The following is a 55,812-nucleotide window of genomic DNA, read 5'->3' as shown; positions in this document are numbered from 1 at the left end:
GGCATGGTGGTGGGCGCCCTCACCGTGATGATCTGGATCTTGCTGGGCTGGAACGGCTCCTTCCTGGGCGGCCCCGGCGTCTACGAGATCATCCCCGGCTTCATCGCCGCCTGGGTGGCCATCATGGTGGTGAGTCTCGCCACCGCCGATGCCGGCGAGTATCAGCATATCGAGCGCTAAGACGGCGCCGAATCCCGCAACACCATGTGGCCCCGCGACCGGGGCCACGGGCAGGAGAGAGCAACTATGAACCATGCTACCCCGGGTCCCCAGGCGGTCGAGAACCCTCTCCGCACGCGCATCCGTGACCACTACGCCATCGACGAGGCCAGCGTGTTGAAGGGGCTGCTGGAGCAGCTCCGGCTCTCCGAGGAGGAGCGCCGCCGCATCGCCGAGGCCGGCGCCGGCTACGTGGCCCGCGTGCGCAAGGAGACCTCTCCCTCGATGATGGAGGCGTTCCTCGCCGAGTACGGGCTCTCCACTGCCGAGGGCGTCGGCCTGATGTGCCTGGCCGAGGCCCTGCTGCGGGTCCCCGATGCCGAGACCATCGACGACCTCATCCACGACAAGATCGAGCCGTCGGACTGGGGCGCCCACCTGGGCAAGTCCTCGTCATCGATGGTCAACGCCTCGACCTGGGCGCTGATGCTCACCGGCAAGGTGCTCGACGACGATCCCAAGGGCCCGGTGCGCGCGCTGCGCGGCCTGGTGCGCCGCATGGGCGAGCCCGTGGTCCGCACCGCGGTGGGCCAGTCGATGCGCATCCTCGGCCGCCAGTTCGTGCTCGGCCAGACCATCGAGGAGGGCATGAAGAATGCCCGCGACCTCGAGAAGCAGGGGTACACCTACTCCTACGACATGCTCGGCGAGGCGGCTCGCACCGACGAGGACGCCCTGCGTTACCACCAGGCCTATGCCACGGCGATCGCGGCGATCGCCAAGCAGGCCAAGGGCGACGTGCGCTCAAGCCCCGGTATCTCGGTGAAGCTCTCGGCGCTGCATCCACGCTACGAGACCACCCACCGCGAGACCGTGATGGAGGTCCTGGTGCCCCGCGCCAAGGAACTGGTGCAGCAGGCGGCGAAGGCCAACATCGGCTTCAACATTGACGCCGAGGAGCAGGACCGCCTGGACCTGTCGCTGGACGTGATCGAGGCGCTGATGGCCGACCCCAGCCTTGACGGCTGGGACGGCTTCGGGATCGTGGTGCAGGCCTACGGCCGCCGCGCCGCGCCGGTGATCGAGGCGCTCTATGACCTCGCCGAGCGCCACGACCGGCGCATCATGGTACGCCTGGTCAAGGGCGCCTACTGGGACACCGAGATCAAGCTGGCCCAGGAGATGGGCGTCGAGACGTTCCCGGTCTTCACCCGCAAGGTCAACACCGACGTCAGCTACATGGCCTGCGCGCAGATGCTGCTCGATCGACGCGATCGCATCTACCCGCAGTTCGCGACCCACAACGCCCATACCTGCGCGGCGATCATCGCCATGGCGGGCGGCGACAAGGAGAGCTACGAGTTCCAGCGCCTGCACGGCATGGGCGAGTCGCTCCACCATATCGTCAAGCAGTCGGAGGGTACCCACTGCCGCATCTATGCCCCGGTCGGCGCACACCGCGACCTGCTGGCCTACCTGGTGCGCCGGCTGCTGGAGAACGGGGCCAACTCCTCCTTCGTCAACCAGGTGGTGGACGACTCGATCCCGCCGAGCGAGGTGGCCCGGGACCCGGTCGCCGGCCTGCTCGAGCTGGGCGACGCCATCGCCAGCCCCATGATCCGCCAGCCCGGCGAGCTGTTCGCCCCCGAGCGCAAGAACTCCCGGGGCTACCAGATCAACGAGCCGGCCTCGATCCTGCCGCTGATCGAGGCCCGCGAGGCCTTCGCCGATACCACCTGGACGGCCGGCCCGATGCTCGCCGGCGGCCCGGCGCCCCAGGGCAAGGCGCGTGACACGTTCTCCCCCGCCGACACCTCCCGGGTGGTCGGCCAGGTGCATGAGGCCACGCCGGAGGAGGTCGCCACCGCGCTGGACGCCGCCGAGGCGGGCTTCCAGGAGTGGTCCGCCACGCCCGTGGCCGACCGCGCCCGGGTGCTGCGCCGCACCGCCGACCTCTACGAGGAACACATCGCCGAGCTGACGGTGATCTGTACCCGGGAGGCGGGCAAGATACTCTTCGACGGCATCGCCGAGGTGCGCGAGGCGGTGGACTTCCTGCGCTACTACGCCAACGAGTGCGAGCGCCTCGAGGCCGAGGAGCCCGGCAGCGCTCGTGGCCTCTTCGTCTGCATCAGTCCGTGGAACTTCCCGCTGGCAATCTTCACCGGCCAGATCGCGGCCGCGCTGGGTGCCGGCAACGCAGTACTCGCCAAGCCCGCCGAGCAGACGCCACTGATCGCCGCCCGGGCCGTCGAGTTGATGCGCGAGGCCGGGCTGCCCGAGGCGGCGCTGCAGCTGCTGCCCGGCGATGGTCCGACGGTGGGTGGCCCCTTGACCAGCGACCCGCGCATCGCCGGCGTCTGCTTCACCGGCTCCACCGAGGTGGCACAGATCATCCACAAGGCACTCGCCCAGAACGCTGGGCCCGATGCGGTGCTGATCGCCGAGACCGGCGGACTCAACGCCATGATCGTGGACTCCAGCGCGCTCACAGAGCAGGCGGTGCGCGACATCCTGATCTCCTCCTTCCAGTCGGCTGGCCAGCGCTGCTCGGCGCTGCGCATGCTCTATGTCCAGGAGGAGGCACGCGAGCGACTCTTGACCATGCTCGACGGTGCCATGGACGCCCTGACCATCGGCGATCCCTGGAACACCGACACCGATGTCTCCCCGGTGATCGACGCCGAGGCCCAGGCGGATATCTCCGCCTATGTGGCGCAGAACAAGAAGGCCGGCAAGGTGATCAAGACGCTGCCGGCGCCACAGGTCGGCACCTTCGTCACCCCGGCGGTGATCGAGGTCGACGGCATCGGTGATCTCGAGCGTGAGATCTTCGGGCCGGTGCTGCATGTGGCCACCTTCAAGGCGCGGGAGATCGACGAGGTGGTCGATGCGATCAACGCCAAGGGGTATGGGCTGACGTTCGGCCTGCACACCCGCATCGACGATCGCGTACAACAGATCGTCGAGCGGATCCATGTCGGCAACGTCTACGTCAACCGCAACCAGATCGGCGCCATCGTCGGCTCCCAGCCCTTCGGCGGCGAGGGGCTCTCGGGCACCGGGCCCAAGGCCGGCGGGCCGCTCTACGTCACCCGCTTTCGCCGCACCGCCGAGGTCGAGCGTCACGAGGCGCCGAGGGGCGACGCCGTATCGATCGGCGATCTGCAGTCGGCCCTCGACGGCCTCGACCCGCGCAACTGGGCGGCGCGGCCTGACCGGGTCGAGGTGCTGCGCCGGGCGCTCTCCGGCCAGCGCGGCGTGATCCGCAAGGCGCTGGCCGAGACCGCGGCGCTGGACATGACGCCCCAGACGCTGCCCGGGCCGACCGGCGAGAGCAACCGCCTGTCGATGTACCCGAAGGGCATGGCGCTGTGCCTCGGGCCGACGCTGGAGATCGCCATCGCCCAGGCGGTACAGGCGCTCGGCTGCGGCTCCCCGGCGCTGGTGGTCGCCCCGGGGGCGAGCCAGGCCGTGCGGCCGCTGGTCGAGGCGGGGGCACCGGTCGCCGGCCTCGACGGCAGCATGGCGGCCGGGACGCTGACCGAGCTTGCGGGCATCGCCAGCGTCGCCGCGGCCGGCTCCAGCGACTGGACCCGCGAGCTGCGCCTGGCGCTGGCCGCGCGCGAGGGGGCCATCGTACCGCTGGAGACCCAGGCCATCGCCCCGGAGCGCTACGTGGTGGAACGCCACCTGTGCATCGACACCACCGCAGCCGGGGGCAACGCCAGCCTGCTGGCCACGGCCGAGTAGGCCAGGCAGTACGCGAGGGGAGCTACCCTCGCGCGTCCCATCCACACCGGCAGGCCTGCCCCTGCCCTCACCCACCAGCGGGCCGCCCTCGGGAGGCCCGCGGTGTATATGGTGCGACGGTGCCCCGCGGCTAGCCAGCGAGCGACCGCGCGCCCAGCAGCAGCCCGAGGGCGACCAACGCGCCCAGCCGCCAGGCGGGGAACGGCGCCCGCCTGCCACGCTCCGGCACCAGCGGCGCGGCGAAGGCCATCCCCAGGATAGCGGCCCCCAGCAGGACCAGCGGCAGCCGCAGCGCCATGGGCAGGTCAGCGATCAGCTCCGGCTCGAGCAGCAGCCACACCGCCAGGCCCGCGGCCAGCAGCAGCCCCGCCAGGGTCAGGCGATTCTCGTCCCGCGGGCTCGCGTCTCCCATTGCGGCTCCTCCATGGCTCTCCCCTCCCCTAGTGAAGCCGATCGCGGCGCATTCGGCGACTGTCGCCGGCCGGCGACTCGCCCCGGGCCGGTGGACCTCGCGACAGGAGGATCCATGGCGCGGCACTCCACCGCACTGCATCATTCCCTTGCGCTGGATCAATTCCTCTATCGGTAACGGCGGTTACACTGAACTTATCTTCCCATGCGGCGTCGTGCCGCACCCGAGCCAGCAGGAGCCGACACCATGCGCAAGAGCCCCCTCTCCACCCTGATCGCCGCCGGCGTGGCCGCCGCCGCCGTCACCGCCAGCACCCAGGCCTTCGCCTACGGCGCCGGCGACTTCTTTACCCGGGTCGGCGTGGCCAAGGTCGAGCCCAAGAGCGATAACGGATCACTAGTCAATGGAACTCTCGATGTTAATGTCGAGGACGATAGCGCCTTCGCCTTTACCCTGGGCTATCGCTTCACCGACAAGCTGGGCGTGGAGCTGCTGGCCGCCGAGCCCTTCGACCATGACTTCCAGGTTGGCCCGCTTTCCGGCAGCACCGACCATCTGCCGCCGACCCTGACCCTGCAGTACTACCCGCTGGGCGGCACCGACGCCTATGTGCAGCCGTATGTGGGCGTGGGCGTCAACTACACCAAGTTCTCCGACGAGGAGATTAGCGCTCCTCAAGAACTGGAACTGGATGACTCCTGGGGCGCCGTCGGCCAGCTGGGCGTGGATGTGCTGATCGACGAGCACTGGGCCCTCAACGGCGCGGTCTGGTACATGGATATCGACTCCGACGCCAGCCTGGGTGGAACCGATATCGGCAAGGTCGAGATCGACCCGGTGGTGGTGATGGGCGGGATCAGCTACCGGTTCTGACCCCGGCCCACCGCCAGACAAGCACAGGGCCCGCCATCGGCGGGCCCTATGTCGTTGTGAGGCAGGCACCTGACGTCGTGCCGTGGCGAGTCAGTTCTCGGTCACCAGGCGGTCGATCTCCTCCACCGCCTGGCGGAGCAGCAGGCGGTCGCTGGCACGCACGCCCGCCTCGGCCAGGTAGGTGTCCAGGATCGGGGCCACCTCGCAGCGCGCCGGCATGGGGGCGCGACGCGCCACCAGATCGTCGAGCCGGGCGATGAACACGAAGCGCAGCCACTGGGGCAGCGCCATGGTGTCCACACAGAAGGGCTGCTGGCTATCGAAGGCCTCGGGCTCGGGCCGCTCCATGCGCCACAGGCTGGCCGCCTTCATGGTCGCCTCGAGCCGGCGCAGGGCCTGGTCGAGCTCGTCGTGAACCATCATCGGGAAAACTCCATTCGCATGTGGTGGCATTATCCCGCCCTCGGCGGCGAGTCGCCACCCGGTGCTCGGCATTCACAGTTTCCGTGAACGGGGCTGTGGATAAGCGCTGGAAAGAGCGCGCCAGCCCAGCCGGCATGGGCACCGGCGAGGGATGCTCAACATTTGACCAGCGCCGCGCCATGCCGTGCCGGATGGCTGACAGCCCGACGGTGCCGCGGTAGAGTGCACGCTCCAACACGCGGAGATGCCATGCGACCCATCCACACCCTTCACGACTTCTTCGTGCGCAGCGGTGCCGAGGTGCGGCTCTACCACCTGGGCCGCCGCGTCGAGCCCTGCGAGATGGCGACCCTGGCGGCCCTCGAGGCCGGCGAGGCGCCCTGGCCGCTGCCCTGGCAGGGCCAGGCGCGCCTGGGCCTGGTGTTCCGCCTGGGCGACATGCCCGAGCCGGTGATCTGGTTCCTGGCCCTGCCGCTGGACGAACAGGGCCATCTCGACCCGGCCCCTCGGGACGCCTTCGTGCAGCGCCTGCTGGAGACCCTGGGGCGCAGCGTGGCGAGCGTCGGCCGCGAGGAGAGCGAGGCGGTGGATAACCTGATGCAGGACAACCCGCTGGCCTTCACTCCCTCGCTGCCCTTCCAGGCGGTGCTCCACGCCCGCGCCCGCCTCGACCTCGGCGAGCCGGCCAGCCAGCACCTGGAGCCGGTGGAGGCCTACCTGAGCGGCCAGCAGGCGCTGGACTGGCAGGCCCTGGGCCTCCAGGGGCTGGCCGACTTCGTGGTGCGCATGGATGACGCGGCGCGGCGCCAGCTGGCCGCCGCCCTGCCCGGGCTGCCCGGCGAGGTGCTCACCTCGCTGTGCTACTGCCTGGAGCATGTGGCCATCGACGCACCGCTGGCCGCCGCCCTGCGAGCCCGTGGCGAGGCGGCGGCCGCCGCCGGCGACGTGGAGGCGCTGTGCGCCTGCCTGCGCGCCGCCGCCCCGGCCGCGGAGGCCGGGGCCTGGTTCGACAGCCTGCTGGCCGACCCCCACGCCTGCGGCCCGGACCTGCTGGCGGCCATCGCCGCCCGCGGCTGGCAGCACCTGGAGGACGGCGAGCGGCTGCCGCGCTACCTGACACGCCTGGCCGAGTGCGAACGGGCCGACTTCACCCGCGTGGCCCGCGACCTGGCGCTGATTCCCCGGCTGCGGCTGCCGCTGCTGATGACCCTGCGTGAGGCGCCGGCCGACTCCCCGGTCGGCCGGCGCCTCGCCGCCCTGACGCGCTGACGGCGAGAACGAGCATGACGACGATGAAGGAACTCCCCTACACCCCCAAGGCGGTGATCGGTCGCCGCGAGATGGTCGAGCTGCCGGAGATGCACCTGACCCTCTGCGCCAAGGCGGACACCGGGGCGCGCACCTCGGCGCTGCATGCCGAGGACATCGAGTCCTTCGAGGAGGAGGGCCACCTGTGGGTCAGCTTCACCACCCGCAGCGGCGGCCCCGAGACGCCGCCCCATGTGTTCCGCATGCACCTGCATGACCGGCGCAAGGTACGCAGCTCCAACGGCCAGGAGGAGTGGCGCTACGTGATCCGCACCCCCATGCGCCTGGGCTCGCTGGAGTACCAGGTGGAGCTGACCCTGACCGACCGGCGCGACATGCGCCATCCCATGCTGCTGGGTCGTCGCGCCCTGCGCCGCCTGCTGGTGGCGCCCGGCGCCGCCTTCCTGCACGGCGAACCCTGAGCCCACAGGCCCCACCCGGAGTCACCCGATGCATATCGCGCTGCTGTCTCGCAACCGCAACCTCTACTCCACCCGGCGCCTGGTGGAGGCCGCCGAACAGCGCGGCCACAGCGCGCGGGTGGTAGACACCCTGCGCTGCTACATGAGCATCGCCTCGCACCACCCCTCGATCCACTACAAGGGCGAGGAGCTGGAGCCCTTCGACGCGGTGATCCCGCGCATCGGCTCCTCGATCACCTTCTACGGCTGCGCGGTGCTGCGCCAGTTCGAGATGATGGGCACCTACGTGCTCAACGACAACGTCTCGATCACGCGCTCCCGGGACAAGCTGCGTTCCCTGCAGCTGCTGTCGCGCAAGGGGCTGGGGCTGCCGATCACCGGCTTCGCCCACTCCCCCGACGACATCCCCGACCTGATCACCATGGTCAGGGGCGCCCCGCTGGTGATCAAGCTGCTGGAGGGCACCCAGGGCATCGGGGTGGTGCTGGCCGAGACCAACCAGGCCGCCGAGAGCGTGATCCAGGCCTTCATGGGCATGAAGGCCAACATCATGGTGCAGGAGTACATCAAGGAGGCGAAGGGCGCCGACATCCGCTGCTTCGTGATCGGCGACAAGGTGGTGGCCTCGATGAAGCGCCAGGCCGCCGAGGGCGAGTTCCGCTCCAACCTGCACCGCGGCGGCACCGCCAGCGTGATCCGCATCACCCCGGAGGAGCGCTCCACGGCGATCCGCGCCGCCAAGGCGATGGGGCTGCGGGTCGCCGGCGTCGACCTGCTGCGTTCCAACCACGGCCCGGTGATCATGGAGGTCAACTCCTCCCCCGGGCTTCAGGGGATCGAGAGCGCCACCGGCAAGGACATCGCCGGCCTGATCATCGAGCATCTGGAGAAGAACGCCGCCCCGGCCCGCAAGGCGCCGCCTAAGCCCAAGGGGTAATTGCCGAATCAGCACCGGCCAGGCCCAATGGGCATGACGGCTTTCGCCGTCCGGGGGGTAGAAAAACAGTGTTTTCCCGGCCACAATCTGCGTCACCAAAGGGGGTGACCGCTCATGTTTCTCGACAATCGCCAGGTGGCGATGGACAGCGTGCTGGAAGCGCTGGCCGACAGCATCGACTATTTCCAGGACAACCTGGAGCGCCTGCGACCGTCGCTGCGCGACAGCCTGAAGCCACACTACGAAGCGCGCGGCCGGGCGATGCGCGAGCTGCAGGAGCTGGCCCGCGAGCACCTGAGCATGCTGCCCCGGGACGCCGACGTCGAGCGTGACGACTACATGTGGCTGTGGAGCCGGCTGAAGAGCTTCGTCGGCAACGAGAGCCAGGTGGTGATCGGCGAGCTGCTGGAGCAGGAGCGGGTACTGATGCAAGCCCTCTCCAACCTGATGACCCACCCCCTGCCCGACGCCCTGGAGCCCAAGGTGGAGGAGTGCTGGAAGGGCTGCCGGGCGCTGATCCGCGAGCTCTACGCCCTGCAGAAGAGCCGCCCCAGGCGGCGCTGATCGCCCCCCCGGCTCAGCGCTGCGCCGGGGGCCCCGGGGTGTCGAGCCACCAGGCGTCGTGGCCGGCTCCCGGCACGATCTCGAGCGGCTCCTTCGGCCCCAGGAAGTAGGGCTCACGCCCCCACAGGTAGAGATCCCCCAGGGTCGCCACCCGGGCCAGCCACTCCCGCGCCTCGAGCCGCCACTGCCCCGCCACCGGCGACGCAGGCACCGCACACCCCTGCACCTCCAGCCCCAGCGCCTCGGCGATGAACAGCGCCCGGGGCAGATGCCACGCCTGGGTGATCAGCAGCGCGCGCTCGACCCCGAATACCTCCCGGGCCCGGGCCAGGGTATCGAAGGTGCTGAAGCCGGCGTAGTCCAGGGTCATGGCGCGGTCGGCGACACGCCGGGCGCGCAGGTCGCGCCACATGGTGATGGGCTCGTTGTAGGCCAGGGTGCGGTTGTCGCCGGAGAGCAGCAGGTGGTCGACCTGCCCCAGGCGCACCAGCCGGGCGGCGGCGCTCATGCGCGCATCGAAGTAGGGGTTGCGCACCCCGCTGCGGGTCCAGTGCGAGGTGCCGAAGACGATGCCGACCGCCTCGGGACGGCACTCGGCGAGGTCATGCGCGATGCGCTCCCGGGTCTGGCCGAGCACCCAGAGGTTGCCGGCGAGCACCAGCAACACCAGCAGCAGTACCGCCGCCCCCAGGGCCATCAGCAGGGCCCGGAACAGCCGCCATGCCATCCGCGTCATCGGCCTCTCCCCGCCCCGGCGCTGCTGCGCCACGTTTCCACCCTGCCCGGCACCGCGCCGAGTCATCAGAACATGCCGAGCTCGAGCTTGGCCTCGTCGCTCATCATCTCACGGCTCCAGGGCGGATCGAAGACGATCTCGGTGTGCACCTTGCTGATCTGCGGGGCGCCGAGGATCTTGTTGCGGGCATCGGCGGCGATCACGTCGCCCATGCCGCAGCCCGGGGCGGTGAGGGTCATGCGGATGGTGACGATGCGCTCGCCGCTGATCAGCCGCTCGATGCGGCAGCCGTAGACCAGCCCCAGGTCGACGATGTTGACCGGGATCTCGGGGTCGAAGCAGGTGCGCAGCTGGTCCCACACGAAGCGCTCGATCGCCTCGTCGGAGGCGTCCTCGGGCAGGGTCGGCCGCGGCAGCGCCTCCAGGCCCAGGGCATCGAGGTTGGCGCCCTCGATCAGGTAGAGGCGCCCCTCGAAGCCGACGCTGACCGAGCTGCCCTTGGCCTGCATCACGCTGACCACGCTGTCCTCGGCCAGGGTCACGGTCTTGCCGAAGGGGATGGAGATCGCCTCCACGTCCCGCTGCAGCGGCAGCTCCTGCCCCTTGTGGAGGCTCGCTATCTGCTCGATGTCGCTCATGGCGTTCCTTGTCTGGTCATTCCGGTTCTCACCCCGCCTGCCGTCTCGCCGCCTAACGCACCATGCCGATGACACGCTCCAGGGCATCGGCGAAGACGTCGATCTCCTCCAGGGTGTTGTAGGCAGCGAACGAGGCCCGGCAGGTGGCATCCACCCCGAACTGGGCCAGCAGCGGCTGGGCGCAGTGGTGGCCGGTACGGATCGCCACCCCCAGCTGGTCGATCAGCAGGCCGATGTCCTGGGCGTGAGCGCCCTCCACCACGAAGGAGAGCACGCCCGCCTTGTCGGGGGCGGTGCCGAGGATGCGCAGCCCCTCGATGCCAGAGACGCGCTGGGTGGCGTGGGCCAGCAGCCGCGCCTCCCAGGCGCCGATGGCGTCGAGGCCGACGCCGGCGACCCAGCGCAGCGCCTCGCCCAGGGCGATCACCTCGGCGATGGCCGGGGTGCCGGCCTCGAACTTGTGGGGGATCTCGGCGAAGGTGGTGCCGGCCTCGAAGGAGACCGTGGCGATCATCTCGCCGCCGCCCTGCCAGGGCGGCATCGCCTCGAGCAGCTCGGCCTTGCCGTAGAGCACGCCGACCCCGGTGGGGCCATAGACCTTGTGACCGGAGAAGGCATAGAAGTCGGCATCGATGTCGCGCACGTCCACCGCCTGGTGCGGCACCGCCTGGGCGCCATCCACCAGGATCCGGGCGCCATGATCGTGCGCCACCCGCGCCATCTCGCGCACCGGGTTGACGGTGCCGAAGGCGTTGGAGACGTGGTTGACCGCCACCAGCCGGGTGCGCTCGGTGAACAGCGCGCGGTAGGCGTCGAGGTCCAGCACGCCGCGCGCATCCACCGGGATCACCTTGATGGTGAAGCCGAGCTCGGCGGCCAGCAGCTGCCAGGGCACGATGTTGGAGTGGTGCTCGAGGCGCGAGATCAGCACCTCGTCGCCGGCCCGGAGGTTGGCGCGCCCCCAGCTGTTGGCCACCAGGTTGACCGCCTCGGTGGTGCCACGGGTGAAGACGATCTCGCGGTGGTCGGCGGCATTGAGGAAGCCGCGCACCGCCTCACGGGTGCCCTCGAAGGCCGCGGTCGCCTCGTCGGCCAGGGTGTGCAGGCCGCGGTGGATGTTGGCGTTGTAGCCGCCGTAGTAGGCGTCGAACGCCGCGATCACCTGGCGCGGGGTCTGGCTGGTGGCCGCGTTGTCGAGATAGACCAGCGGCCTGCCATGCACCTGGCGCGAGAGGATCGGGAAGTCCGCGCGGATCGCTTCGACGTCGAGGCTCGGCGTCGCCGGGGCGCGGGTGGCCAGGTCGCTCATGGCAGGCTCCTCCTCAGGGGTTGGCGGTTACTCATCACCCAGGGCCACGGCGGCTTCCACCAGCCCGGCCAGGTTGAAGCGCTCGGGCAGCTTGCCGGCCACGGCGAGCTCGACGCGCTCGGCCACGGCGTCAACGTCGACCTCCTCGAGCACCTCGCCGGCGAAGGCCAGGGTCAGCAGCCCGCGGGCGGTCTGGCGATCGATGCCACGGCTGCGCAGGGCGTAGATCGCCTCCTCGTCGAGCTGGCCGGTGGTGGTGCCGTGGGAGCACTTGACGTCGTCGGCGTAGATCTCGAGCTCCGGCTTGGCGTCGATCTCGGCGCGGTCGGAGAGCAACAGGTTGGCGTTGCTCTGGAAGCCCTCGATCTTCTGGCTGTCACGCTTGACCACCACCTTGCCGTTGAACACGCCGTGGGCGCGGTCATCGAGGATGCCCTTGTAGTTCTCGTTGGAGAAGGTGTGGGGCGCGTTGTGGTTGGCCAGGGTGTGGCTGTCGACGTGCTGGCGATCCTGGCCGTAGAACAGGCCATAGAAGTCGCAGGTGGCGTTCTCGCCGTTCAGGTCGCTGATCAGGTCGGTGCGCACCAGCGCCCCGCCCAGGTTCAGGTTGAACGAGGTGTAGCGACTGTCGCGGGCCTGCTCGACGTGGATGCTGGCCACGTGCAGGTCGGCGAGCGGCGCCTCCTGCAGCTTGTAGTGGGTCAGCAGGGCGTTGCGCTCGAGGATCACCTCCTCCACCAGGTTGGTGAAGTTGGCGGCACCCTCCTCGCCCACATGGTGCTCGATCAGGGTCGCCTGGCTGCGCCCGCCGGCCTCCACCAGGATGCGCGGATGGCTCATCACCGGCGCCTCACCGGCCCGGGAGAGGAACTGCAGGATGATCGGCTTCTCCACCACGGTACCCGGCGCCAGGCGCAGCACGGCACCCTCCTCCATGAAGGCGGTATTCAGCGCCGAGAAGGGCGAGAACTCGACCCCGGTCAGGCGTCCCAGCGGGCCGCCCACCGCCTCGTGGTTCTCGGCCAGGGCCGCGGAGAGCGGCACCAGGCTGACACCCGCCGGCAGGCCATCGAGCTGCGACAGGGCCGCCGAGAAGACGCCGTCGACGAAAGTCAGCCGGAAGGCGTCGATGGGCAGGGTCAGCGCCGCGGCGCTGGCCGGCGAGAAGTCGGCATCGCCGGCCAGGGCGAAGTCGCCCCGGGCGATGGCGCGCACGTCGGTGTACTTCCACGCCTCGTCGCGGCGGGTGGGGAAGCCCATCGCCTCGAAGCGGGCGGCGCCGGCCTGGCGCCGGGCGGCGATCCAGGTCGGTTCCTGGCCCTGTGACTCGAGGCGCGCGGCGCGATGCTCGGCCAGGCGGTCGAGGAAGCGCTGTGTCTCGTCACTCATGCGGCAGACTCCTCCAGTACCCAGTCATAACCACGGGATTCGAGTTCACGCGCCAGCTCGGCGTCGCCGCTCTTGGCGATGCGGCCGTCCACCAGCACATGGACACGGTCGGGCACGATGTAGTCCAGCAGACGCTGGTAGTGGGTCACCAGCAGGATGGCGCGCTGCTCGTCACGCAGGGAGTTGACGCCGTCGGCCACCACGCGCAAGGCGTCGATGTCGAGGCCGGAGTCGATCTCGTCGAGCATGGCGAGCCGCGGCTGCAGCACCAGCATCTGCAGGATCTCGTTGCGCTTCTTCTCGCCGCCGGAGAAGCCCTCGTTGACGGCGCGCTGCAGGAAGCTGGGGTCCATCTTCATGAAGGCCAGCTTCTCCTTGACCAGCTTCATGAACTCCGGCGCCGGGATCTCGCCCTCGCCGCGGGCCTCACGCTGGGCGTTGAGCGCCGACTTGAGCAGGTAGATGTTCTTGACGCCGGGGATCTCGATGGGGTGCTGGAAGCCCAGCAGCAGGCCGGCCTGGGCGCGCTCCTCGATCTCCATCTCGAGCACGTCGCGGCCCTCGAAGGTGATCGAGCCTGCGGTCACCTCGTAGCCCTCCTTGCCGGCGATCACCGAGGAGAGGGTGGACTTGCCGGCGCCGTTGGGGCCCATGATGGCGTGCACCTCGCCGGCGTTGATGGTCAGGGAGAGGCCCTTGAGGATTTCCTTGCCCTCGACCGTGACGTGCAGATCCTTGACTTCGAGCATCGTGATTACCTTTTCGATTCGGGCGGGCCGCCGCCGCGGCCCGGCACGGTGAATTCATTGCCTGGGTGGCGACTCAGCCCACGGAGCCCTCGAGGGTCACGCTGAGCAGCGCCTCGGCCTCGACGGCGAACTCCATGGGCAGCTCCTGGAAGACGTCCTTGCAGAAGCCGTTGACGATCATGCTCACCGCGTCCTCCTCGGAGATGCCGCGGCTCTGGCAGTAGAAGAGCTGGTCCTCGCCGATCTTGGAGGTGGTGGCCTCGTGCTCCACGGTGGCGGTGCTATTGCCGATCTCCTGGTAGGGGAAGGTGTGGGCACCGCACTTGTCGCCGATCAGCAGAGAGTCGCACTGGGTGAAGTTGCGCGCCCCCTTGGCCCGCGGACCGATCTTGACCAGGCCGCGGTAGGACTGGTTGCTGCGGCCGGCGGAGATGCCCTTGGAGACGATGGTGGAGCGGGTGCCCTCGCCGATATGGATCATCTTGGTGCCGGTATCGGCCTGCTGGCGGCCGTTGGTCACCGCCACCGAGTAGAACTCGCCCTTGCTCTCGCGGCCGCGCAGCACGCAGGAGGGGTACTTCCAGGTGATGGCGGAGCCGGTCTCCACCTGGGTCCAGCTGATCCGCGAGCGGTCGCCGCGGCAGTCGCCGCGCTTGGTGACGAAGTTGTAGATGCCGCCCTTGCCATCCTCGTCGCCGGGGTACCAGTTCTGCACCGTGGAGTACTTGATATAGGCATCATCCAGGGCCACCAGCTCGACCACCGCGGCGTGGAGCTGGTTCTCGTCGCGCATCGGCGCGGTGCAGCCCTCCAGGTAGGAGACCTGGGCGCCCTCCTCGCAGACGATCAGGGTGCGCTCGAACTGGCCGGTGTTCTCGGCGTTGATGCGGAAGTAGGTGGAGAGCTCCATGGGGCAGGTCACGCCCTTGGGCACGAACACGAAGGAGCCATCGGTAAACACCGCCGAGTTGAGGGCGGCGAAGTAGTTGTCGGTCTGGGGCACCACGCTGCCCAGGTACTGCTTGACCAGCTCCGGGTACTCCTTCACCGCCTCGGAGATGGAGCAGAAGATCACCCCGGCCTCGGCCAGCTTCTCCTTGAAGGTGGTGGCCACCGAGACGGAGTCGAACACCGCGTCCACCGCCACGCCGGCCAGGGCGGCCCGCTCGTGCAGCGGGATGCCCAGCTTCTCGTAGGTCTCCAGCAGCTTGGGGTCCACCTCGTCGAGGCTCTGGGGGCGATCCTCGGGGCGCTTGGGGGCGCTGAAGTAGGAGATGGCCTGGTAGTCGATGGGCGGATAGTCCAGGTGCGCCCAGGAGGGCGGCGTCATCTTCAGCCAGGCGCGGTAGGCCTTGAGGCGCCACTCCAGCATCCACTCGGGCTCGCCCTTCTTCTTCGAGATGAAGGCGATGGTGTCCTCGTCGAGGCCGGGCGGCAACGTGTCGCTCTCGATGTCGGTCACGAAGCCTTCCTTGTAGTCGCGACGGACAAGCTGTTCCATTTCCTCACTAGCCATGGTCTCTCCCCCTCCCGGGCGGTTGGGCCGGCGAGACGGGCTCGCCGTGTGAATCCGATGAATCTTGGGTGGCTCAGGCCGTGTCGGCGGCCAGGCTCACGCTCTGGATGGGCAGCTGCACCGGCAGCTTGATGGGCGTCGGGCTGGCCAGGTGGGCCAGGGTCACGCTGCCGAGCAGGGTGCGCACACCCAGCGAGACCCGCTGCCAGTTGTCGGCCACGCCGCAGGTGGCCGCCAGGTCACAGTCGCCCTCGGCGTGACTGCATTCGGTCATCGCCACCGGCCCCTCGATGGCGGTGATGATGTCGATGGCGCTGATGGCATCCGCGGGCCGCGCCAGGGAGTAGCCGCCCTGGGCGCCGCGCCGCGACTCCAGCAGCCCCGCCTTCACCAGCATCTTGAGCGTCTTGCTCACCGTGGGGTGCGGCAGCTGGACCGCCTCGGCGAGCTCGGCGGCCGCCAGGGGCTGCTCGGGATGACGGGCGATCTGGGCCATCACCACGGCGGCGTAGTCGGTCAGCCGCGAGAGCTTGAGCATGACGAGCCTCCTGTTGGCGTGTGGCCCGGCGGCATGCCGCGCCTCGATTGCGGACCATTTTAGTCCTGTATAACGCCGATGTGAAGCCTGCCGATGGCAAGCGGCGTGCGGGGGACATGATAGCGACACGATGGGCGGCGTTAGCGACAATAACGACAATCGTTATCATTGACGTCTTCTATCAGGGCGCCCCCTCGGCGCGCCCCGTGGCATGCTACGCCTTCTTGACGAAGCAGGACTTGAGCTTCATCGGGCCGATGCCGTCGACCTTGCAGTCGATGTCGTGATCACCCTCCACCAGGCGGATGTTCTTGACCCGGGTGCCGACCTTGACCACCTGGGAGGAGCCCTTGACCTTGAGGTCCTTGATCACCGTGACGCTGTCGCCATCGGCCAGAAGGTTGCCGTTGGCATCGCGCACCTGGCTCGCCTCCTCGGACTCCGCGGCGCCCTCCTCGCCGGACCACTCGTGGCCGCATTCGGGGCAGACGTACTGGATGCCGTCCTCGTAGGTATAGGGGGAGGAACAGGCGGGACAGGCGGGCAGGTCGCTCATGGCGGGCTCCGGGCAGGTGGCGGGAAGGCCGCCAAGCCTACACCGCAAGGCCTCCCGCCTCCAGCCGGCACATGACGGCCGCGGCACGGCCTGGCAGGATGAGGGCTCCCGCGAAGAGAAGGACGCAGCATGCAGCAGGGCCCGACCACGGTCTTCGGCGGCACCGGCTTCCTCGGCCGCGCCATCGTGCGCGAGCTGGTGGAGGCGGGCCGGGCGGTGCGCATCGCCGCACGCCACCCGCGCCTGCCCGAGTGGCGCGAGCCCGGGGATCGCCTCGAGGCGGTGGCCTGCGACCTCCGCGACGAGCGCCAGGTCGCCGCCGCCCTGGCGGGCAGCGAGGCGGCGGTCAATGCGGTGAGTCTCTATGTGGAGCGGCGCCGGGCGGGCCTGACCTTCGAGGCGATCCATGTGACGGGGGCCGGCCGGGTGGCGAGGCTCGCCCGGGAGGCGGGCATCACGCGGCTGGTGCACGTCTCGGGCATCGGCACCGATGCCGACTCCCCCTCCGCCTATGTGCGCGCCCGGGCCGCCGGCGAGGAGGCTGTGCTCGACGCGCTGCCCAAGGCAATCCTGCTGCGCCCCGGGGTGCTGTTCGGCCCCGACGACGCCCTGCTGGCCAACCTCGCCCGCCTGGTGCGCCTGCCGCTGGTGCCGCTGTTCGGCCGTGGCACCACGCGGCTTGAGCCGGTGCACGTGGACGACGTGGCGCGGGCCGCGGTGCGCCTGAGCGGGGCTCGCCCAGTGGAACGTCGGCTCTTCGAGTTGGGCGGCCCAGAGCGCCTCGACTACCGTGCACTGGTGGAACGGGTGGCCGCCCAGCTCGGCCGCCACCCGCGGCTGGTGCCGCTCCCCTTCCTCGCCTGGCACCTCGCCGCACTGCTGCTCGCGCCGCTGCCATCGCCGCCACTGACCCGCGACCAGGTGTGGCTGATGCAGCGCGACAACCTGGCCGACCCGGACGCCGGCGGCTTCGCCGACCTCGGCATCGTGCCCCGCACCCTGCACGACAGCCTGCCGCGCTGCCTGGCGGTCGATTGACGAGCCGACGAAAGCGCAGCCAGCACCATCAGTCGCCCAAGGCCGCCAGGCGATCCGCCTGGACCACCTCGATCCAGTAGCCGTCGGCGTCCTTCACGAAGACCACGTTCTTCATCTTGCCCTGGTCGGAGCGCTTGACGAACTCGACATCGTTGGCGTCGAACCACGCCTCGGCGGCCTCGAGGTCCGGAACGCTGAAGCAGATGTGGCCGAAGCCCTGAGGCTCGGCATTGCCATCGTGATAGATGCGCCCCTCCTGATTCTCGGTGCCCCAGTTGTGGGTCAACTCCAGCAGGCCACGCTGACTGAAGGTCCAGACGGTACGCTCGCCGCTCTCCTCCGGTACCGCCTCGCCGGCCTCCGGACGGGCCAGGAAGTAGAGCGAGAATTGCATCTCCTCGAAGTCGAGGCGACGCATGACGCGCATGCCGAACACCCGAGTGTAGAAAGCGAGCGCCTTCTCGGGGTCCTTGACCCTGAGCATGGTGTGGTTGAGGCGGAAGCCATCGGAGTCGGAGGTGGGGGCCTTGACTCCGGGGTATTGTTCACCGGTGAAACTCATGGAATCTCCTTGCCGTGTAGCTCGAAATCGTGCTGCCAATAGGAAGCATTCTGCGAAAAGGCGCCTCCGGCCTCGGCCGGGGGCGAAGGGGTCAGACAGCGCCGCGCTGCATCAGCTCCCCGATATACTCCGCCTGACGGATCGCCAGGGAGACAATAGTCAGGGTGGGGTTCTCCGCCGCCGAGGTGGTGAACTGACTGCCGTCCGATATGAACAGATTGGGGATCTCGTGAGCCTGTCCAAATCCGTTGCAGACGCCGTCCTCGGGGCGCTCGCTCATCCGGCAGGTGCCCAGGTTATGGGTCGAGGGGTAAGGTGGCACCTCGTAGATGTCCCGAGCCCCCACCGAGCGGTATAGCTCGGCCCCCTGGCGGTAGCCGTGCTCGCGCATGGCAATGTCATTGGGATGATCGTCGTAATGTACGTTGGCCACCGGAAGGCCGTAGCGGTCTGTGACGTCAGAGTTTAGGGTTACGCGGTTGCTCTCCTGAGGCAGGTCCTCACCTACCAGCCACATGCCGGCCATGTTCTCATACTGGTCGAGCGCGCCGGTGAAGCGCGGTCCCCAGGCACCGGGGTCGAGGAAGGCGGCCATGAAGGGCAGGCCCAGCGACAGTGTTTCCATTTCGTAGCCGCCCACGAATCCCCGCTCAGGATCGTGTCGTGACTCATCGGCGATGATGCCGGCCATGGTGGTACCGCGATACATGTGCACGGGCTCGTCGAAGGTGGCGTAGACCGATCCGGTCATGTGGCGCATGTAGTTGCGTCCCACCTGGCCGGAGCCGTTGGCAAGTCCCTCGGGGAACATCGTGCTCGCCGAGTTGAGCAGCAGGCGCGGCGTTTCGATGGAGTTGCCGGCCACTGCCACCAACCGCGCCTTCTGCCGCTGCTCGTTGCCGTCGGCATCGAAGTAGACCACCGCCGTGACCTTGCCGCTATCATCGTGCTCGATGCGTGCCACATGGGACTCGGGGCGAAGCTCCAGGTGGCCGGTCGCAATCCCTTCTGGCAGTTCGGTATAGAGAGTCGACCACTTGGCGCCGGTCTTGCAGCCCTGGAAACAGAAGCCTCGCTGTTGGCAGGCAGCACGTCCATCGCGGGGCGCGCTGTTGATGGCCATGTGCCCGGTGTTGCATGAGTAGCCTAGGTTCTTCGCTCCGTTGTACATCACCTTGAAGTTGTTGTTGCCAGGCAGCCCCTTGTTGTCGTTGGTGCGGGTCACCCCCATGCGCTGTTCAGCACGGTCATAATAGGGTGCCAGGTCGTCGTAGGTGAGTGGCCAGTCGAGCAGGTTGGCCCCCGCGACGTCCCCATAGGTCGAGAGAGCCGCAAATTCATGAGGCTGGAAGCGCAAGCTGGCGCCTGCCCAGTGAACCGTGGTCCCACCCACTGCCTTGACGATCCAGGCAGGCAGGTTCGGAAAGTCCCTGGCGAGTCGCCAACTGCCGGAGGTGGTGCGGGTGTCGAGCCATGCGAGCTGAGCAAAGGAAGCCCACTCGTCGGCCAGGAAGTCGGCCGTGGTGTGCAGGGCGCCCGCCTCCAAGACCACCACATTGATGCCCTGCTGAGCCAGTTCGTTGGCCAGGGTGCCCCCCCCAGCCCCGGACCCGATCACGACAACGACGCTGTCATCGTCATGGGCAAAGATCTTCTGGTTTTCGGTCATTGCCATCTTGGCGTCTCCACATGCGTTGTTGTTCTGGTCCGCGTCAGGCCGTGGGTTCCTCGAAGGGCAGATAGCCACCCTGGGGCTGCGGTGGATCAGGCAGCCAGGTGAGATCATTGAACCCTTTGGTCAGGTAGCCACCATCGCCCTCGGCCCCCTGATAACCGAAGTGGGCGAAAGCCAGGGGATTGTCGTAGAGGGAAACCACGGCATCGCCACGGATGGTCTCGAAGAAGGGTGTACCGGCCAAGGGGGCCAGGTGCTCGAGTCGCGCGGCATCATTCAGAGCCAGCCAGTCTCCCCCGGCAGACCGGTCGAGCTCGACGATGCCATCGTGGAGGATGCCGAGCATCAAACCATCGGCCGACTTACGATCGAGACTCTTCACCACGTGGGCGTAGACAGCATCCTCCAGGCCCGGATGGGGGAACATCTGCTTGGCGACCCCCAACAGCACCTCTCCCTGGCGAGTGCTGAGGGTATCGAGTGGCATGGCCCAGCTTCGCGAAGGGGCAAGAAGCGAGATGGGCCCGGCGGCGAAGGCCAGGGTGCCGGCCAGAACGCCACCGCTTCCCTTGAGGAAGACGCGGCGCGACAGGGTGGGTGAACTCATGGCTGACCTCTCCAGGTTAGGGCACGACGATTGCAGGAATCGAGCACCGACTCTTGTTGTCATGGGGTGACCAGCGGAAGCGGACACCCAAGGAAAGCATATGGCCAGCAATGCTTCGCCGGGTAACAGCGGGGTACTACATCGACGATGGTCTAATGCTAAAGGGCTACAACAGGCGGCAATGTCGGAATGAGGCCATCTCGGCAGGGTGCCGGTGCGTGGCCAATGTCTGTGAAAAAAATGAATAAAAGAGAGAATCCATGTGCCACGTCTATGCATCCACCGAGCCGGAGCGCTACGAGTGCACCACCCGCTCGATGCGTCTTCAGGGAAGCGTGACCAGCGTCCGGCTAGAAAACGAGTTCTGGGAGATCCTCGACCAACTGGCTCACGACCAGCGCCTGTCTACCGGACAGTTCATCAGCGAACTCTATGGTGAGGTATTGGCTACCAAGGGCACAGTGCCCAACCTCGCCTCCATGCTGCGGGTGGCCTGCGCGGTGCACCTGCACATTCGTGCCGAACCAGTGGCCCACAGCGCCTGAGCCTTGACGTCCCCGACCAGCGGCCGGGGGCGTCGTTCACTTGACCTCCACCTTGCGGCGGTTGGCCTTGTTGCGCTTGGGCAGGGTCAGCTCGAGGATGCCGTTCTTGAAGCTCGCCTCGGCCTTGTCGGCATCGATGTCGCCGGGCAGCGCCACGGTGCGGCTGAAGGAACCGGAGGTGATCTCCGAGCGGAAGTACTCGCCCTCCTCCTCTTTCTTCTCCTGACGGTGTTCCCCCTTGACGGTGACGCTGCGGTCGGTGACCGACACCTCGAGGTCCTCGCGCTCGAAGCCGGGCACCTCGGCGCGCACCACCACCTCGGCATCGCGCTCGATCACGTCGACCTTGGGCATGCCCTTTTCGAAGGCGGCGAAACGCTCCCACAGCGGGTGGTCACGACGCAGCATCGGCATCCAGCCGCGGTCGAAGACGCTGTCGAAGAAACGGTCGAACTCATGGAAGGGGCTGACGCCCCGTGACTCCGGCGCCTGGGTGGCGGGAGCGGCTTCTTTGGACTTCTTGGCCATGACGTTGGTCTCCTCACGCCTGACAATACGCTGGGAAGGGAGTCGCCTCACCGACGGCAAGACGACCCGGCGGCCTGGCCGCCTCTAGCAGGCTAGCCCAGCGCCGGCGTTTCGCCTTGATGCGCGTCAAGGGTCTACATGCTGACGCCGAACAGCGCCTGGGCCAGGTGGCCGGTGAGGTAGGCGAGCCCCGCCGCGGCGCCTCCCATCAGCAGGGTGCGCACCCCGGAGGCGAGCACCGGTTGGTGGTAGACGAGGCTCTTGCCCATGCCGATCAGGAAGAACATCAGCCCGGCAAGCCCGAGGCTGGCCAGGAACTGGGTATCGGTGGCGAGCCCCGGCACCGCGTAGGGCACAAGCGGCATCGCCCCTACTGCCAGGAAGGCGGCGAAGGTCGTAAGCCCAGAGCGCAGGGGACTGAGGCCCTCGGTCTGCAGGCCGTGCTCCTCGCGCAGCATGGTCTCCACCCACAGCTCGCGATCGCTGCAGATGGTCTCCACCACCCGCTCGAGGATCGCACCCGAGAAGCCCTTGGCGAGAAAGATCTGGCGAATCTCCTCACGCTCGCCGTCGGGGATCACGTCGATATGGTGGTGCTCGTCGCGACGCACCCCGTCGACGTGCTCGCGCTGGGCCTTGATCGCCTCGTAGTTGCTGATCGCCATGCTGAAACCGTCGGCCAGCAGGTTGGCGAACCCCAGCACCAGCGCCACGGTGGCCGAGAAGCCCGCCCCGAAGGCCCCCGAGACCACGGCGAAGGTGGTCACGCAGCCGTCGATGCCACCCAGGATCGCATCGGGCAGGCTCTGCCCGCCGCTGCCGCCGTTGAGGCGGCGACGGATCGCCTCGGGGTGGTGCTCCGCTTCCAGCGCCTGACGCTTGTGTCGTGCCATCTCGGCCCTCCTCGCCTGTCCCTCGACCCGGTGTCTCCCAGCTTGGCAGATCCAGGGCCCGCTGGGCAGCCACTGCGGCAGGGTGTCCCGGGCATGATAAGCTGACGCCGACATCTTCCCTTCGGCATTATTTCCCTTTCGGCGCCATTTACCTCAAGGCGCTGTTTCACTCTCGGAACACGGAGAACGCCCGAATGCGCGATACCCCCTGGACCGCCCCGATGTCCGAGGCCCAGTTCGAGCTGATGCGCGAGATCCTCGCCGCCCCGAGCCCCGTGGGCCTCGAGGCCGCCATGACCTATGGCGTGCTCAAGCCCCACTTCGAACGCTTCGCTCCCGCGGGCTGGAAGCTGCACCAGTTCAAGGGTCACGCCGGGGTGGTGCTCGACACTCACCCGGGCCGCGACGACCTGTTCAAGGTGATGATCATCGGCCACGCCGACAAGATCCGCATGCAGGTGCGCTCCATCGGCGAGGACGGCAAGATCTGGATCAACAGCGACTCCTTCCTGCCCAACGTGCTGATCGGGCACGAGGTCACGCTGTTCAGCGAGGACCCCGAGGCGCCAGGCCGCTACCGTCGCATCGAGGGCGGCACCGTGGAGGCGCTGGGCGCCATCCACTTCTCCGACCCCGCCCAGCGCTCGGGCGACAAGGGCATCAAGAAGGAGCAGCTCTACCTCGACCTGCAGATCCACGGCGAGAACAAGAAGCAGCAGGTCCAGAACCTGGGAGTACGCCCCGGCGACAGCATCCTGCTCGATCGCCCCATCCGCCACGGCTTCAGCCCGGACACCTTCTACGGCGCCTACCTCGACAACGGTCTGGGCTGCTTCGTCACCGCCGAGGTGGCGCGCCTGATCGCCGAGGCGGGCGGCACCCAGCAGGTGCGGGTGATGTTCGCCATCGCCAGCTACGAGGAGATCGGCCGCTTCGGCAGCCGGGTGCTGGCCGGCGAGCTCGAGCCGGATGCCATCATCGCGGTGGACGTCAACCATGACTACGTGGCCGCCCCGGGCATCGGCGACCGGCGCATGCAGCCGCTGGAGATGGGCAAGGGCTTCACCATGTCGGTGGGCTCCATCGCCAGCGAACAGCTCAACCGCCTGATCGAGAGCACCGCCCGGGAGCACGGGATCCCCATGCAGCGCGACATCGTCGGCGTGGACACCGGCACCGATGGCATGGCCGGGGTGCTCGCGTCGGTGGACTGCGTGGCCACCTCCATCGGCTTCCCGATCCGCAACATGCACACCATCTCGGAGAGCGGCAACACCCGCGACGTGATGGCGGCGATCCACGCCATCACTCGCAGCGTCCAGGCCCTGGACGCCCTGCCCGACCCGCACCGCGAGTTCCTCGACCACCATCCACGGCTGGACGAGGCCGGCGCACTTGGCCACCAGGGCAGCGACAAGCCCGAGACACCCGGGGAAGCGGCGTCGTAAGCCGGCGCCAGCAGGGCCGAACGACGACTGCCGAGATAAGGGCCCCGCATGCCTGGCGTGCGGGGCCTGTCGTTGGCGGCATCCCTCATGCCGCGGCGGAATGATGCCGCGGCGTCATGGGGGGTAACACAACGGAATCCGGTTTCGCTCCCGCCGGCCCGCCACCGGGGCTACCATGACCCCACAGTCACCAGCCAGTGAGAGCGTCATGCAAGCCTTCCTCGTCGACGTCTACGCCATCCATCCCCGCGGTCAGGAACAGCACCTCGGCGGCGGCATCTTCCATGCGGCCAGCGCCGGCGAGGCCGAGGCGCTGGCCACCCGGGAGTTCTGGCAGGAGAGGCTGGCGGAAAAGGGCTTCGACATCGGCTTCCAGACCGACCAGCCCGAGAACGGCCGCCAGGTGCTGAGCCTGGAGAGCCTCAAGGCCTTCATGCCCCGCCCCGCCTTCGCCTGAGCGTCTCGACGGCACGGCAATACCAGGCGCCGCCCCGATCGGGGCGGCGCCTGCCGTTGGTCGCATGGGCAGAGCGTCCCTGGCCGGCCGCTCAGTCCGGCCGCAGGTCGGCCAGCGCCTCGGCCAGCACCGGCGCCATGGCGATGGCGTTGCTCTCGTGGGCGATGCAGTCGGTGCTCCACACCTCCCCCACCCCCGCCGCGCGGATCACCGCCAGGGCATCCCCGGCGAACAGCGCATGGGTCAGGGCCACGTCCACCGACACCGCCCCGGCGGCCAGCAGCGCCTCGGTGGCGCGGGCCACGGTATGCCCGGAGCTCGCCACGTCGTCCATCAGCACCACCTCGCGGCCCGCCACGGGCAACTCGGGCAACTGGATGGTCACGTCGCGATCGCCGCGTCGCTCCTTGCGGCACACCCCGAAGTCACCCCCGATGGCGGCGGCGGCCTGGGCCACCCACTGCCGCGCCTCCTCGTCCGGCCCCAGCAGCAGGGCCCCGGGGCGCCTCTCGGCGATCAGCTCGGCCAGGCGCGGCGCGCCGGAGAGCGCGATGGCGTGCGCCAGGGGGATCGCCTGGTCGAGGCGCTCGATGCGGTGCAGGTGGGGATCCACGCTGATCACGGCGTCGAACAGCTCGGCCAGGAAGCCGCCGACGATGGTCTGGCTGACGACCTCGCCGGGATGGAAGGCGATGTCCTGGCGCATGTAGGCGAGGTAGGGCGCCACCAGCACCAGGTGCTTCACGCCCTGGCGGCGGGCATGACGCGCCAGCAGCAGCAGCTCCACCAGCTTGTCGTTGGGGCGGTCGAGGCTGCGGTAGATCACCAGGCGCTCGGGCACGGCGCCCGCCTCGGTGAAGGGCAGGGTCAGCTTGAGCTCGTCATCGGGGAAGCGGTGGCGCTCGACGGCCAGCGCTTCCATGCCGGCGGCATCCGCCAGGCGCCGGGCGGTGGCGGCCTCGTCGACGAAGTAGAGCAGGGCACGTTCCTTGTCACGTCTCACGGGGTCACATCTCCACGTTCAGGTGGGTCAGCTCGTCGCGCTGGCCCAGGGTCACGCCGCTGTCGCGCTCGCTGGACTGGTGGGCCAGCGACAGCTCGTTGCGGTAGGCGGCATAGACGGTATACAGCGTCTGGCCGGCCCTGACCTCGTCGCCCAGCCGGGCGGCCATGTCGACCCCTGCCCCGAGGGCCTTGGGCGCCCCGGCCAGCCTGGCGATACGCGCCAGCTTGAGGTTGTCGATGCCCACCACCACGCCGTCCCGGGGCGCCACCACCTCGAAGCGGTGCGGCGCCAGCGGCGGCGCCTCCGGGTCGAAATCGCGGGCGCCCTGAGCCGCGATGATCGCCTGCATCTTCTCCAGGGCGCGGCCGGAATCGAGGATATCCCGGGCGATGCCGAAGCCGTCGCCACCGCGCACGTCGGGGTCGAACTCCAGGATCCGCCCGGCCAGGCGCAGCGACTTCTGGCGCAGGTCCATGGGCGCCTCCGGGTGGTTGCCGAGCACCTGCATCACGTCGCGGGCCTCCAGCACGGGCCCGATGCCGCGGCCGACGGGCTGGCTGCCGTCGGTGATCACCACGTCCAGGGTCAAGCCCATGCGCCCCGCCACGAACTCGAACAGCTTGCGCAGCTGCCGCGCCTCGGGCATGGAACGCACCTTGGCGTGGGGGCCCACGGGAATGTCCAGCAGCAGGTGGGTGGAGCCGGCGGCGACCTTCTTGGAAAGGATCGAGGCGACCATCTGCCCGGGCGAGTCGATGGAGAGCGGGCGCTCCACCGAGATCAGCACGTCGTCGGCCGGAGACAGCTGGCTGGTACCGCCCCAGGCGAGGCAGCCGCGGTGGGTGCGCACGATTTCGCCCAGGGCATCGAAGGGCAGGTCGACGTCGGCCAGCACCTCCATGGTGTCGGCGGTGCCCGAGGGCGAGGTGATGGCCCGCGACGAGGTCTTGGGGCAGAGCAGGCCATGGGCGGCGACGATGGGTACCACCAGCATCGAGGTGCGGTTGCCGGGGATGCCGCCGATGCAGTGCTTGTCCACCACCGGGTGCTCGTGCCAGTCGAGACGCCGCCCCACCCGGCACATGGCATCGCTGAGGTAGAAGATCTCCTCGCGGTCCAGCTCGGCGAGGTCGCAGGCCACCACGAAGGCGGTCAGCTCGATCTTCGAGTAACGCAGCTCGGCGATGTCCTGGATGATCGCCCGGTAGTCGTCGCGCTCGAGGCGCTCGCCACGGATCTTGCGGTGCAGGGCAGGGATCGAGGCCGGCGGCTCCGCCTGGGAGACGCTCACCGGGCGCCCCTCCTCCAGTCCCAGCGAGACGAAGGCATCCTCGGAGAGGCCGAGCTGCTGGCAGTCGACGATGCCGGGGTCGTCGACCACGTTGAGGCTGGCGAGGATGCGCTGGCCATTGGCGCGCACCTCCACCTTGGAGAGCGCCTGGAAGCCCTCGGCGCGGTAGAGGTGGCAGTCACGGTGCAGGTAGGCCACGTTCTCCCGGTAGGTATCGATGCCGACGCGCTTGAGCGCCAGCGGCGAGAGGGTATCGTCCAGCGGTGCCACCGCGGGGGAGCTCGTCTTCATGGCGACATCCAGGCAGGCATGGCGGCCGGGGCAAGGGCCTGGCCATCATGGAGTGATCGTTAGCAGCATCCTACCAGCCGCCGCGACGAGGCGTCATGGCGTCGCGTGGGGCTTAACGTCGCCCCACCGATCACGCTAGGCTGATCCCTCCCCCCCGTGGAGGTCCACCCGTGTTCGATGCCCAGCTTGATGCCGGCCACCTGTGGGCGGTGGTCGTGACCCTGATCGCCGTGGCAGTCTGCATCCTGCTGCACTACGAGGTCTCGATGCGACTGTGGCGGGGGCTGGAGCGTGCCCACGGCACCCTTCGCCGGCGCTTCCTGATGCTCAGCTTCGTCCTCTTCGCGACCCACGTGGCGGAGATCTGGGTGTTCGCCCTCGGCATGGCGCTGCTCGCCGAACATCCGCTGGCCGGCAGCCTCGATGGGCTCGCCACCCTGCAGTTCCTCGACTTCGTCTACTTCTCTGCCATCACCTATACCACCCTGGGCTACGGCGACCTCGTCCCCACCGGCCCGACCCGCTTCATCACCGGCAGCGAGGCGCTGCTCGGCTTCATGCTGATCACCTGGTCGGCATCGCTGACCTTCCTGGAGATGCAGCGCCACTGGTCGGCGCGCCGCGAACGATAAGGCCGTCCGCCGTGCCCACATCGCCGCGACGGTGTAGGCTCTTCCGATACATCGGCACAAGGAGAGCGGGATGCGGTTCGCGATCATGGGCAGCGGCGGCGTGGGCGGCTACTTCGGCGCGCGCCTGGCCGAGGCCGGTCACGAGGTCACCTTCATCGCCCGCGGCGAGCACCTGGCGGCGATGCGGCGTGACGGCCTCAAGGTCTCGAGCATCGAGGGCGACCTGCACCTGGGCACGGTGAAGGCCAGCGACGATCCATGCGAGGTCGGCGTGGTGGATGCCGTCATCGTGGCGGTCAAGGCGTGGCAGGTGATTGATGCCGCCGAGGCGATCCGTCCCCTGGTGGGGCCCGAGACCCTGGTGGTGCCATTGGAGAACGGGGTCGAGGCCGCCGACCTCCTGGCGAAGGCGCTGGGCGAGGAGAGCGTGCTGGAGGGCCTGTGCGGGATCCTGGCCTGGAAGGCAGCGCCCGGGCACATCAAGCATGCCGGCGTCTCACCCTTCGTGCGCTTCGGCGAGCGTGACAACCGCAGGAGCCGGCGCACCGAGCGCCTCAAGGCCGCCTTCGACGCGGCCCATGGCGTCACCGCCGAGATCCCCGACGACATTCAGGCCGCGGTATGGAGCAAGTTCCTGTTCATCTGCGCCATGAGCGGCATCGGCGCCCTCACCCGCGCCCCCATCGGGGTGACCCGCCGCCTGCCCGAGACCCGCGAGCTGATCGAGGCGATCCTGGCAGAGATCGCGGCGGTGGCCAGGGCACGCGGCACCGCCCTGCCCGCGGACGCCGAGACCCGCGCGATGGGCTTCATCGATGCCCTGCCCGAGGCCAGCACCGCCTCCATGCAGCGCGACATCATGGCCGGCCGCCCCTCGGAACTCGAATCCCAGAACGGCGCCGTGGTGCGCCTGGGCCGCGAGGCCGGGGTGGCCACCCCGGTCAACGCCCTGATCCACGCCGCCCTGCTGCCCCAGGAGCGCAAGGCGCGCGGGGAATGCATTTATTGCTCACAAGGGATCCTAAATATGACGAAATTACCGAAGGATAACCACAGCCAAGAAATTGGTCGATTAGCAGGGCGAGCATTGGGAGTCAAGCTGCCAACGTCATGGATTGAGAAAGAGCTCGATGGCGATTCTGACTTCGGCATTGATTATCTCATTCAGTTAAAGTCTAGTGATAACTTCGTTTCTTTTAGCTTTTACCTACAACTAAAAGGAACAACAACTCCTTCATACAGTGCTGACAAGGAGTATATAAGCTACGAATTCAAGGTCTCAACTTTAAAATACTATCATCAGATGGAGCCCTTGGTGATGGTTGCTGTTGTAGATCTTTCAGAAAGTTCAGATAGATTGTCAGAGTGTCCAATATATTACTTTTGGCTGGAAGAGAAGTGGTTTTCAGACAACAAAGATAAATTAGAGAGTCAAAACAACATCTCTATTAAGATTCCAACAACCCAAGTGCTCGATACAACTCTAGATATATATGAATTTTATTCAACCAGGATTTCTGAAAAATTTGCCGTTGCTGATCTAAAAAAGGGAATTGAATCTTACAACAAACCCGTTACTGAAGGGATCAGCACTATAGCTAAGGCTATAGTTGCTAAGCCTGTACTACTTAAAAGTATCGAAGATATAGGTGATGCGCCTTGGCTCGATAATCCTAATGGCACTATCGCCAATGAATTAAAGCGCTGCTCAGAAAGCTTATCTGCAAATAAGCTAGCTTTAGCAAAGCGCATACTAGAAGGCTTAGAAAATAGAAAAGATTCGTTTACCAAAAACGAACTAGCTGAATTCCATTTCCAATGGGCAAATCTATATAATCTTGAAGGGAAACAAACTCTTGCAGAAGAAAATTTTAGACTAGCCAATAATGCTGACCAAAAAGATCGCTATCATTTAGGCTATTTAGAATCCAAACTTAAAGCCAATGATTTTCCTGCCCATCAGGATCTTGAAGACATACTATCGGAACTAAGCAATAACAGCTATCACAAGTGTATTCTCAAAGCCAAATGCCTTGCATTACTTGGCAGGCCCGATGAAGCTTTATCCTTACTTAAAGAGAAGTATCCAGACAAGATCATTGGGCAAATGGTTGTTTACACCATTTCCGGAATGGTTGATGAGCTTGATAAAATTATAACTCAGCACAGCGAACGACATTTCGACACTGAAAGAGATACATTTCTATTCAATTCCATAAGTGCAAGGCGATACTTTTACAAAGCAGCTCAAGAAGAAAACTTACACGAAGAGGTTTTGCCTATCTATGGTAAAACCAGCTATGACTTGGAGCTAATGCACCAAGCCTTTATTTTTTCAAAAAAGTCTTGGGAAGCAGCTAAAGAACTAGGTTATCCAGGCGATGTTTTAATTTTAGTTGATATTAGTATTTTGCTTTATGGATACTTCGATGCCATCGCTGATTTATCAGCTCATATTGAGAATATTTTATCTGAACGCCCTGCTCACCCTGACTTGATACGTCCTTATAGCCGAGTATTGTTCAACCAGATGGAGTACCAACGCGTCATCGATTTAGTGGAAAAACTTGATGTGTTCGATGTTGATGACTGCGGCTTACTTATTTTATCTAATTATCATTTAGGGAAAACAACTAAAGCACTTGATTTAGTTAAAATCCATGAAGAATTACTTCTTGCATCACCAAACAATCATACAGGGGTGATTTTCTGTATAGCATCGGATATAGCTAACGAATTGTTTGATAGTCAACTAGCGGAAAAATATGAGAAAATCGTCAAAGATATGCCAGATGGAGAGGCGCTTCTAGCAATAAAATCTTTTACCAAATCTTGCAATTATGATCCAGACAATAAAGAAAAATACATGCAGGAGTTATATGATAATCATATAACTTTAGGAAGGCCTTTATTAATTGCAGAGCAGCTAATAAGGTACCTTGATGCTACTGATGTAAAGTCTGCCCAGAAAGTCATAGAATTGGGCGATGAGATATTGAAAAAAAGAGAGCTTTCAAAGCCTGACTATTTGAATTTAGCACAAGCATTTTTGACTACAGGTCGCTGGTCTGACGCTCAGTCTTTGGCCAATAAACACATTAATAAAGGTATAGACACATCAAGGTGGGAGCTCATCCTCGCTGCCTCACTTCAACATCAGGGGAAGGTTGGCGCAGCATACAATGCGATTAAAGAAGCTGTAACTAATGCTGAGTCCACTAAAGAACAGCAACTGTTTTATATCAACTTATGCTTATCGCTTGGTCTCTCAGAAAACATTATTGAAATTGCAAAAGAGCTTATTTCAAGCTCTTCAAAAAGAAAGGAAAAAATTCATTTTTTAAGACTGTTAATTTCTATTTATTCTAGCAGAGAGGGCTATAGCGACGAGTTAAAACTTGCTATTGACCGATTTGGCGAATTAGCAGATCGAAATGATTGTGAGGAAGAAGGCAGCTACTTGTTGTTCTTCCTGACCTCTCCAAAGCATGAAGAAGATGAAGAACGAATTAAGGAATTTCAATCAAGGCTTTCTAAATATACCAAATCCTTTCCCGAGTCAACTATTTTGCGGCAGGGCTTTGTCAACCCGGACGAAGGCGCAGAATCAATTTTGAAATCGATGCGCGAGTTGGCCGGCATATCTGAAGACCAACTAAAGAAATGGGAAAATAACAAGAAAGCTATTAGAAATGGCTCCCTTCCTGTGCCATTCAGTATGCTGCACAATTTCTTAGGCGATACAAACAGTGTTTTCACTACTTGGGTTTACTCATTAAACTACCCTGATGAACATATAGAATATAGAATCAAGCATGCTCATCAGCTGCCAAAAGATCAATTTTCCTACGCTGTCTTTAAATCAGACTTCATTATTCTCGAAATAACTAGCTTGCTAGCTCTCAGCGAGCTTGGATTGCTGGATATATTCCTTAACAACATTCCAAAATTCGCACTACCCAATGATGTATTTGAACACATCAATCAATCGGCTCATCCACTAGGCGGCACGCCATTCAACTTAGTACCTAAAAAAATATTAAACTCCATACAAAAGCATTTAGATAAATTAGAATTGATTCCTTCAGAAGGAAACACTACTGTAGAACAATATATAACAGCACTGGCAGGAAGAGGCTCTCTTTTAATCTCTGACGATCTTTATCTTCTAAAATACATCCATCTGCACGATGAAAATTTTTTATCCGGTAATGCTTTCAACGTGATTGAGTGGCTTGGTGGTTTAGGGGCTCTAAATAATGATCAGCTCTGCCAAAAAACAAAAGAAGCCTGTGACTTAGGTTTTTTCGAACCAAGCATGCGGCTAGATTTCTTGCACATCGTGTTTGACTATTACTTAGGAAAAACTCATGGAGTTGAGTATACCGACACCGGATTTTTTTCAATTTTCAACAAGCTATTCGAAGTAAATAGAGATAGTGAGTTTTGTTTTGACCTTTTATTTAGAATTCTGAAACGAGCTTCAAGCATTAAGAAAGTACACTCTATGACGTTAGTAAGCTTATTTAAGGGTTTTTTGATACGTCATCCTATAAAAGATCTCAGTTCTCTGATTGCTCTTTGGTATATTTACGCGATTATGCGTCAACCACCGGAGATTTCTCCTTTGCTCGGCAGAAGCGAGATGCACTGGGGCTTGTGGGGCGAATACAAAGAAGCAATGACTAGAGCAGGTCACCGCGATGTAAACTTTGAAGCCCTAGCTCGAAATGTCATTAGGGAGCTGTTCAATATTGATGAACAAGCTAGAGATGAAGCGTACAACGTGATTAAAACCTGTTTCATCCCAATGACTAAGGAAGCCGAAGCTTTTGAGAGAATTTATTCTGAGTTCTCCTATGCTCTTAGTGCACTTAATATTGACCAGTAACTTTGACTCAGGAAATAAAGAATCTGCCAACAATTTTAAATGATGACAGTTTGCGAAAAAATGATGGACCTTCCGTGTCAAGCTGCAGCGCTGTATGTCAAGTTGCTGCTTAGATTTGGTGATCTATCCATTGACATAGGTGGGATGACGTAACCCATTGGGATTATTATATTTTCTACATGTCAAGGTGTATGTCATACGTGGTTACCTCGGGGGAGAGCACCGCGATCACGGCGGACCCAGGCGGCTGGTCGCCACCCTGAGCGGCGAAGGGTAAGGCGTCCGGGTCAGGGCAGGCGCCCCTGCCTCGCCAGGCGCCGCCTGACCCAGCCGTCGTAGCACCAGCGCAGCAGCGGCTTGAGCCCCGGCAGGCCGATCAGCCAGGCCAGCGGCCTGAGGCGTGGCACGCGGCGCATCAGCAGGATATAGGCGTCGATACCCTCCAGGATGCGCCCGCCCTCCTCCTCGACATGCAGGGAGAGCAGCGCCGCCTGGGGGTCGACGCCCCTCTCGCGCAGCGACGCCTGGTGCTCGGTCACGTCACACCACGCCACCTGGCGGCCGGCCTCCCCCGCCCAGCGCTCGTAGCGGGCGCGATCCCGCCGGCAGCCGGGGCAGATGCCGTCGTAGTAGACCTTGAGTAGCGGCAGCGTGGACATCGGGCAGGCTCCTTACTTTCAGACCTCCCACGGCGGACATGGCACTTTCGCCCGGGTTCACCGATCGCGGGCGCGCCTCACCAGTAGGCGGGATCGTCGAAGGCCGCGACACAACGCGGCACGCCGGCAAGGGACGCCATCTCATGCCCCTTCAGCGCCTGGGCCTCGGCGGCCTGGTGTGCATCGAACTCCGACAGCTGCATGGGTTCTTACCCTGACTGGCTAGACTGTGGTCAGGATACCCCTGAGCCCCCCGACAGTGCGAAACGTGCAGCGGCCGAGACGCGATCGCCCATCCGCAAGGGGATGGGCGATGAAGGCACTGCATTCCGGCGATAGGCCCTGCCCAATTCCCCAATGCCTGCATCTGTGTCATAGTTCTGTACAAATATTTCGATGTCACACCCCCTGAACGAGAGGAGAGCTCCATGAGCCAGCGTATCCTGATGGTTTTGACCTCGCACGATCGCCTGGGGGATACCGGCGAGCCCACCGGCTTCTGGCTGGAGGAGCTGGCCGCGCCCTACTACGCTTGCCGCGACGCCGGCGCCGAGGTGGTGCTGGCCTCCCCCGCGGGCGGCCAGCCGCCGCTGGATCCCAAGAGCGATGCCGAGGAGAGCCAGACCGAGGCCACCCGGCGCTTCAAGCAGGACCCGGAGGCCCAGCAGCAGCTGGCCAGCACCCGGCGCCTGGCCGAGGTCAGCGCCGATAACTTCGACGCCATCTTCTACCCCGGCGGCCACGGTCCGCTGTGGGACCTGGTGGATGACCCGGACTCCATCCGCCTGATCGAGACCTTCTGGGCCCAGCAGAAGCCGGTGGCGGCGGTGTGCCACGCACCCATCGTGCTGCTGAAGGCGCGTGACGCCGAGGGCCAGCCGCTGGTGCGCGGCCGCCGGGTCACCGGCTTCACCAACGGCGAGGAGGACGCCGTGGGCCTCACCGAGGTGGTGCCCCAGCTGGTGGAGGAGGCCCTCAAGGCCGCCGGAGCGGACTACTCCAAGGCGGACGACTTCGCCCCCTATACCTGCCGCGACGGCCGCCTGATCACCGGCCAGAACCCACCCTCCTCCGAGCCCGTCGCCAAGGTACTGCTCGAGGCACTGAGCGAATAGGTCGCGCCCCCGATCTCCGGCGGCACAACCGATCCTGCCGCCCCTTCAACCAGAGCACCCCGGCATCAAATGATGCCGGGGTGCGCGTCTTTCTGCTGGCAGGGTTGAGCCCACTGGCGGGGTCGGGATCAGCCGCGGCGGTAGGTGCCCACCAGGCGGTTCATGCCCAGCAGGTGCGGCTCGACCTTGATCAGCAGGTCGCGCAGCGATAGCCCTTCGGGCAGGTCATCGGTTGGCTTGTCCAGCGCCAGCACCCAGAAGTAGTAGCGGTGCACGTCATGGCCCTCGGGCGGCATGGGGCCGCCATAGCCCAGCTTGCCGAAGTCGTTCTTGCCCTTGGTGCCCACGCGGCTCGCCTCCTCGAGGCTGGTGGTGGAGGCCGGGATGTTGTAGAGCACCCAGTGCACGAACCCGTAGGTACCGTTCTGCACCAGCGGGGCGTCCGGGTCGTGGCAGATCAGGGCGAAGCCCTTGGTACCTTCTGGGGCGTCCTGCCAGACGATCGCCGGGGAGATGTCATCCCCCTCGCCGGTATACCGCGCCGGGATGCCGGCACCATCATCGAAGGCGGGACTGGTCACGCGCAGGGTCGACAGGGCAAAGGCCATCGTGGATCCTCCTGATTGAGAACGGGAACTGAGCCGACTCAGCGTGGGAAACAACCGAGGAGCTGTCAATATGCCCAGGCGTCTGCTGATCGTCGCCCATGCCCCCTCCCCCAACACCCGGCGACTGCGCGAGGCCGCCGAGCGCGGGGCACGCCACCCCGAGATCGACGGCATCGAGGTGGTGGTGAAGCCCCCACTCGAGGCGGGGCCCGACGACGTCCTCGGCTGCGACGCCATCCTGCTGGGCACCACCGAGAACCTGGGCTATATGAGCGGCGCCCTCAAGGACTTCTTCGACCGCAGCTACTACCCGGTGCTCGAGGAACGCCAGGGGCTCCCCTGCGCCCTCTATGTGCGCGCCGGCCACGACGGCACCGGCACCCGCCGCGCCGTGGAGGGCATCGTCACCGGCCTGCGCTGGCGCTGGGTGCAGGCGCCGCTGATCCTGCGCGGCGAGTGGCAGGAGGAGTTCGCCGGGCAGGTGGAGGAGCTCGCCATGACCCTGGCCGCGGGGCTCGAGGCCGGAATGCTATAAGGTTATGCGATTAAACTTCGTTGAAATACGCCCTCTCCCCTCCTGCCGCCTGCTATACCTCAAGGGAGCCCCCTAGACGCAGGGCACCAGGGGACCGTTCCACACCCCTTGGCCGACACCACAACACGATAACAACCCAGCCTGTCGACCAGATGCGATACGAAGTCGCCGCCTGGCTTCTACCTGACCCCACCTGGTTCGGATGTGCCTCTGGCCGACTCACTGTTGCGAGGTGAGTCATGAACATCACACCCCGACGGTTGGCCATCGCCCTGGCCAGCCTGCTGCTCTCCCTTCCGCTAGCGGCAAACGCCGAGACGCCACTGACCATCGCCACGGCGAGCCCGGCCGGCGTCTACCATGTGGTGGGGCGTGCCCTCTGCCGCGCCCTCGACACCCCCTGCCGGGCGACACCCAGCGATGGCGCGATGGCTCCAGCGCCAACCTGCGTGCCCTGCGGGGCGGCGAGCTGATGTTCGCCCTGGCCCAGTCCGACCTGCACCAGTACGCGGCGCAGGGCATCGAAGGGTTCCGCGAGGCCGGGCCGGACACCTCGCTGCGCTCGATCTTCTCGCTGCACAGCGAGCCCTTCACCCTGGTGGTGCGGCGCCGCGCCGATATCAAGGGGTTCGAGGACCTGCACCGCCGCTCGGTCAACATCGGCAACCCCGGCTCGGGCCAGCGTGGCACCATGCTGCGCCTGATGGATGCCCGCGGCTGGACGCGCAGCGACTTCCGCCAGGTTCATGACCTGCCGGCCGACCAGCAGGCCATGGAGCTGTGTCATGGCAACATCGACGCCATGGTCTATACCGTAGGCCATCCCAACGACTCGGTGGCCCAGGCGATCCGCCTGTGCGATGCCGAGATCGTCGACGTCGAGGGGAGTTTCGTCGACCTGATGGTCAACGCCTTCCCCTACTTCACCCGCGCCTCGATCCCGGCCGGGCTCTACGGCCCCGAGCAGGAGGCGGTGAATACCTTCGGGGTCAGGGCCACCCTGGTCACCACCCAGCAGACCGACCCGGCACTGGTCTACCGGCTGGTGGCCAGCGTCTTCGACGACTTTGCTCGCTTCCAGTCGACCCATCCCGCCCTGGCCGAGCTGTCCCCCCAGGCGATGATCCGCGACGGCCTGAGCGCTCCCCTCCACGAGGGGGCGATGCGCTACTATAGCGAACGCGGCTGGCTCCCGGCGGAGACGTCGGACGCCCCGGTGACCGAGAGTGCCCAGGCGGAATAGCCCCTTCATCCTGGACGTTCTTCCCAACCGACAGCGGCGGCGCCTCGCAGGGCGCCGCCGCTGTCGTCACGGCGTGAGTGAGCGCCTACTTCAGCCGCTCGAACACCGTCGCCACGCCCTGGCCCATGCCGATGCACATGGTGGCCAGGCCCAGGGTGGTGTCGCGTTCGCGCATCACGTTGAGCAGGGTGGTGCAGATGCGCGCGCCGGAGCACCCCAGCGGATGCCCCAGGGCGATGGCGCCGCCATGCAGGTTGACCTTCTCGTCCATGGCGTCGCGCAGGCCCAGGTCCTTGAGCACCGGCAACGCCTGGGCAGCGAAGGCCTCGTTGAGCTCCACGGTCTGGATGTCGTCGGCGGTGAGGCCGGCGACCTTGAGCGCCTTCTTCGAGGCCGGCACCGGGCCATAGCCCATGATGGAGGCGTCGCAGCCGGCCACCCCGGTGGAGAGCACCCGGGCGATGGGCTCGAGACCCAGCGCCTGGGCCCGCTCGGCGCTCATCACCGCCATGCCGGAGGCGCCCACGGAGAGCGCCGAGGAGGTGCCGGCGGTGACGGTGCCGCCGCGCGGGTCGAACACCGGCTTGAGCTCGGCCATCCTCTCCAGGCTGGCGTCGGCACGGATCACCTCGTCGCGCTGCACCAGGATCCGCCGCCCCTCGGCGTCATGCCCCTCCACGCCGATGATCTCGCGGTCGAAGCCGCCGCGCTCCATGGCCGCCTGAGCGCGCTGGTGGGAGCGCACGCCGAAGGCGTCCTGCTCCTCGCGGGAGATGCCGTGCATCTTGCCCAGCAGCTCGGCGGTGAGGCCCATCATCATCGCCGCCTTGGCGGCGTGCTTGCTGGCCGCCGGGTTGATGTCGACGCCGTGGGTCATGGGCACGTGCTCCATGTGCTCGACCCCACCGATCACGTAGAGGTCACCCATGCCGGCCTTGATGTTGGCGGCGGCGATGTGCAGCGCGCTCATCGAGGAGCCGCACAGGCGGTTGACCGTCTGCGCCGGCACGCTGCGCGGGATGCCGGTCATGATCGCCGCGTTGCGGGCGATGTTCATGGACTGCTCCAGGGTCTGGTTAACGCAGCCCCAGATCACGTCGTCCACCTCGGCCGGATCGAGGCCGGGATTGCGGTCGAACAGCGACTGCATCACCGCGGCGGAGAGGTTCTCGGCGCGCACGTGGCGGAAGGCGCCGTTCTTGGCCTTGGCCATGGCGGTGCGCACGCAGTCGACCACCACGATATCTCTCGGATTCAGACTCATCTTGCTTCTCCTGTTGTGGTGGTGGATCAGGCCTGGGCGGGGGCGGGGTAGAAGCGCTCGCCGGCGGCGGCCATCTCGCGCAGCTTGTCGGTGGGCGCATAGAGGGCACCCAGCTCCTTGGACAAGTCGTCGGCCAGCGCGACGAAGGCCCCCACGCCCATGGCGTCGATGTAGCGCAGCGCGCCGCCGCGGAACGGCGGGAAGCCGATGCCGTAGATCAATGCCATGTCGGCCTCGGCGGGGCTTGCGACGATGCCGTCCTCCAGGCAGCGCACGGCCTCCAGGCAGAGCGGCACCATCATGCGGGCGATGATCTCGTCGTCGGAGAACTCGCGACTCTCCCTGGCCACGCCCTTGACCAGCTCGATGGCGGCCTCGTCACGCACCTTCCTGGGCTTGCCCTTGCGATCCTCCTCGTAGGCGTAGAAGCCCCTGGCGTTCTTCTGCCCCAGGCGGTCGCTCTCGAACATCACCTGGATGGCGCTCTTATCGCCCTCTCCCCCGAGGCTGCCCATGCGCTCGGGGAAGCCCTCGGCCATCACCTCGCCGGCATGCACCGCGGTATCCAGGCCCACCACGTCGAGCAGGTAGGCGGGGCCCATGGGCCAGCCGAATCGCTCCATCACCTTGTCGACGCGCGCGAAGTCGGCACCCTGCTCCATCAGCCGGCTGAAGCCGCCGAAGTAGGGGAAGAGCACGCGGTTGACCAGGAACCCCGGGCAGTCGTTGACCACGATGGGGGTCTTGCCCATGGCCCGGGCGTAGGCCACGGTGGCCGCCACGGCGGCGTCCCCGGTCTTCTCGCCACGGATCACCTCCACCAGCGGCATGCGGTGCACCGGGTTGAAGAAGTGCATGCCGCAGAAGTTCTCGGGGCGCTCGAGGCTCTCCGCCAGGCGAGTGATGGAGATGGTGGAGGTGTTGGAGGCCAGGATGGTCTCCTCGCCTACCGCGGCCTCCACCTCGGCCAGCACCGCTCCCTTGACCCTGGGGTTCTCGACCACCGCCTCGACCACCAGGTCGACGTGGCCGAAGTCGCCGTAGGCAAGGGTCGGGCGGATGTTGGTGAGCCGCTCGGCCATCGCCTCGGTGGAGAACTTGCCGCGCTCCACCTGCTTGGCGAACAGCTTGCGCGCCTCCTTGAGGCCCAGCGCGATGGCCTCCTCCTTGATGTCCTTCATCAGGATCGGCGTGCCCTTGGAGGCGCTCTGGTAGGCGATGCCGCCGCCCATGATGCCGGCGCCGAGCACGGCGGCCTGCTTCACCGGACGCGCCTGCTTCTCGTACTGGCCGCCCTTCTTCTTGACCACCTGGTCGTTCATGAACAGGCCGACCAGGTTGAAGGCCACCTCGGTCAGCGCCAGCTTGACGAAGGCCTTGGCCTCGATGGCCTGGGCACGTCCGCGATCCTCGCCGGCGCCCTTCTGGATCACCTTGATCGCCTCCACCGGCGCCGGATAGTGCGGGCCCGCCTTGCCCTTGACGTAGCCCTTGGCGGTCTCGAAGGCCATCATCTGCTCGATGGGGCCGAGCCGAAGGGGCTGCTGTTTCTCCGCGCGGCGGGCGCGGTAGTCGAGCTCGCCGGCGATGGCCCGGGCCAGGATGTCGCGGGCCGCGGCCTCCAGCGCCTCGCCCGGCACCACGGCATCCACGGCGCCCATCTTCAGCGCGGCGTCGGCCCTGTTCTGGGTGCCGCCGGCGATCCACTCGATGGCGTTGTCGGCACCGATCAGCCGCGGCAGGCGCACGCAACCGCCCCAGCCGGGCAGGATGCCGAGCTTGGTCTCGGGCAGGCCGATCTGGGCATCCTCGGCCATGACGCGGAAGTCGGTGGTCAGCAGCACCTCGCAGCCGCCGCCCAGCGCCAGGCCGTTGATGGCGGTGGCGGTGGGGAACGGCAGGTCCTCGATGGCGTTGAAGATGCCGTGCACCCGCATCAGCATCGCCTCGAGGAAGTCGGCGCCCTTGCCAAACATGGCCTGGAACTCTGTGATGTCGGCGCCGACGATGAAGGCCTCCTTGGCGCTGGTCAGCAGCAGGCCCTGGAGTCCCTTCTCGCCCTTGAGCGCCGTGACCGCCTCCTCCAGCTCGCCGACCACCGCGCTGGAGAGCTTGTTGACCGACTCGTCCTTCAGGTCGAAGGTGAGCGTGGCGATGTCGTCATCGCCACGCACCACCGTGATGGCGTTGCCCTGATAGATCATACCGCGAACCTCCCGATTTCATACGGCCGTTTGAATGCACACAGCTTGGTGCAGCCCGCCGCCGGCGTCAAGCCCTGGTGGCGACCGGCCGTCGGTGCCCGGCGACGCTATCCCTCGCGCCCGACCCTGCTAGGATGGCAGCTCACTCCCCCGTCGTCCCCCACGAGAGCGTGATGCCACCCGCCCCCTCCTCGTCCTCACCCGGCACACCCGGCCCCGGAGGCCGCCTGACCCGCCTGCAGCGCGGCGTCGAGACCCTGGTGGAGCAGCTGCGCCCCTGGAGCTGGCTATGGCCGCCGGTCGCCTTCGGCGCCGGCCTCGGCAGCTTCTTCCTGGTGGAGCGCCAGCAGTGGCTCGGCGCCCTGCTGGCGCTGGGCATGCTCGGCGCCTGGCTGCTGCTGTTCTCGGAGAGCATGATCGGGCGCCTGCTGGTGCGCCGCGGCTACCCGGCCCTGCCGCGCACGGTGACCCAGTTCATCGCCCAGATGATCCACCAGGAGACGCTGTTCTTCTGCCTCCCCTTCCTGCTGGTCACCACGGTGTGGCGCAGCGGCCAGGCGCTTTTCACCCTGCTGGTCGTCGGCATGGCGCTGTTCTCCGTCCTCGACCCGCTCTACCACCGGATCGCCGAGCGGCTGCGCTGGCTCTACTTCGTCTTCCACGCCCAGTGCGTCTTCCTGGTGGTGCTGGTCACCCTGCCCACCCTGCTCCACCTCACCACCTACCAGAGCCTGCTGCTGGCGATCGCCGCCATGCTGCTGTTCAGCCTGCCGAGCCTGTTGCACCTCACCGCCGCCCAGCACGGGCGACGCTGGCTGATGGTGCTGGTGCTGCTGCCGCTGCTGGCGGGGGCAGCCTGGGCCGGGCGGATCTGGGTGCCGCCGGCCAGCCTGTGGATCACCGCCACCGCCCTCTCGCCGGGCTTCGACGAGGCCTCGCGCCGTCCCAGGGGCGAGCTCACCCTGACGCCCGGGGCCCTGGCCGAGCAGGGGCTCTACGCCTACACCGCCATCCATGCCCCGCGCGGGCTGCGCGAGGAGGTGCACCATGTCTGGCGCCTGGACGGCAAGGAGGTAGACCGCATCGCGCTGACCATCGAGGGTGGCCGCGAGGCGGGCTACCGTGCCTGGAGCCACAAGCGCAACTTCCCCGAGGCGAGCACCGGACGCTGGCGTATCGACGTAATGACCGACGGCGGCCAGCGCATCGGGGTGATCCGCTTCCGGGTGGCCGAGGGCGAGGGGGCAACCCGGGCCGACGGGCGTATCCGGCGCCCCGTCGGGCTGCCGGGCCTGGCCTGGTGGCCCGGGGTCCCCGACGACGAGGCGGCGCGGGAGGAGGCGCCGACCCGCGAGGCAGAGGGAGAGGCGGAAGACGCAGGCAAGGAGGAAGCGGACAAGGCGGCGCCCCCCTCGCCCGAGGCGCCGGCCCTTCCGTCGCGGCAGGGGGAGGCCGCTGCCGCCTCGGGGGCTGCAGCGGCGTCGGGGACGGCGCCAGCGTTGGCCGGTAGTGAGAAAGGCGAATGATAAGCTCGCTTGCAATCCACGCACGGGCTTCCGACAATCCACCTTGATTCCACGCAACGACGGCGATTGCCCCATGCACGAGAACATCGGTTTCCAGCTCAGCCGCCTGCCCCGCCTGTGGCGGGCGGTGATCGACCGCCGCCTCGCCCCGCTGGGGCTGACCCAGACTCGCTGGGTCACGCTCTATCACCTGTGGCGCCTGGGCGACGGCCAGCCCCAGTGCGACCTGGCCCGGGCCATCGGCGTCGAGGCCCCCTCGCTGGTGCGCACCCTGGACCAGCTCTCCGAGCAGGGGCTGGTGGAGCGCCGCCCCTGCGACCAGGACCGCCGCACCAAGCGGGTCTTCCTTACCGCCGAGGCCAGTCCGCTGCTGGCGCGCATCGACGACGTGGTGCGCCAGGCGCGTAACGAGATGCTGGACGGCCTGAGCGAGGAGGAGGTCGCCACCCTGGCCGAGCTGCTGTCACGCATCGAGGACAACGGCCTCGCCCTCCAGGCCCGGGAGGGCGAGGAAGGCTAGCCCGGCGGCGGGGCCGGCGGGCCGGACCCCCCCGGGTCGTCGGGACGCCCCGCCAGGCCGTCGCGCAGCGCCTCGAAGTCGGGCAGGTAGGTGGAGAAACGCGCGAAGCCCTGGGACTCCCCCCACCACAGGGTCAGGGCGCGCGGGTCGGACTCCACCACCAGGGCATCCTGGGGCAGCCGCTCCAGCAGCGCCTTGAGCCGCGCCGCCAGCGGCTCGGGCAGCGGCCGCAGCGGCTCCGTGCGCCAGCGCCAGTCATGGGTGAAGGGCTTGAGCGCCGCGGCGGCATGGGTCTCGCGCACCAGCGTGAAGTCTGGCCCCGGGCGCTGCACCGGGTAGTGCCAGCGATAGGCCGGCATCGGCACCTTGTCATCGTGCAGCGGGGGGCGCTTGAGCGTCACCTTCACGCCGTGCTGCATGGCCGCCTGGCGCAGGGCCGCCACGCGCTTCTGCCGTGGGCTCGGCTTGAGCCACATCACCGGCGAGATCACCAGCAGCATGGCCAGCAGGATATAGAGCCAGATCATCGCGTCGTCGTCTCCAGTTGATGCGAAATGATTGATATAGATCGTTGTCTTGGCCGCCCAGGCGTCCTAGAGTGAAGGCATCCCGAGAACCGCGAGACATCCGCCGAGGAGCCCGCCATGAGCAACGAGTATCGCCACGTCCTGGTCGCCGTCGACCTGACCAAGGATTCCCACAAGGTGCTGGAGCGCGCCCACCAGATCGCCGACCGCAACCATGCCAAGCTCTCCATCATGCACACCCTGGAGCCGCTGGGCTTCGCCTACGGTGGCGACATCCCCATGGACCTGACCAGCATCCAGGACCAGCTCGACGAGCACGCCAAGCACCGCTTGGCCGAGATCGCCGACCCCCACGTGGCCAAGGAGGACCAGCACGTGGTGGTGGGCATGCCCGACACCGAGATCCACCGCTTCGCCGAGGAGCGCGACGTCGACCTGATCGTGGTCGGCTCCCACGGCCGCCACGGCTTCGCCCTGCTGCTGGGCTCCACCTCCACCGGGGTGCTCCACGGCGCCCAGTGCGACGTGCTTGCCGTGCGCGTGGGCAAGAAGGGCGAGAGCGAGGAGTAACCGCGCGCCCTCTCCTCTGCCTTCGAAGGCGCCCCTCGGGGCGCCTTCTTGCTGTCCCGCCGGTTTACGCCTCGCCGGAGGCCTGGGCCTCCAGCTCCATCCAGCGCTCCATGGCGGCATCCAGCGCCGCCTGCCTGGCGGCCATCGCCTCCAGGGTGGCGGTGACCCGGGTGGCCTCCTGCTGGTAGAAGCCCGGGTCGCCGACCCGGGCCTCGAACTCGGCGACCTCTGCCTCTAGCCGCTCGATCTCCCCGGGCAGGGCATCGAGCTCGCGTTGCAGCTTGTAGGAGAGCTTGGCGGGCTTCCTGGCGGCCTCCTGGCGGGCCGGCGGCGCCTCGCGCTCGCTGGTCGCGCGGACCTCCTCGGCACCCCGGGTCGGTTCGGCCTGCTGGCGCGCCGCCCCCTCCCAGGGCGCCGGCGGCAGCCTGCCGCCCTGGCGCACCCAGTCGCTGTAGCCCCCCACGTACTCGCGCACCCGGCCCTCGCCTTCGAAGGCCAGCACGCTGGTCACCACGTTGTCCATGAAGGCGCGGTCGTGGGAGACCAGCAGCAGGGTGCCGTCGAAGTCGAGCAGCAACTCCTCGAGCAGCTCCAGGGTCTCCACGTCCAGGTCGTTGGTGGGCTCGTCGAGTACCAGCACGTTGGCCGGCTGGGTGAACAGCTTGGCCAGCAGCAGGCGGTTGGACTCGCCCCCGGAGAGGGCCTTGACCGGCTGGCGCACCCGGTCGGGGGTGAACAGGAAGTCCTGCAGGTAGCTCATCACGTGGCGGTCGCGGCCGCCCACCGTGACCCGGTCGCTGCCCTGGGCGACGTTGTCGTAGACCGTCTTCTCGGGCTCGAGGCCGCCGCGCAGCTGGTCGAAGTAGGCCACCTGGAGCTTGGTGCCCAGGCGCACCTGCCCTTCCGTGGGGTCGAGCTCGCCGAGCAGGATCTTGAGCAGGGTGGTCTTGCCGGCGCCGTTGCGGCCGATGAAGCCGATGCGGTCGCCGCGCTGGATCTCCAGCGAGAGGTCGCGGATCACCGCCTCGTCGCCGTAGCGCTGGGTGACGTGCTTGAGCTCCACCACCCGCTTGCCGCTACGCTCGCCGCTGTCCACCGCGAGGCTGGCATTGCCCTGGCGCTCGCGGCGCTGGCTGCGCTCGCGGCGCATCTGCTCGAGCGCCCGCACCCGTCCCTCGTTGCGGGTGCGCCGCGCCTTGATGCCCTGGCGGATCCACGCCTCCTCCTGGGCCAGCTTCCTGTCGAACTCGGCGTTCTCCCGCGCCTCCACCTCCAGCTCATGGGCCTTCTGGGCCTGGTAGGCGGCGTAGTCGCCGGGATAGCGCCCCAGCCGGCCGCGGTCGAGCTCGAGGATCGCCGTGGCCAGCTTCGACAGGAAGGCACGGTCGTGGGTGATGAAGAGCACCGCGCCGTCGAAGGCGGCGAGCTGCTCCTCCAGCCAGGCGATGGTGTCGAGGTCGAGGTGGTTGGTGGGCTCGTCGAGCAGCAGCAGGTCGGGCTCGGCGACCAGCGCCCGGGCCAGCGCCACGCGCCGGCGCCAGCCACCGGAGAGCGCCGCCATCTCGGCGTCGGCGGGCAGCCCCAGACGGGTGAGCACCACGTCGATGCGCTGGTGGAAGGACCAGCCGTCGATCGCCTCGAGGCGCGTCTGCAGGCTCGCCATGCGGCGCATGTCCGGCTCCGCCTCGCTCACCAGGTGGTGGTACTCGGAGAGCAGCTCCCCCGCCTCGGGCAGGCCGCCGGCCACCACATCGAAGATGGTCTGGCCGTCCGCCTCGGGCAGCTCCTGGGCCAGCACCCCGACCTTGAGGCCGGGGGCGCGCCAGATGCTGCCGCCGTCGGGCTGGGTCTCGCCGGCCACCAGGCGCAGCAGGGTCGACTTGCCGCTGCCGTTGCGCCCCACCAGGGCCAGCCGCTCGCCCTTCTCCAGCACCAGGTCGGCACCGTCGAGCAGCACATGGGGGCCGTAGGCCAGTTGCAGCTGTTCCAGACGTAGCAGGGTCACGCGCGAACCTCTCTTGATCGTGAAGGCCGCCAGTGTAACGCAAGCGGCGCGCGGCGTGGCCGCGGCATCGGCCCCGCGGGTACAATACGCACTCCCGAATCCCGCGAACCGACAGGAGCCCCGGCGTGGCCGAGACCTTCGACGATTTCCTGCCCGAGGCGCTGCGCTTCACCTCGCCCGCCCCGCTGGTGGACATCGGCGCCAACCTGACCCACGAGAGCTTCGCCCGCGACCTGCCGGCGGTGCTGGCCCGGGCCCGGGCCGCCAGGGTGACCACCCTGATCCTCACCGGCACCGACCGCGAGCACGCCGAGCAGGCGGTGGCGATGTGCCGCGAGCACGGCGATGCGGGGCTTTCGCTTCACGCCACCGCAGGGGTGCACCCCCACGACGCCAGCCGCTGGGACGCCGAGCTGGCCGCCGCCATGGCCGCGCTACAGCGCCAGCCCGAGGTGGTAGCAGTGGGCGAGTGCGGGCTCGACTTCAACCGCAACTTCTCCTCCCCCACCGACCAGCAGCGCGCCTTCGAGGGCCAGCTCGCCATCGCCGCCGAGAGCGGCAAGCCGCTGTTCCTCCACGAGCGCGACGCCGGCCGGCGCCTGCGCGAGATGCTCCACGCCTGGCGCGACGACATCGGCGACGCCGTGGTGCACTGCTTCACCGCCGACCGCGAGACGCTGTTCGGCTACCTGGACCTCGACCTGCATATCGGCCTGACCGGCTGGCTGTGCGACGAGCGCCGCGGCCACCACCTGCGCGAGCTGGTCGGCGAGATCCCCGCCGAGCGCCTGATGGTGGAGACCGACTGCCCCTACCTGCTGCCGCGCAATTTACCTGCCAAACTCAAGGGCAGGCGCCACGAGCCGGCGCTGCTGCCGTGGATCGTGCGCGAGATCGCCCACTGGCGTGGCGAGAGCGAGGCCGCGCTGGCGAAGAGCACCAGCGCCACGGCACGGCGCTTCTTCCGGCTGCCGGCAGCCTGAGAAACCTTCGACCGAGACCATGAGGAACCCGGAGATGCCCCCCACAGGCGACACCTCGATCCCCGGCTTCATCGCCGTGGAGACCGGCGACGACGGCGGCCTGCCGCTGGCGATCGCCTGGACGCTGCCCGACGGCCGCGTCAAGCACACCCTGATCCAGCCCGAGGACGACTGGCTGGACGACGAGCTCATCTCGCTGGGCGAGTACAGCCTCGAGGAGCTCAACGGCATGGGGGTCAGCCCGCTGGACGTGATCCGCGAACTGGAGAACGACCACTTCAGCGCCACCCTCTACACCGCCGGGGTCGGCGACGACGAGGCGGCGCTGTCACGCCTGTTCGACACCTACGGCCTGGACCCCTTCGTCGAGCTGGCGCCGGCGGAGAGCCTCTATGACGACCTCGCTCCCGGCGACTGGTCTCGGGCCCGCGGCGAGCTTTTCGGCGAGCTGGGGCTGGAGCCGCTGCGCCCCGAGCACGAGGTGGCGGTGATGCTCAACCTGCACCAGCGCCTCGCCCCGGACGTCGCCCCCCCGGAGGCGACCCCCTTCGATGGTCGCCTGCTGGACGGGGACGACGGCGACGACTGAGGGGGCCTTCATGCCCCCGACCGCCCCAGCAGCGCCCGCGCCGCCTCGACGATGCTCGCCACCGAGGGCAGCGTGGCGGTGGCCGCCGGGCCCAGCGGGATGAAGCTCTCCTCGGCGGTGAGCCGAGCCAGGCGCTCGCCGGGCACGCCCCGCTCCACCAGGCCGGTCACCAGCTCCTCGCTCACCGAGCCCGTGCGGCGGCACTCGTCGACGATCAGCACCCGCCCGCAGTCGGCCACGGCGGCCTGCACGGCGTCGTGGTCGATGGCGGTGAGCCAGCGCAGGTCGAGGACCCGCAGCGCCACCCCGTCGGCCTCGAGCGTCGCCGCGGCCTGCCGCGCGAGATGCACGCCGTTGCCGTAGGTGAGGATGGCAAGCTCGCGCCCCTCCCCCCAGCGGCCGAGCTCACCCACCGGCAGGCGATGCTCGGGCCCTGGGTCGGCGAAGCACCAGCCGCCATCGCCCTCGGCATGCAGGTCGCGGGTGTGGTAGAGGGCGATGGGTTCGATGATCACCACCACCCGCTGCTCCTCGTCGGCCAGACGCACCGCCTCCTGCAGGAGCCCCACGGCGTCGGCCCCGTTGGAGGGGCAGGCCACCAGCAGGCCGGGGATGTCGCGCAGCACGGCGATGGCGTTGTCGTTGTGGAAGTGGCCGCCGAAGCCCTTCTGGTAGCCGAGCCCGGCGATGCGCACCACCATGGGGTTGGTGTACTGGCCGCTGGAGAAGAAGCTCAGGGTGGCCGCCTCGCCGCGCAGCTGGTCCTCGGCGTTGTGCAGGTAGGCCAGGAACTGGATCTCGAGGATCGGCACCAGGCCGCTCTGGCCCAGGCCGATGCCGAGCCCCAGGATGCTCTGCTCGTCGAGCAGGGTGTCGATCACCCGGTGGGCCCCGAAGCGGGCCTGCAGCTTCTGGGTCACCCCGTAGACGCCGCCCTTGCGGCCGATGTCCTCGCCGGCCATCACCAGGTGCGGGTAGCGGGTCATCAGCCGCTCCAGCGCCTGGTTGAGGCGGCGGGCCAGGGTGTCGGGGGCGGCATCGACCCGTCCCTGCCAGGGCTGCGCCCGACCGGAGCGCGCCGGCGGCACGATGCTGGCCATCACCTGGGCGGCGCTTTGCAGGCGCGGGCGACCGATCACCTCCTCGGCCAGGCTCGCCACCCGCTCGCGCACCCCATGGTAGAGGGCGGCGATCCCCTCCCGGTCGAGGCCGGCATGGCGCCGCAGCAGCCCGGCGCCCACCAGCAGCGGGTCGCGGGCCTCGTCGGCCTGGATCCGCGCCGGCGAGAGGTAGGCCTGCTGGGCGTCGGAGCCGGCGTGGCCGTAGAGGCGCACGCAGCGCATGTGCAGGAACACCGGCTGGCGGCGGACCCGGGCGATGCGCACCGCCTCGCTGGCCGCGCGCCAGGTGTCGAGCAGGTCGAGGCCGTCGCAGGCGAGGTAGTGGATGCCGGGACGCGCGGCCATGCTGGCGGCCACCCAGCCCTGGGGGGTGGGGGTGGAGATGCCGATGGCGTTGTCCTCGCACAGCCACACCACCGGCATGGGCAGGCCCTGGTAGGCGGCCCAGCCGGCGGCATTGAGCGCCCCCTGGGCGGTGGAGTGGTTGAAGGAGGCGTCGCCGAAGCTGCACAGCACCACGCCATCGTGGGACCACTCCCCCTCGAGCCCCAGGCGCCGCAGCAGAGCAAGGGCGTGGCCGGTGCCCATCGCCTTGGGCAGGTGCGAGGCGATGGTGCTGGTCTGGGGCGGGATGGCCAGCGCCTTCGAGCCGAGCACCTTGTGGCGACCGCCGGAGATCGGGTCCTCGGCACAGGCGGCGAAGCTCAGCAGCAGGTCGCGCAGGGGGTTCTGGCCCGGCACCCGGCGGGCGCGCTGGATGAAGAAGGCCGCGTCGCGATAGTGGAGGAAGGCGGGGTCGTCTGGGCGCAGCGCCAGGGCCACGGCGGCATTGCCCTCGTGACCGGCGCTGCCGATGGTGTAGAAGCCCTCGCCGCGGGCCTGCAGGCGACGCGCGGCCAGGTCCAGGTGGCGGCTCATCAGCTGCGACTCGTAGAGCTCGACCAGCGCCTCGGGGGCCATGCCCACCGCCTCCGGCGTCAGCGCCTGCTCGGGGTCGGGCCAGGCATCCCGCGCAAGCGCCTCGAGGAAGCGCTGCTCCTGGGGCAAGGCATCGTGGCTCACGGCGTCTCCCTGTGCCGGTGAATGGACCTACACCCTAGCCCGAACTCGGCCGCCGGCGACAGGCCCCGCCCCCTCACGCTGGCCAACGCTTCATGCCGTCGCCGCCTCCAGGCAGGCTCGCCCCGCCGCCACCGCCTCGGCAGGCGACGCCCCGCGGGAATAGTAGGCCGCCAGGGCGGTGCGCATCGCCTCCGCCCGGGGCGGCAGCCCCTCGCGCTCGTAGCGGGCAGCCCGCGCCTCGACGCTGGCGTGGAAGGCGTGGCGGTCGACCTCGGCGTCACCCTCGAGGTTGTCGACGCTGACATGGAAGGTCAGCCCGCAGGCCCGCGAGAACAGCAGCTCCAACGCCTGGGGCGCCACCTCCACCGCCTCGAAGTCGCGCTGCTGGGCGGCATCGCGACCGTCGGGCAGGTACCAGTAGCCGTAGTCCTCCAGCCGGCGTCGCCGCGCGCCGGCGATGCACCAGTGGCTGATCTCGTGCAGCGCGCTGGTGAAGAAGCCGCGGGCGAAGATCACCCGATGGAAGGGCGTGGCGTCATCGGCGGGCAGGTAGAGCGGCTCGTCGCCGCCACGCACCAGGCGCGTGTGGTAGGTCTCGGCGAAGAGGCCGTCGAACAGGGCGATGATCTCCTCGAGGCGGTGCGACACGCGACCTCCTTGATCGGAAAAGGGCTGAAGGGGAACGGGGCGGCAGTATACCCGGGCGCGACGCGGGCGGAAAACGGGCCGACTTGCTAGCATGGGCCTCCCGCCGACCCGTCTGCATGGAGCGCACGACTTGAGCCGCCTGCTCGCCACCCTGCTCGACACCACCCGCCGCGAGACCCGACCGCTGCTGCTGCTGGCGCTGCCCATCTGCGGTGCCCAGCTGGCCCAGGCGGGCATGAGCGTGGCCGACATCATGATGACCGGCCGCCTGGGCGCCACCGACCTCGCGGCGGTCTCGGTGGGCTCGAGCCTGTGGCTGCCGCTGATGCTGTTCATGACCGGCACCCTGATGGGCCTCACCCCCGTGGTCGCCCAGCTGCTGGGCGGGCGCCGCACCGCCAAGATCCGCCCCGCCGTGCACCAGGGGCTGTGGATCGCCCTGGCGCTGGGCGTGCTGGCCGCCGCCCTGCTGTGGTTCGCGGTGGGCCCCATCCTCACCCTGATGGAGGTGCCCGCGGCGGTGGCCGAGCGCTCCCACGCCTACCTGGCGGCGGTGGCCTTCGGCATGCCCGGCGCGGCGCTGTTCCAGGCGCTGCGCGCCTTCTCCGACGGCATGAACCACACCCGCCCCTCGCTGTGGATCAGCCTGGTGGGGCTGGCCGTCAACGTGCCCAGCAACTTCGTGCTGATCTACGGCGGCGAGGGGCTCGGCGACCTGGCGGGCGACCGGCTGCCGGGCTGGCTACTCGACCTGCCGGCGCTGGGGGCGCTGGGCTGCGGCATCGCCACGGCGCTGTCGCTGTGGAGCATGTGCCTGGCCATGGCGCTCTACACGCGCCGCTCCCGTGCCTACGGCGAGGTGCGGCTGTGGCACTCCCCCACCCCTCCCCGCCGGCGCGCGATCGGCGAGCTGCTCCACGTGGGGGTGCCCATCGGCGTGGCGATCTTCGTCGAGGTCACCCTCTTCACACTGATCGCGCTGTTCATCGCCAGCCTCGGCGAGGTCACCGTGGCCGCCCACCAGGTGGCGCTCAACTACACCTCGATCCTCTTCATGCTGCCGCTCTCGCTGAGCATGGCGCTGACGGTGCGCGTGGGCAACGTGCTCGGCCAGGGCCGGCCGGGCCACGCCCGGCGGGTAGCCTGGCACGGCATCGCCGTGAGCCTGGCCATCGCCCTGCTCAACGGCCTGCTGCTGCACGTCACGGCGCAGCCGGTGATCGCGCTCTACACCAACGATGCCGAGGTGGCGCGCCTGGCGCTGTCGCTGGTGGTGCTGGCGATGTGCTACCAGGTCTCGGACTCGCTGCAGGTCAACCTGGCCGGCGCCCTGCGCGGCTACAAGGACACGCGTATCATCATGCTGATCACCCTGGCCTCCTACTGGCTGATCGGCATGGCCGGCGGCCACTGGCTGGGCACCCGCGGTGTCCCCGGGCTGAGCGGGCCGCTGGGGGTCCAGGGCTACTGGATCGGGCTGATCGGCGGCCTCACCATGGCGGCTCTGCTGCTCGGCGAGCGCCTCAGGCGGATCAGCGCGGCAGCGGCGGAGGGCAGCTACGATGCGCTGGGCATTCGTTAACAGCAGCCCAGCCCTGCTGCCGGTCGCGGGGCTGGGAGGCCTGCTGGCCGCCTGCGGCAGCGGCGGCGACAGCAACGACCTGCTCGTCGACAGCCACTGCGCAGCGCCCTGGCAGAGCGCTGCCGGTGAGGCAGCGGATGTGCGACAGGGCTTAACCTCCCCTACCGTCTGTGCTATTGGTGGTGCCTGAGTGACGCAGAGCGCTTCCGCGCCGACCCGGGGAGCCTGCCGCCCGGTTCGGTCCCGTGATCAAGCAGCACGTGGAGGGACACCATGGGAATCCCGATGTCACCCCGCCCCGCCCGGGTCATCGACCTGGAAGCCAGGCGCCAGCGTCAGCAGGCCAGGCGTCGCCTGATCCGGCTGGCCCCGGAACTCGACGGCCTCGAGATGGTGTACCGCCTCGGTGGCAGCCCCGACACCCTCTACGGCATGCCGCTGCTGGCCTGGGGCCTGCGCGAGGATGGCGAGGTGGTGGGCCTGGTGCCCTGGATGGAGACCCTGACGCCCTGCCAGCGGCTCGACGATGACGAACATGGCCGCTTCGTCGGCTACCGCGACCCCGAGACCGAGGAGCTCTTCGAGACGGCGCCGGAACACAAGCTGATGGAGCTCGAGCATGCCGCCGCCTACTTCGACTACGAGGAGACCGACCAGGTCACCCTGATCCAGCAGCTCCCCGAGACCCAGGGCACCCACGCCCTGTGCATGGACGACGGCGACGCCCCCTGGCAGCTCAAGCAGGTGTTCGGCTGGCGCCTCTATAGCGACGGCAGCGTCGAGGCCCTGCTCGCCGACGAGCGGCGCGTGGAGGAGACGCCGATCCTGCTCGGCGACCCCTGCCTCTACCCCGGCCACAGCCGCCATCGCGTGGTCTACTTCTTCCAGCGCCAGATCGCCAACCGCATCCGCCGCGAGGACCCCGCCACCCTGGAGGCGCTGGCGCTGATGGTGATGCCCGACGACGCCCGACCGTGAGCCGGGGCGTTGGGGACAGGATTAGCCCAAACGGATAAAGTAGAGGTAGCTGTCCCCGCGCTCCTGCTGATCGATCAGCTCGTGTCCCAGGAAATGACAGAACTTGGGCACGTCGCGGGTGGTCGCCGGGTCGCTGGCGATCACCTTGAGCACCTCGCCCGGTTGCATGTCGCGGACCTTGTTGTGCATCAGCATGATCGGCTCGGGGCAGTAGAGCCCGGTGGTGTCGAGCTCGGCAGTGAAGTCGGGTGTCTCCGCCATCGTGGGCCTCGTGGTTGCAGAGAAGGTTGCAAGGAAATCAGTCGGAGCCAGTCAGATGATCAAGATCATTATCGAACGCCGCATCATGCCCGGCCTCGAGGAGGAGTACGAGCAAGCCGCCCGCGAGGCCATGCGCGAGTCGCTGGGGGCCCGCGGCTTCGTCGGCGGCGAGAGCCTCGTGGAGCTGGGGCACAGCGACCGCCGGCTGATGATCACCAAGTGGCGCGACCTGCGCGCCTGGAAGGAATGGTACACCAGCGAGACTCGCGCCCGGGTGATGCAGCAGCTGATGCCGCTGCTCACCGAGGAGGAGCGGATCCGCATCTACGAGCCCGCCTCCCACTGAACCGGCCCCTCACTCGGTGAGGCGTACGTGGACCGTGACTTCCTCGCGGTCATGGTAGAGGTGACGGCAGGCGATCTCGGCGGGGACTCCGGCCGCCTCCAGGGCCGACGCGAGGCGCTCGAGGCAGGATGCCACCTCGGGCCAGCGGCGCTTCATCGGCAGTTTGAGGTTGAATACCGCCTCCCGGCACCAACGCCGCACCAGCCAGCGCTCCACCATCGCCTCGACCCGCGAGGGCTTGTCGACGATGTCACAGACCAGCCAGTCGAGGCGGTAGGGGGGCTCCCAGGTGAAGCCATCCTCGCGCAGGTGCTCCACCTGGCCGCTGGCCATCAGGGCCTTGTCCATGGGGCCGTTGTCGATGGCATAGACGTGCATGCCACGCTGCACCAGCTGCCAGGTCCAGCCGCCCGGGGCCGCCCCCAGATCCGCGGCCTGCATGCCCTCGCCCAGCCGCTCGCCCCACGCCTCACGGGGCACGAACTCGTGCCACGCCTCCTCCAGCTTGAGCGTGGAGCGACTGGGGGCCGCATGCGGGAAGCGCAACCGGCGAATGCCGCCCGGCAGCTCGCTGCGGTTACCGGGAAAGCTCATGCCCAGCTGGACGCGATCCCCCGCGCTCCACAGCAGGTGCAGACGACGGCCGCCGGCCTTGCGACGCAGCGCCTTGCGCTTCTTCAGCAGAGAGGTCAGCGGACGCTCCAGCGCCCTGGCCAACCCCGCTAGCGCCTTGCCGTCGTTGGTATCCGGCGTCTCCTGCCACAGGCTCTCGAAGCTCCAGCCACTCGCCACCACCTGGTCGACGATCGCCGTCAGGCGGTCATCGCGGGAGAGCGTCAGCGGCGGCAGGGCCACCAGGCTCTGGCGGGCGAAGACCAGCCCGGCCAGGCGCAGCGCCCGATGCAGGGCATTGGCCGTCTCGCCCTCGGGCAGGCGAAAGCGCACGAAACCCGCCCCCCCGTCGAAGCAGGCCTCGCCCTGCCAGCCCGCCGCGGCGGCCTTGTCGGCAAGCTCGGCCGCCAGGTCGGCCTCGAAGCCGGGTCGGCAGTAACAGAGCAGCTCTGCGGGATAGATCATCGTCGTCTCCATGGGGCCTGGCCGCCCTCTTGCTGTCGCATGGCGACGCCGGCGGTCATTCATCGGCGCGGACCTTAGCACCCCCGACGACCCGGGGAAAGCCAGGCGCCACGCCCCGACCATCACCGCCGCCAGCGTCGTTAACGTCATAACGTTTTTTTACCGTTTATGAAGCCTGATTAATGTGCCGATCTGGTGCGCGATTTTTCGCCATTTTCAAGCGATTTTGGCTAATAACGATGTCTAGTCCGCGCATGGCCCATACATTTGCTGCATAATGGTGCATTGATATATAGTCGTTGTCCGTGGAAACCACTTTCAGGTTGGCCGACCGCGGCCGTCCCCCTCACCTCACACAGGACACGACGATGCCCTACGTACACGACACCCTCGAACGCCTGCGCAAGAGCAGCCCCGCCCAGACCGAGTTCTACCAGGCCGCCGAAGAGGTCCTGGAATGCCTGCGCCCGCTGTTCCAGCACAGCCCCCACTACCTCGACCACAGCATCATCGAGCGTATCGTGGAGCCCGAGCGTCAGATCATGTTCCGCATCTGCTGGACTGACGATGCCGGCAAGGTCCAGGTGAACAAGGGCTACCGCGTGCAGTTCAACTCGGCGCTGGGTCCCTACAAGGGCGGCCTGCGCTTCCACCCCAGCGTTACCTCCGGGACCATCAAGTTCCTGGGCTTCGAGCAGATCTTCAAGAACGCCCTCACCGGCCTGCCCATCGGCGGCGGCAAGGGCGGCTCCGACTTCGACCCCAAGGGCAAGTCCGACGGCGAGATCATGCGTTTCTGCCAGGCCTTCATGGCCGAGCTCTATCGTCATATCGGCCCGACCACCGACGTGCCCGCCGGTGATATCGGCGTGGGCGGTCGCGAGATCGGTTACCTCTACGGCCAGTACAAGCGCCTGACCGGCCGCTACGAGGGCGTGCTGACCGGCAAGGGCCTCGACTGGGGCGGTTCCATCGGGCGCAAGGAGGCAACCGGGTACGGCGCGGTCTACTTCGCCCAGAACATGCTGGAGGCGCGCGGCAAGACCCTGGAAGGCAAGACCTGCCTGGTCTCCGGTGCCGGCAACGTGGCGATCTACACCATCGAGAAGCTCTACGAGATGGGCGCCAGGCCGATCACCTGCTCCGACTCCCGCGGCACCCTGCATGACCCGCGCGGCATCGACCTCGACCTGCTCAAGGAGCTCAAGGAGGTCAAGCGCGCCTCCCTGGAGGCCTACCTCGAGCATCACTCCGAGGCGAGCTACATCCCGGTCGGCGAGTATCCCGAGGATGGTCACGCGGTCTGGCGCATCAAGGCCGATGCCGCCTTCCCCTGTGCCACCCAGAACGAGCTGACCGCCGGTGATGCCGAGGTGCTGCTGAAGAACGGCATCACCTGCATCAGCGAAGGCGCCAACATGCCTTCCACCGCCGACGCCGTGGACCGCTTCCTGGAAGCCCGCATCGCCTACGGTCCCGGCAAGGCAGCCAATGCCGGCGGCGTGGCCACCAGCCAGCTGGAGATGGCCCAGAACAGCAGCATGGAGCAGTGGCCGCTGGAGAAGGTCGACGCCAAGCTCAAGGAGATCATGGCCAACATCCACCAGCAGTGCGCCGACACCGCCGAGGAGTTCGGCGAGCCCACCAACCTGGTGCTGGGCGCCAACATCGCCGGGTTCCGCAAGGTCGCCGACGCCATGATCGACCAGGGCGTCGTCTGATCCCTGGTGATCGCCGGCCTCCGGCGCATCACGAAGAAGCCCGGGCCATCGGCCCGGGCTTCTTCTTTGTGGCCCACCGACGGCCGCTGGGCGGCCGTCAGGTGATCAACTGTAAGGCAGGAAGCCGCGGCGCTCATGGGCCGCGCACTGGGCCTCCGCGAGGCGGATCATCCCCCGCCACAGGCGACGCATCAGCGGACGGACGATGACGCGCGAGGTACCGGAACGGTTCCAGATGGTGGGATAGGTCTCGACCGACGGGGTCATGGCAGGGCCCTCTGTGGACTATGTAAGATGCACGCATCATACCTTGGTATAACGACTAAAGTCTAACCTCATTCCACCGAGACCCAGACGCAAAAAGCCCCGACCATCACACGATGATCGGGGCTTTTCCGAATAGCTACCTAGCTGCCGGACCGACGTGGCCCCAGGAAGCAAGAGGCTTCCCGCTAGCCATGAAAAAACCCCGAACATCGGAATGCTCGGGGTTTTCTCGGTATAAGTGCCTGACGATGACCT

Annotated in this window: 55 protein-coding genes (1 of these 55 only partly in view); 26 read left to right on the top strand and 29 right to left on the bottom strand. The window is 67.1% G+C overall.

Annotated elements, in window-relative coordinates; all coding sequences use genetic code 11:
• Positions 1-180, top strand: the end of a protein-coding gene (putP, locus tag Q673_RS26965; protein WP_023005812.1) for a sodium/proline symporter PutP. Its footprint begins 1,311 nt before the window's first position; the window shows 180 of its 1,491 coding nt (coding positions 1,312-1,491); its start codon lies beyond the left edge, outside the window; it ends in the stop codon at positions 178-180.
• 66 nt (positions 181-246) lie between these two features.
• Positions 247-3,912, top strand: coding sequence for a bifunctional proline dehydrogenase/L-glutamate gamma-semialdehyde dehydrogenase PutA (gene putA / locus Q673_RS26960; RefSeq protein ID WP_023005811.1), 3,666 nt, complete (start codon positions 247-249; stop codon positions 3,910-3,912).
• Positions 3,913-4,042: 130 nt separating this feature from the next.
• Here the strand turns inward: putA and Q673_RS26955 are convergent, their stop codons facing one another.
• The gene (locus Q673_RS26955; RefSeq protein WP_023005810.1) at positions 4,043-4,324 is read right to left on the bottom strand and encodes a hypothetical protein; all 282 of its coding nucleotides are present in this window, start codon (positions 4,322-4,324) and stop codon (positions 4,043-4,045) included.
• Between the two features lie 246 nt (positions 4,325-4,570).
• Between Q673_RS26955 and Q673_RS26950 the strand changes: the two genes are divergently transcribed.
• Complete coding sequence (locus Q673_RS26950) at positions 4,571-5,197, top strand: OmpW/AlkL family protein (protein WP_023005809.1); 627 nt, start codon at positions 4,571-4,573, stop codon at positions 5,195-5,197.
• 90 nt (positions 5,198-5,287) lie between these two features.
• Here Q673_RS26950 and Q673_RS26945 read toward each other — a convergent pair whose 3' ends face one another.
• Positions 5,288-5,620, bottom strand: coding sequence for a YqcC family protein (locus Q673_RS26945; RefSeq protein ID WP_023005808.1), 333 nt, complete (start codon positions 5,618-5,620; stop codon positions 5,288-5,290).
• A 249-nt stretch (positions 5,621-5,869) separates the two neighbouring features.
• Here Q673_RS26945 and Q673_RS26940 point away from each other — a divergent pair, with 249 nt between their 5' ends.
• From Q673_RS26940 to Q673_RS26925, 4 genes are all read left to right on the top strand, one after another.
• Positions 5,870-6,889, top strand: coding sequence for a DUF3549 family protein (locus Q673_RS26940; protein WP_023005807.1), 1,020 nt, complete (start codon positions 5,870-5,872; stop codon positions 6,887-6,889).
• A gap of 23 nt (positions 6,890-6,912) precedes the next feature.
• Entirely contained in the window at positions 6,913-7,350 is a 438-nt protein-coding gene (locus tag Q673_RS26935) for an ATP-dependent zinc protease family protein (protein ID WP_023005806.1), read from the top strand.
• Between the two features lie 28 nt (positions 7,351-7,378).
• Positions 7,379-8,287 (top strand): 30S ribosomal protein S6--L-glutamate ligase, encoded by a 909-nt coding sequence (gene rimK, locus Q673_RS26930; protein ID WP_023005805.1) that lies wholly within the window; start codon positions 7,379-7,381, stop codon positions 8,285-8,287.
• A gap of 114 nt (positions 8,288-8,401) precedes the next feature.
• Entirely contained in the window at positions 8,402-8,851 is a 450-nt protein-coding gene (locus Q673_RS26925; protein WP_023005804.1) for a hypothetical protein, read from the top strand.
• Positions 8,852-8,864: 13 nt separating this feature from the next.
• Here the strand turns inward: Q673_RS26925 and Q673_RS26920 are convergent, their stop codons facing one another.
• The 8 genes from Q673_RS26920 to Q673_RS26885 form a co-directional block, all read right to left on the bottom strand.
• A complete protein-coding gene (locus Q673_RS26920) occupies positions 8,865-9,587 on the bottom strand; it encodes a SanA/YdcF family protein (RefSeq protein WP_023005803.1) in 723 nt (240 codons plus the stop codon).
• A 65-nt stretch (positions 9,588-9,652) separates the two neighbouring features.
• Entirely contained in the window at positions 9,653-10,225 is a 573-nt protein-coding gene (gene sufT, locus Q673_RS26915) for a putative Fe-S cluster assembly protein SufT (protein ID WP_023005802.1), read from the bottom strand.
• A gap of 52 nt (positions 10,226-10,277) precedes the next feature.
• Entirely contained in the window at positions 10,278-11,534 is a 1,257-nt protein-coding gene (locus Q673_RS26910; RefSeq protein ID WP_023005801.1) for a cysteine desulfurase, read from the bottom strand.
• Between the two features lie 27 nt (positions 11,535-11,561).
• Positions 11,562-12,923: a Fe-S cluster assembly protein SufD gene (gene sufD / locus Q673_RS26905; RefSeq protein ID WP_023005800.1), complete on the bottom strand. Its 1,362-nt coding sequence runs from the start codon at positions 12,921-12,923 to the stop codon at positions 11,562-11,564.
• Positions 12,920-13,672, bottom strand: a complete 753-nt coding sequence (gene sufC / locus Q673_RS26900; protein WP_023005799.1) for a Fe-S cluster assembly ATPase SufC — start codon at positions 13,670-13,672, stop codon at positions 12,920-12,922. The genes sufD and sufC overlap by 4 nt, the downstream gene beginning before the upstream one ends.
• Positions 13,673-13,745: 73 nt before the next feature.
• Positions 13,746-15,188, bottom strand: coding sequence for a Fe-S cluster assembly protein SufB (gene sufB / locus Q673_RS26895; protein WP_031218078.1), 1,443 nt, complete (start codon positions 15,186-15,188; stop codon positions 13,746-13,748).
• Between the two features lie 73 nt (positions 15,189-15,261).
• On the bottom strand, positions 15,262-15,726 hold the full coding sequence (locus Q673_RS26890) for an SUF system Fe-S cluster assembly regulator (protein ID WP_023005797.1): 465 nt from the start codon (positions 15,724-15,726) through the stop codon (positions 15,262-15,264).
• A gap of 214 nt (positions 15,727-15,940) precedes the next feature.
• The gene (locus tag Q673_RS26885) at positions 15,941-16,282 is read right to left on the bottom strand and encodes a zinc ribbon domain-containing protein YjdM (RefSeq protein WP_023005796.1); all 342 of its coding nucleotides are present in this window, start codon (positions 16,280-16,282) and stop codon (positions 15,941-15,943) included.
• 129 nt (positions 16,283-16,411) lie between these two features.
• On the opposite strand from Q673_RS26885, the gene Q673_RS26880 reads away from it, so the two are divergent.
• Complete coding sequence (locus tag Q673_RS26880) at positions 16,412-17,320, top strand: NAD-dependent epimerase/dehydratase family protein (protein WP_023005795.1); 909 nt, start codon at positions 16,412-16,414, stop codon at positions 17,318-17,320.
• A gap of 28 nt (positions 17,321-17,348) precedes the next feature.
• Here Q673_RS26880 and gloA read toward each other — a convergent pair whose 3' ends face one another.
• The 3 genes from gloA to Q673_RS26865 all read right to left on the bottom strand — a co-directional run bounded on the left by gloA (position 17,349) and on the right by Q673_RS26865 (position 20,164).
• The gene (gene gloA / locus Q673_RS26875; protein ID WP_023005794.1) at positions 17,349-17,882 is read right to left on the bottom strand and encodes a lactoylglutathione lyase; all 534 of its coding nucleotides are present in this window, start codon (positions 17,880-17,882) and stop codon (positions 17,349-17,351) included.
• 91 nt (positions 17,883-17,973) lie between these two features.
• Positions 17,974-19,557, bottom strand: coding sequence for a GMC family oxidoreductase (locus tag Q673_RS26870; RefSeq protein ID WP_031218077.1), 1,584 nt, complete (start codon positions 19,555-19,557; stop codon positions 17,974-17,976).
• 37 nt (positions 19,558-19,594) lie between these two features.
• On the bottom strand, positions 19,595-20,164 hold the full coding sequence (locus Q673_RS26865) for a twin-arginine translocation signal domain-containing protein (RefSeq protein WP_023005792.1): 570 nt from the start codon (positions 20,162-20,164) through the stop codon (positions 19,595-19,597).
• A 260-nt stretch (positions 20,165-20,424) separates the two neighbouring features.
• Between Q673_RS26865 and Q673_RS26860 the strand changes: the two genes are divergently transcribed.
• Positions 20,425-20,709: a ribbon-helix-helix domain-containing protein gene (locus tag Q673_RS26860; protein WP_023005791.1), complete on the top strand. Its 285-nt coding sequence runs from the start codon at positions 20,425-20,427 to the stop codon at positions 20,707-20,709.
• Positions 20,710-20,745: 36 nt separating this feature from the next.
• Here Q673_RS26860 and Q673_RS26855 read toward each other — a convergent pair whose 3' ends face one another.
• Together Q673_RS26855 and Q673_RS26850 are read right to left on the bottom strand one after the other, a co-directional pair.
• Positions 20,746-21,237, bottom strand: a complete 492-nt coding sequence (locus Q673_RS26855; protein WP_023005790.1) for an Hsp20/alpha crystallin family protein — start codon at positions 21,235-21,237, stop codon at positions 20,746-20,748.
• 134 nt (positions 21,238-21,371) lie between these two features.
• Positions 21,372-22,130, bottom strand: coding sequence for a VIT1/CCC1 transporter family protein (locus Q673_RS26850; protein WP_023005789.1), 759 nt, complete (start codon positions 22,128-22,130; stop codon positions 21,372-21,374).
• A gap of 194 nt (positions 22,131-22,324) precedes the next feature.
• Here Q673_RS26850 and Q673_RS26845 point away from each other — a divergent pair, with 194 nt between their 5' ends.
• Both Q673_RS26845 and Q673_RS26840 read left to right on the top strand, forming a co-directional pair.
• On the top strand, positions 22,325-23,578 hold the full coding sequence (locus tag Q673_RS26845; RefSeq protein WP_023005788.1) for a M20/M25/M40 family metallo-hydrolase: 1,254 nt from the start codon (positions 22,325-22,327) through the stop codon (positions 23,576-23,578).
• Between the two features lie 208 nt (positions 23,579-23,786).
• A complete protein-coding gene (locus Q673_RS26840; protein WP_023005787.1) occupies positions 23,787-24,035 on the top strand; it encodes a hypothetical protein in 249 nt (82 codons plus the stop codon).
• A 91-nt stretch (positions 24,036-24,126) separates the two neighbouring features.
• On the opposite strand, the gene Q673_RS26835 is transcribed toward Q673_RS26840, so the two are convergent.
• The gene (locus Q673_RS26835) at positions 24,127-25,038 is read right to left on the bottom strand and encodes a ribose-phosphate diphosphokinase (protein WP_023005786.1); all 912 of its coding nucleotides are present in this window, start codon (positions 25,036-25,038) and stop codon (positions 24,127-24,129) included.
• Between the two features lie 4 nt (positions 25,039-25,042).
• Positions 25,043-26,623: a thymidine phosphorylase family protein gene (locus Q673_RS26830; RefSeq protein WP_023005785.1), complete on the bottom strand. Its 1,581-nt coding sequence runs from the start codon at positions 26,621-26,623 to the stop codon at positions 25,043-25,045.
• A gap of 170 nt (positions 26,624-26,793) precedes the next feature.
• On the opposite strand from Q673_RS26830, the gene Q673_RS26825 reads away from it, so the two are divergent.
• Complete coding sequence (locus Q673_RS26825) at positions 26,794-27,255, top strand: potassium channel family protein (protein WP_023005784.1); 462 nt, start codon at positions 26,794-26,796, stop codon at positions 27,253-27,255.
• Positions 27,256-27,325: 70 nt separating this feature from the next.
• Complete coding sequence (locus tag Q673_RS36000; protein ID WP_152527096.1) at positions 27,326-32,146, top strand: 2-dehydropantoate 2-reductase; 4,821 nt, start codon at positions 27,326-27,328, stop codon at positions 32,144-32,146.
• A 287-nt stretch (positions 32,147-32,433) separates the two neighbouring features.
• Here Q673_RS36000 and Q673_RS26810 read toward each other — a convergent pair whose 3' ends face one another.
• Together Q673_RS26810 and Q673_RS37095 are read right to left on the bottom strand one after the other, a co-directional pair.
• Positions 32,434-32,805 carry a thiol-disulfide oxidoreductase DCC family protein gene (locus tag Q673_RS26810; RefSeq protein ID WP_023005781.1) on the bottom strand — a complete coding sequence of 124 codons (372 nt, stop codon included), beginning with the start codon at positions 32,803-32,805 and terminating at the stop codon, positions 32,434-32,436.
• 77 nt (positions 32,806-32,882) lie between these two features.
• On the bottom strand, positions 32,883-33,008 hold the full coding sequence (locus Q673_RS37095) for a hypothetical protein (RefSeq protein WP_023005780.1): 126 nt from the start codon (positions 33,006-33,008) through the stop codon (positions 32,883-32,885).
• Positions 33,009-33,233: 225 nt separating this feature from the next.
• On the opposite strand from Q673_RS37095, the gene Q673_RS26805 reads away from it, so the two are divergent.
• The gene (locus Q673_RS26805; protein WP_023005779.1) at positions 33,234-33,920 is read left to right on the top strand and encodes a type 1 glutamine amidotransferase domain-containing protein; all 687 of its coding nucleotides are present in this window, start codon (positions 33,234-33,236) and stop codon (positions 33,918-33,920) included.
• A gap of 128 nt (positions 33,921-34,048) precedes the next feature.
• On the opposite strand, the gene Q673_RS26800 is transcribed toward Q673_RS26805, so the two are convergent.
• Positions 34,049-34,528 (bottom strand): YbhB/YbcL family Raf kinase inhibitor-like protein, encoded by a 480-nt coding sequence (locus tag Q673_RS26800; protein ID WP_023005778.1) that lies wholly within the window; start codon positions 34,526-34,528, stop codon positions 34,049-34,051.
• 70 nt (positions 34,529-34,598) lie between these two features.
• On the opposite strand from Q673_RS26800, the gene Q673_RS26795 reads away from it, so the two are divergent.
• From Q673_RS26795 to Q673_RS26790, 3 genes are all read left to right on the top strand, one after another.
• Positions 34,599-35,063 carry a flavodoxin family protein gene (locus tag Q673_RS26795; protein WP_023005777.1) on the top strand — a complete coding sequence of 155 codons (465 nt, stop codon included), beginning with the start codon at positions 34,599-34,601 and terminating at the stop codon, positions 35,061-35,063.
• A gap of 239 nt (positions 35,064-35,302) precedes the next feature.
• The gene (locus Q673_RS36945) at positions 35,303-35,536 is read left to right on the top strand and encodes a hypothetical protein (protein WP_235048505.1); all 234 of its coding nucleotides are present in this window, start codon (positions 35,303-35,305) and stop codon (positions 35,534-35,536) included.
• Positions 35,536-36,306 carry a TAXI family TRAP transporter solute-binding subunit gene (locus Q673_RS26790; RefSeq protein ID WP_023005776.1) on the top strand — a complete coding sequence of 257 codons (771 nt, stop codon included), beginning with the start codon at positions 35,536-35,538 and terminating at the stop codon, positions 36,304-36,306. The genes Q673_RS36945 and Q673_RS26790 overlap by 1 nt, the downstream gene beginning before the upstream one ends.
• Positions 36,307-36,391: 85 nt before the next feature.
• Here Q673_RS26790 and fadA read toward each other — a convergent pair whose 3' ends face one another.
• On the bottom strand, positions 36,392-37,570 hold the full coding sequence (fadA, locus tag Q673_RS26785) for an acetyl-CoA C-acyltransferase FadA (RefSeq protein ID WP_023005775.1): 1,179 nt from the start codon (positions 37,568-37,570) through the stop codon (positions 36,392-36,394).
• A 26-nt stretch (positions 37,571-37,596) separates the two neighbouring features.
• Positions 37,597-39,774 (bottom strand): fatty acid oxidation complex subunit alpha FadB, encoded by a 2,178-nt coding sequence (gene fadB / locus Q673_RS26780; protein WP_023005774.1) that lies wholly within the window; start codon positions 39,772-39,774, stop codon positions 37,597-37,599.
• Between the two features lie 173 nt (positions 39,775-39,947).
• Between fadB and Q673_RS0118345 the strand changes: the two genes are divergently transcribed.
• On the top strand, positions 39,948-41,300 hold the full coding sequence (locus tag Q673_RS0118345; RefSeq protein ID WP_023005773.1) for a DUF5924 family protein: 1,353 nt from the start codon (positions 39,948-39,950) through the stop codon (positions 41,298-41,300).
• Positions 41,301-41,373: 73 nt separating this feature from the next.
• On the top strand, positions 41,374-41,820 hold the full coding sequence (gene slyA, locus Q673_RS26775) for a transcriptional regulator SlyA (protein WP_023005772.1): 447 nt from the start codon (positions 41,374-41,376) through the stop codon (positions 41,818-41,820).
• On the opposite strand, the gene Q673_RS26770 is transcribed toward slyA, so the two are convergent.
• Positions 41,817-42,347 (bottom strand): hypothetical protein, encoded by a 531-nt coding sequence (locus Q673_RS26770; RefSeq protein ID WP_023005771.1) that lies wholly within the window; start codon positions 42,345-42,347, stop codon positions 41,817-41,819. The genes slyA and Q673_RS26770 overlap by 4 nt on opposite strands.
• Positions 42,348-42,464: 117 nt before the next feature.
• Between Q673_RS26770 and Q673_RS26765 the strand changes: the two genes are divergently transcribed.
• Positions 42,465-42,917, top strand: coding sequence for a universal stress protein (locus Q673_RS26765; protein WP_023005770.1), 453 nt, complete (start codon positions 42,465-42,467; stop codon positions 42,915-42,917).
• Positions 42,918-42,981: 64 nt separating this feature from the next.
• Here Q673_RS26765 and Q673_RS26760 read toward each other — a convergent pair whose 3' ends face one another.
• Complete coding sequence (locus tag Q673_RS26760) at positions 42,982-44,922, bottom strand: ATP-binding cassette domain-containing protein (protein WP_023005769.1); 1,941 nt, start codon at positions 44,920-44,922, stop codon at positions 42,982-42,984.
• Between the two features lie 125 nt (positions 44,923-45,047).
• Between Q673_RS26760 and Q673_RS26755 the strand changes: the two genes are divergently transcribed.
• Positions 45,048-45,905: a TatD family hydrolase gene (locus Q673_RS26755; RefSeq protein WP_023005768.1), complete on the top strand. Its 858-nt coding sequence runs from the start codon at positions 45,048-45,050 to the stop codon at positions 45,903-45,905.
• Positions 45,906-45,939: 34 nt separating this feature from the next.
• Positions 45,940-46,494: a hypothetical protein gene (locus Q673_RS26750; protein WP_023005767.1), complete on the top strand. Its 555-nt coding sequence runs from the start codon at positions 45,940-45,942 to the stop codon at positions 46,492-46,494.
• Positions 46,495-46,502: 8 nt separating this feature from the next.
• Here the strand turns inward: Q673_RS26750 and Q673_RS26745 are convergent, their stop codons facing one another.
• Together Q673_RS26745 and Q673_RS26740 are read right to left on the bottom strand one after the other, a co-directional pair.
• Entirely contained in the window at positions 46,503-48,677 is a 2,175-nt protein-coding gene (locus Q673_RS26745; RefSeq protein ID WP_023005766.1) for a thiamine pyrophosphate-dependent enzyme, read from the bottom strand.
• A gap of 90 nt (positions 48,678-48,767) precedes the next feature.
• Positions 48,768-49,325, bottom strand: coding sequence for an elongation factor P hydroxylase (locus Q673_RS26740; RefSeq protein WP_023005765.1), 558 nt, complete (start codon positions 49,323-49,325; stop codon positions 48,768-48,770).
• A 130-nt stretch (positions 49,326-49,455) separates the two neighbouring features.
• On the opposite strand from Q673_RS26740, the gene Q673_RS26735 reads away from it, so the two are divergent.
• Complete coding sequence (locus Q673_RS26735; protein WP_023005764.1) at positions 49,456-50,907, top strand: MATE family efflux transporter; 1,452 nt, start codon at positions 49,456-49,458, stop codon at positions 50,905-50,907.
• Positions 50,908-51,180: 273 nt separating this feature from the next.
• A complete protein-coding gene (locus tag Q673_RS26730; RefSeq protein WP_023005763.1) occupies positions 51,181-51,885 on the top strand; it encodes a hypothetical protein in 705 nt (234 codons plus the stop codon).
• A gap of 21 nt (positions 51,886-51,906) precedes the next feature.
• Here the strand turns inward: Q673_RS26730 and tusA are convergent, their stop codons facing one another.
• Positions 51,907-52,146 (bottom strand): sulfurtransferase TusA, encoded by a 240-nt coding sequence (gene tusA, locus Q673_RS26725; RefSeq protein ID WP_023005762.1) that lies wholly within the window; start codon positions 52,144-52,146, stop codon positions 51,907-51,909.
• Positions 52,147-52,201: 55 nt separating this feature from the next.
• Here tusA and Q673_RS26720 point away from each other — a divergent pair, with 55 nt between their 5' ends.
• Complete coding sequence (locus tag Q673_RS26720; protein WP_023005761.1) at positions 52,202-52,492, top strand: antibiotic biosynthesis monooxygenase family protein; 291 nt, start codon at positions 52,202-52,204, stop codon at positions 52,490-52,492.
• Positions 52,493-52,501: 9 nt separating this feature from the next.
• Here Q673_RS26720 and rlmM read toward each other — a convergent pair whose 3' ends face one another.
• The gene (gene rlmM / locus Q673_RS26715; protein ID WP_023005760.1) at positions 52,502-53,569 is read right to left on the bottom strand and encodes a 23S rRNA (cytidine(2498)-2'-O)-methyltransferase RlmM; all 1,068 of its coding nucleotides are present in this window, start codon (positions 53,567-53,569) and stop codon (positions 52,502-52,504) included.
• Positions 53,570-53,937: 368 nt separating this feature from the next.
• Between rlmM and gdhA the strand changes: the two genes are divergently transcribed.
• Positions 53,938-55,290, top strand: a complete 1,353-nt coding sequence (gene gdhA / locus Q673_RS26710; RefSeq protein WP_023005759.1) for an NADP-specific glutamate dehydrogenase — start codon at positions 53,938-53,940, stop codon at positions 55,288-55,290.
• A 105-nt stretch (positions 55,291-55,395) separates the two neighbouring features.
• Here gdhA and Q673_RS36720 read toward each other — a convergent pair whose 3' ends face one another.
• Positions 55,396-55,557, bottom strand: coding sequence for a hypothetical protein (locus tag Q673_RS36720; RefSeq protein ID WP_023005758.1), 162 nt, complete (start codon positions 55,555-55,557; stop codon positions 55,396-55,398).
• Positions 55,558-55,812: the final 255 nt, after the last annotated feature.

This window comes from Halomonas sp. PBN3 (assembly GCF_000475415.1).
In the GTDB taxonomy this organism is placed as follows: domain Bacteria; phylum Pseudomonadota; class Gammaproteobacteria; order Pseudomonadales; family Halomonadaceae; genus Halomonas; species Halomonas shengliensis.
The sequence above is the reverse complement of the archived record's forward strand: the minus strand, read 5'-3'. Positions and strand labels throughout refer to the sequence as shown.

Bases quoted from the DNA above. Each gene is read 5' to 3' on its own strand.
- putA (WP_023005811.1), top strand. From the start codon at position 247: ATGAACCATGCTACCCCGGGTCCCCAGGCGGTCGAGAACCCTCTCCGC.
- Q673_RS26955 (WP_023005810.1), bottom strand. From the start codon at position 4,324: ATGGGAGACGCGAGCCCGCGGGACGAGAATCGCCTGACCCTGGCGGGG.
- Q673_RS26950 (WP_023005809.1), top strand. From the start codon at position 4,571: ATGCGCAAGAGCCCCCTCTCCACCCTGATCGCCGCCGGCGTGGCCGCC.
- Q673_RS26945 (WP_023005808.1), bottom strand. From the start codon at position 5,620: ATGATGGTTCACGACGAGCTCGACCAGGCCCTGCGCCGGCTCGAGGCG.
- Q673_RS26940 (WP_023005807.1), top strand. From the start codon at position 5,870: ATGCGACCCATCCACACCCTTCACGACTTCTTCGTGCGCAGCGGTGCC.
- Q673_RS26935 (WP_023005806.1), top strand. From the start codon at position 6,913: ATGAAGGAACTCCCCTACACCCCCAAGGCGGTGATCGGTCGCCGCGAG.
- rimK (WP_023005805.1), top strand. From the start codon at position 7,379: ATGCATATCGCGCTGCTGTCTCGCAACCGCAACCTCTACTCCACCCGG.
- Q673_RS26925 (WP_023005804.1), top strand. From the start codon at position 8,402: ATGTTTCTCGACAATCGCCAGGTGGCGATGGACAGCGTGCTGGAAGCG.
- Q673_RS26920 (WP_023005803.1), bottom strand. From the start codon at position 9,587: ATGACGCGGATGGCATGGCGGCTGTTCCGGGCCCTGCTGATGGCCCTG.
- sufT (WP_023005802.1), bottom strand. From the start codon at position 10,225: ATGAGCGACATCGAGCAGATAGCGAGCCTCCACAAGGGGCAGGAGCTG.
- Q673_RS26910 (WP_023005801.1), bottom strand. From the start codon at position 11,534: ATGAGCGACCTGGCCACCCGCGCCCCGGCGACGCCGAGCCTCGACGTC.
- sufD (WP_023005800.1), bottom strand. From the start codon at position 12,923: ATGAGTGACGAGACACAGCGCTTCCTCGACCGCCTGGCCGAGCATCGC.
- sufC (WP_023005799.1), bottom strand. From the start codon at position 13,672: ATGCTCGAAGTCAAGGATCTGCACGTCACGGTCGAGGGCAAGGAAATC.
- sufB (WP_031218078.1), bottom strand. From the start codon at position 15,188: ATGGCTAGTGAGGAAATGGAACAGCTTGTCCGTCGCGACTACAAGGAA.
- Q673_RS26890 (WP_023005797.1), bottom strand. From the start codon at position 15,726: ATGCTCAAGCTCTCGCGGCTGACCGACTACGCCGCCGTGGTGATGGCC.
- Q673_RS26885 (WP_023005796.1), bottom strand. From the start codon at position 16,282: ATGAGCGACCTGCCCGCCTGTCCCGCCTGTTCCTCCCCCTATACCTAC.
- Q673_RS26880 (WP_023005795.1), top strand. From the start codon at position 16,412: ATGCAGCAGGGCCCGACCACGGTCTTCGGCGGCACCGGCTTCCTCGGC.
- gloA (WP_023005794.1), bottom strand. From the start codon at position 17,882: ATGAGTTTCACCGGTGAACAATACCCCGGAGTCAAGGCCCCCACCTCC.
- Q673_RS26870 (WP_031218077.1), bottom strand. From the start codon at position 19,557: ATGGCAATGACCGAAAACCAGAAGATCTTTGCCCATGACGATGACAGC.
- Q673_RS26865 (WP_023005792.1), bottom strand. From the start codon at position 20,164: ATGAGTTCACCCACCCTGTCGCGCCGCGTCTTCCTCAAGGGAAGCGGT.
- Q673_RS26860 (WP_023005791.1), top strand. From the start codon at position 20,425: ATGTGCCACGTCTATGCATCCACCGAGCCGGAGCGCTACGAGTGCACC.
- Q673_RS26855 (WP_023005790.1), bottom strand. From the start codon at position 21,237: ATGGCCAAGAAGTCCAAAGAAGCCGCTCCCGCCACCCAGGCGCCGGAG.
- Q673_RS26850 (WP_023005789.1), bottom strand. From the start codon at position 22,130: ATGGCACGACACAAGCGTCAGGCGCTGGAAGCGGAGCACCACCCCGAG.
- Q673_RS26845 (WP_023005788.1), top strand. From the start codon at position 22,325: ATGCGCGATACCCCCTGGACCGCCCCGATGTCCGAGGCCCAGTTCGAG.
- Q673_RS26840 (WP_023005787.1), top strand. From the start codon at position 23,787: ATGCAAGCCTTCCTCGTCGACGTCTACGCCATCCATCCCCGCGGTCAG.
- Q673_RS26830 (WP_023005785.1), bottom strand. From the start codon at position 26,623: ATGAAGACGAGCTCCCCCGCGGTGGCACCGCTGGACGATACCCTCTCG.
- Q673_RS36000 (WP_152527096.1), top strand. From the start codon at position 27,326: ATGCGGTTCGCGATCATGGGCAGCGGCGGCGTGGGCGGCTACTTCGGC.
- Q673_RS26810 (WP_023005781.1), bottom strand. From the start codon at position 32,805: ATGTCCACGCTGCCGCTACTCAAGGTCTACTACGACGGCATCTGCCCC.
- Q673_RS37095 (WP_023005780.1), bottom strand. From the start codon at position 33,008: ATGCAGCTGTCGGAGTTCGATGCACACCAGGCCGCCGAGGCCCAGGCG.
- Q673_RS26805 (WP_023005779.1), top strand. From the start codon at position 33,234: ATGAGCCAGCGTATCCTGATGGTTTTGACCTCGCACGATCGCCTGGGG.
- Q673_RS26800 (WP_023005778.1), bottom strand. From the start codon at position 34,528: ATGGCCTTTGCCCTGTCGACCCTGCGCGTGACCAGTCCCGCCTTCGAT.
- Q673_RS26795 (WP_023005777.1), top strand. From the start codon at position 34,599: ATGCCCAGGCGTCTGCTGATCGTCGCCCATGCCCCCTCCCCCAACACC.
- Q673_RS36945 (WP_235048505.1), top strand. From the start codon at position 35,303: ATGAACATCACACCCCGACGGTTGGCCATCGCCCTGGCCAGCCTGCTG.
- Q673_RS26790 (WP_023005776.1), top strand. From the start codon at position 35,536: ATGTTCGCCCTGGCCCAGTCCGACCTGCACCAGTACGCGGCGCAGGGC.
- fadA (WP_023005775.1), bottom strand. From the start codon at position 37,570: ATGAGTCTGAATCCGAGAGATATCGTGGTGGTCGACTGCGTGCGCACC.
- fadB (WP_023005774.1), bottom strand. From the start codon at position 39,774: ATGATCTATCAGGGCAACGCCATCACGGTGGTGCGTGGCGATGACGAC.
- Q673_RS0118345 (WP_023005773.1), top strand. From the start codon at position 39,948: ATGCCACCCGCCCCCTCCTCGTCCTCACCCGGCACACCCGGCCCCGGA.
- slyA (WP_023005772.1), top strand. From the start codon at position 41,374: ATGCACGAGAACATCGGTTTCCAGCTCAGCCGCCTGCCCCGCCTGTGG.
- Q673_RS26770 (WP_023005771.1), bottom strand. From the start codon at position 42,347: ATGATCTGGCTCTATATCCTGCTGGCCATGCTGCTGGTGATCTCGCCG.
- Q673_RS26765 (WP_023005770.1), top strand. From the start codon at position 42,465: ATGAGCAACGAGTATCGCCACGTCCTGGTCGCCGTCGACCTGACCAAG.
- Q673_RS26750 (WP_023005767.1), top strand. From the start codon at position 45,940: ATGCCCCCCACAGGCGACACCTCGATCCCCGGCTTCATCGCCGTGGAG.
- Q673_RS26730 (WP_023005763.1), top strand. From the start codon at position 51,181: ATGGGAATCCCGATGTCACCCCGCCCCGCCCGGGTCATCGACCTGGAA.
- tusA (WP_023005762.1), bottom strand. From the start codon at position 52,146: ATGGCGGAGACACCCGACTTCACTGCCGAGCTCGACACCACCGGGCTC.
- Q673_RS26720 (WP_023005761.1), top strand. From the start codon at position 52,202: ATGATCAAGATCATTATCGAACGCCGCATCATGCCCGGCCTCGAGGAG.
- rlmM (WP_023005760.1), bottom strand. From the start codon at position 53,569: ATGATCTATCCCGCAGAGCTGCTCTGTTACTGCCGACCCGGCTTCGAG.
- gdhA (WP_023005759.1), top strand. From the start codon at position 53,938: ATGCCCTACGTACACGACACCCTCGAACGCCTGCGCAAGAGCAGCCCC.
- Q673_RS36720 (WP_023005758.1), bottom strand. From the start codon at position 55,557: ATGACCCCGTCGGTCGAGACCTATCCCACCATCTGGAACCGTTCCGGT.